Origin of the sequence: Paracoccus sp. AK26 (assembly GCF_011801365.1) — a bacterium.
In the GTDB taxonomy this organism is placed as follows: Bacteria; Pseudomonadota; Alphaproteobacteria; order Rhodobacterales; family Rhodobacteraceae; genus Paracoccus; species Paracoccus aerius.
The window spans coordinates 113589-170076 of the sequence record NZ_CP041041.1 but is presented as its reverse complement, the minus strand read 5'-3'; the positions used below and the strand labels follow the sequence as shown (position 1 = coordinate 170076).

54 protein-coding genes (2 of these 54 only partly in view) are annotated in these 56488 nt (G+C 66.1%); 23 read left to right on the top strand and 31 right to left on the bottom strand.

Features of this window, described 5'->3' with window-relative positions:
* The 5 genes from FIU66_RS00765 to FIU66_RS00745 form a co-directional block, all read right to left on the bottom strand.
* A protein-coding gene (locus FIU66_RS00765; protein WP_167620923.1) for a TIGR03862 family flavoprotein crosses the window boundary here: on the bottom strand, window positions 1–717 show its 5' portion. 498 nt of this gene lie to the left of the window's left edge; 717 of the gene's 1215 nt are visible here — the first part of the coding sequence; the start codon lies at window positions 715–717; its stop codon lies beyond the left edge, outside the window.
* On the bottom strand, window positions 714–1739 hold the full coding sequence (holA, locus tag FIU66_RS00760) for a DNA polymerase III subunit delta (RefSeq protein WP_167620922.1): 1026 nt from the start codon (window positions 1737–1739) through the stop codon (window positions 714–716). Before holA ends, FIU66_RS00765 begins: the two co-directional genes overlap by 4 nt.
* A 7-nt stretch (window positions 1740–1746) precedes the next feature.
* Window positions 1747–2229 carry an LPS assembly lipoprotein LptE gene (gene lptE / locus FIU66_RS00755; protein ID WP_167620921.1) on the bottom strand — a complete coding sequence of 161 codons (483 nt, stop codon included), beginning with the start codon at window positions 2227–2229 and terminating at the stop codon, window positions 1747–1749.
* Window positions 2216–4753, bottom strand: coding sequence for a leucine--tRNA ligase (leuS, locus tag FIU66_RS00750; protein ID WP_167620920.1), 2538 nt, complete (start codon window positions 4751–4753; stop codon window positions 2216–2218). The genes lptE and leuS overlap by 14 nt, the downstream gene beginning before the upstream one ends.
* A gap of 78 nt (window positions 4754–4831) precedes the next feature.
* Window positions 4832–5305 carry a DUF3576 domain-containing protein gene (locus tag FIU66_RS00745; protein ID WP_167620918.1) on the bottom strand — a complete coding sequence of 158 codons (474 nt, stop codon included), beginning with the start codon at window positions 5303–5305 and terminating at the stop codon, window positions 4832–4834.
* A 255-nt stretch (window positions 5306–5560) separates the two neighbouring features.
* On the opposite strand from FIU66_RS00745, the gene FIU66_RS00740 reads away from it, so the two are divergent.
* The 7 genes from FIU66_RS00740 to hspQ all read left to right on the top strand — a co-directional run bounded on the left by FIU66_RS00740 (window position 5561) and on the right by hspQ (window position 11987).
* Window positions 5561–6619: a porin gene (locus FIU66_RS00740; RefSeq protein WP_167620916.1), complete on the top strand. Its 1059-nt coding sequence runs from the start codon at window positions 5561–5563 to the stop codon at window positions 6617–6619.
* A gap of 70 nt (window positions 6620–6689) precedes the next feature.
* Window positions 6690–7343, top strand: a complete 654-nt coding sequence (locus FIU66_RS00735) for a YggS family pyridoxal phosphate-dependent enzyme (RefSeq protein WP_167620914.1) — start codon at window positions 6690–6692, stop codon at window positions 7341–7343.
* A gap of 87 nt (window positions 7344–7430) precedes the next feature.
* Entirely contained in the window at window positions 7431–8579 is a 1149-nt protein-coding gene (locus FIU66_RS00730; RefSeq protein WP_167620912.1) for a phosphoserine transaminase, read from the top strand.
* Window positions 8580–8688: 109 nt separating this feature from the next.
* Window positions 8689–10278 (top strand): phosphoglycerate dehydrogenase, encoded by a 1590-nt coding sequence (gene serA, locus FIU66_RS00725; RefSeq protein WP_167620910.1) that lies wholly within the window; start codon window positions 8689–8691, stop codon window positions 10276–10278.
* Window positions 10279–10346: 68 nt separating this feature from the next.
* Window positions 10347–11084 (top strand): metallophosphoesterase, encoded by a 738-nt coding sequence (locus FIU66_RS00720; protein WP_167620909.1) that lies wholly within the window; start codon window positions 10347–10349, stop codon window positions 11082–11084.
* On the top strand, window positions 11075–11530 hold the full coding sequence (locus FIU66_RS00715) for a CreA family protein (RefSeq protein ID WP_167620908.1): 456 nt from the start codon (window positions 11075–11077) through the stop codon (window positions 11528–11530). Before FIU66_RS00720 ends, FIU66_RS00715 begins: the two co-directional genes overlap by 10 nt.
* Window positions 11531–11648: 118 nt before the next feature.
* A complete protein-coding gene (gene hspQ, locus FIU66_RS00710; protein WP_370528930.1) occupies window positions 11649–11987 on the top strand; it encodes a heat shock protein HspQ in 339 nt (112 codons plus the stop codon).
* Here hspQ and FIU66_RS00705 read toward each other — a convergent pair.
* Together FIU66_RS00705 and FIU66_RS00700 are read right to left on the bottom strand one after the other, a co-directional pair.
* A complete protein-coding gene (locus tag FIU66_RS00705) occupies window positions 11960–12472 on the bottom strand; it encodes an ATP-binding protein (RefSeq protein ID WP_167620907.1) in 513 nt (170 codons plus the stop codon). The two genes, hspQ and FIU66_RS00705, sit on opposite strands and share 28 nt — an antisense overlap.
* Before the next feature lie 4 nt (window positions 12473–12476).
* On the bottom strand, window positions 12477–12803 hold the full coding sequence (locus FIU66_RS00700) for an STAS domain-containing protein (protein WP_167620906.1): 327 nt from the start codon (window positions 12801–12803) through the stop codon (window positions 12477–12479).
* Window positions 12804–13088: 285 nt separating this feature from the next.
* Between FIU66_RS00700 and FIU66_RS00695 the strand changes: the two genes are divergently transcribed.
* The 5 genes from FIU66_RS00695 to FIU66_RS00675 all read left to right on the top strand — a co-directional run bounded on the left by FIU66_RS00695 (window position 13089) and on the right by FIU66_RS00675 (window position 19567).
* The gene (locus tag FIU66_RS00695) at window positions 13089–14498 is read left to right on the top strand and encodes a circularly permuted type 2 ATP-grasp protein (protein ID WP_167620905.1); all 1410 of its coding nucleotides are present in this window, start codon (window positions 13089–13091) and stop codon (window positions 14496–14498) included.
* A gap of 13 nt (window positions 14499–14511) precedes the next feature.
* Window positions 14512–15468, top strand: a complete 957-nt coding sequence (locus FIU66_RS00690) for an alpha-E domain-containing protein (protein WP_167620904.1) — start codon at window positions 14512–14514, stop codon at window positions 15466–15468.
* 2 nt (window positions 15469–15470) lie between these two features.
* Window positions 15471–16313: a transglutaminase family protein gene (locus FIU66_RS00685; RefSeq protein ID WP_167620903.1), complete on the top strand. Its 843-nt coding sequence runs from the start codon at window positions 15471–15473 to the stop codon at window positions 16311–16313.
* Window positions 16314–16467: 154 nt separating this feature from the next.
* The gene (locus tag FIU66_RS00680) at window positions 16468–17193 is read left to right on the top strand and encodes a peptidase (protein ID WP_167620902.1); all 726 of its coding nucleotides are present in this window, start codon (window positions 16468–16470) and stop codon (window positions 17191–17193) included.
* Window positions 17194–17287: 94 nt separating this feature from the next.
* Window positions 17288–19567: an NADP-dependent malic enzyme gene (locus FIU66_RS00675; protein ID WP_167620901.1), complete on the top strand. Its 2280-nt coding sequence runs from the start codon at window positions 17288–17290 to the stop codon at window positions 19565–19567.
* Here FIU66_RS00675 and FIU66_RS00670 read toward each other — a convergent pair.
* Together FIU66_RS00670 and FIU66_RS00665 are read right to left on the bottom strand one after the other, a co-directional pair.
* Window positions 19564–20466, bottom strand: coding sequence for a rhodanese-related sulfurtransferase (locus FIU66_RS00670; protein WP_167620900.1), 903 nt, complete (start codon window positions 20464–20466; stop codon window positions 19564–19566). The two genes, FIU66_RS00675 and FIU66_RS00670, sit on opposite strands and share 4 nt — an antisense overlap.
* A gap of 38 nt (window positions 20467–20504) precedes the next feature.
* Window positions 20505–22100: an SLC13 family permease gene (locus tag FIU66_RS00665; protein WP_201281071.1), complete on the bottom strand. Its 1596-nt coding sequence runs from the start codon at window positions 22098–22100 to the stop codon at window positions 20505–20507.
* 139 nt (window positions 22101–22239) lie between these two features.
* Here FIU66_RS00665 and pncA point away from each other — a divergent pair, with 139 nt between their 5' ends.
* Window positions 22240–22836, top strand: coding sequence for a bifunctional nicotinamidase/pyrazinamidase (gene pncA / locus FIU66_RS00660; protein ID WP_167620899.1), 597 nt, complete (start codon window positions 22240–22242; stop codon window positions 22834–22836).
* 6 nt (window positions 22837–22842) lie between these two features.
* Window positions 22843–24135 (top strand): nicotinate phosphoribosyltransferase, encoded by a 1293-nt coding sequence (gene pncB, locus FIU66_RS00655; RefSeq protein ID WP_167620898.1) that lies wholly within the window; start codon window positions 22843–22845, stop codon window positions 24133–24135.
* A 5-nt stretch (window positions 24136–24140) separates the two neighbouring features.
* Here the strand turns inward: pncB and FIU66_RS00650 are convergent, their stop codons facing one another.
* From FIU66_RS00650 to FIU66_RS00625, 6 genes are all read right to left on the bottom strand, one after another.
* Window positions 24141–25580: an inorganic phosphate transporter gene (locus FIU66_RS00650; protein WP_167620897.1), complete on the bottom strand. Its 1440-nt coding sequence runs from the start codon at window positions 25578–25580 to the stop codon at window positions 24141–24143.
* Window positions 25581–25589: 9 nt separating this feature from the next.
* Window positions 25590–26042, bottom strand: a complete 453-nt coding sequence (locus FIU66_RS00645) for an NUDIX hydrolase (protein ID WP_167620896.1) — start codon at window positions 26040–26042, stop codon at window positions 25590–25592.
* Complete coding sequence (gene arfB / locus FIU66_RS00640; protein ID WP_167620895.1) at window positions 26039–26461, bottom strand: alternative ribosome rescue aminoacyl-tRNA hydrolase ArfB; 423 nt, start codon at window positions 26459–26461, stop codon at window positions 26039–26041. The genes FIU66_RS00645 and arfB overlap by 4 nt, the downstream gene beginning before the upstream one ends.
* A gap of 85 nt (window positions 26462–26546) precedes the next feature.
* Entirely contained in the window at window positions 26547–27404 is an 858-nt protein-coding gene (locus FIU66_RS00635) for a carbon-nitrogen hydrolase family protein (protein WP_167620894.1), read from the bottom strand.
* Window positions 27401–27985, bottom strand: coding sequence for a GNAT family N-acetyltransferase (locus FIU66_RS00630; protein ID WP_167620893.1), 585 nt, complete (start codon window positions 27983–27985; stop codon window positions 27401–27403). Before FIU66_RS00630 ends, FIU66_RS00635 begins: the two co-directional genes overlap by 4 nt.
* Window positions 27982–28383 (bottom strand): ketosteroid isomerase-related protein, encoded by a 402-nt coding sequence (locus FIU66_RS00625; protein ID WP_167620892.1) that lies wholly within the window; start codon window positions 28381–28383, stop codon window positions 27982–27984. The genes FIU66_RS00630 and FIU66_RS00625 overlap by 4 nt, the downstream gene beginning before the upstream one ends.
* Window positions 28384–28523: 140 nt before the next feature.
* On the opposite strand from FIU66_RS00625, the gene FIU66_RS00620 reads away from it, so the two are divergent.
* Entirely contained in the window at window positions 28524–29912 is a 1389-nt protein-coding gene (locus FIU66_RS00620; RefSeq protein WP_167620891.1) for a phosphomannomutase, read from the top strand.
* Here the strand turns inward: FIU66_RS00620 and FIU66_RS00615 are convergent.
* From FIU66_RS00615 to cysQ, 8 genes are all read right to left on the bottom strand, one after another.
* The gene (locus tag FIU66_RS00615; RefSeq protein WP_167620890.1) at window positions 29909–31303 is read right to left on the bottom strand and encodes a sulfotransferase domain-containing protein; all 1395 of its coding nucleotides are present in this window, start codon (window positions 31301–31303) and stop codon (window positions 29909–29911) included. The genes FIU66_RS00620 and FIU66_RS00615 overlap by 4 nt on opposite strands.
* Window positions 31300–32994, bottom strand: a complete 1695-nt coding sequence (locus tag FIU66_RS00610; RefSeq protein ID WP_167620889.1) for a beta-1,6-N-acetylglucosaminyltransferase — start codon at window positions 32992–32994, stop codon at window positions 31300–31302. The genes FIU66_RS00615 and FIU66_RS00610 overlap by 4 nt, the downstream gene beginning before the upstream one ends.
* Window positions 32991–34019, bottom strand: a complete 1029-nt coding sequence (locus tag FIU66_RS00605) for a glycosyltransferase family 2 protein (protein WP_167620888.1) — start codon at window positions 34017–34019, stop codon at window positions 32991–32993. The genes FIU66_RS00610 and FIU66_RS00605 overlap by 4 nt, the downstream gene beginning before the upstream one ends.
* Before the next feature lie 110 nt (window positions 34020–34129).
* The gene (locus FIU66_RS00600; protein ID WP_167623334.1) at window positions 34130–35155 is read right to left on the bottom strand and encodes a glycosyltransferase family 2 protein; all 1026 of its coding nucleotides are present in this window, start codon (window positions 35153–35155) and stop codon (window positions 34130–34132) included.
* On the bottom strand, window positions 35152–36138 hold the full coding sequence (gene galE, locus FIU66_RS00595) for a UDP-glucose 4-epimerase GalE (protein ID WP_167620887.1): 987 nt from the start codon (window positions 36136–36138) through the stop codon (window positions 35152–35154). The genes FIU66_RS00600 and galE overlap by 4 nt, the downstream gene beginning before the upstream one ends.
* A 3-nt stretch (window positions 36139–36141) precedes the next feature.
* Window positions 36142–37038 (bottom strand): UTP--glucose-1-phosphate uridylyltransferase, encoded by an 897-nt coding sequence (locus tag FIU66_RS00590; RefSeq protein ID WP_167620886.1) that lies wholly within the window; start codon window positions 37036–37038, stop codon window positions 36142–36144.
* Between the two features lie 191 nt (window positions 37039–37229).
* Window positions 37230–38030, bottom strand: coding sequence for a 3-deoxy-manno-octulosonate cytidylyltransferase (locus tag FIU66_RS00585; protein ID WP_167620885.1), 801 nt, complete (start codon window positions 38028–38030; stop codon window positions 37230–37232).
* 1 nt (window position 38031) lies between these two features.
* Window positions 38032–38829 (bottom strand): 3'(2'),5'-bisphosphate nucleotidase CysQ, encoded by a 798-nt coding sequence (gene cysQ, locus FIU66_RS00580; RefSeq protein WP_167620884.1) that lies wholly within the window; start codon window positions 38827–38829, stop codon window positions 38032–38034.
* A gap of 131 nt (window positions 38830–38960) precedes the next feature.
* Here cysQ and FIU66_RS00575 point away from each other — a divergent pair, with 131 nt between their 5' ends.
* The 8 genes from FIU66_RS00575 (at window position 38961) to FIU66_RS00540 (ending at window position 48437) form a co-directional block, all read left to right on the top strand.
* Window positions 38961–39782 carry an ABC transporter permease gene (locus tag FIU66_RS00575; RefSeq protein WP_167620883.1) on the top strand — a complete coding sequence of 274 codons (822 nt, stop codon included), beginning with the start codon at window positions 38961–38963 and terminating at the stop codon, window positions 39780–39782.
* A gap of 165 nt (window positions 39783–39947) precedes the next feature.
* On the top strand, window positions 39948–41864 hold the full coding sequence (gene dnaK / locus FIU66_RS00570; protein WP_167620882.1) for a molecular chaperone DnaK: 1917 nt from the start codon (window positions 39948–39950) through the stop codon (window positions 41862–41864).
* 79 nt (window positions 41865–41943) lie between these two features.
* Window positions 41944–43101, top strand: coding sequence for a molecular chaperone DnaJ (gene dnaJ, locus FIU66_RS00565; RefSeq protein WP_167620881.1), 1158 nt, complete (start codon window positions 41944–41946; stop codon window positions 43099–43101).
* Between the two features lie 49 nt (window positions 43102–43150).
* Window positions 43151–43921 (top strand): DNA repair protein RadC, encoded by a 771-nt coding sequence (gene radC / locus FIU66_RS00560; protein WP_167620880.1) that lies wholly within the window; start codon window positions 43151–43153, stop codon window positions 43919–43921.
* A gap of 273 nt (window positions 43922–44194) precedes the next feature.
* A complete protein-coding gene (petA, locus tag FIU66_RS00555; RefSeq protein ID WP_167620879.1) occupies window positions 44195–44755 on the top strand; it encodes a ubiquinol-cytochrome c reductase iron-sulfur subunit in 561 nt (186 codons plus the stop codon).
* Window positions 44756–44767: 12 nt separating this feature from the next.
* Window positions 44768–46090, top strand: coding sequence for a cytochrome b (petB, locus tag FIU66_RS00550; RefSeq protein WP_167620878.1), 1323 nt, complete (start codon window positions 44768–44770; stop codon window positions 46088–46090).
* A 589-nt stretch (window positions 46091–46679) separates the two neighbouring features.
* Entirely contained in the window at window positions 46680–47450 is a 771-nt protein-coding gene (locus FIU66_RS18070) for a cytochrome c1 (protein WP_370528952.1), read from the top strand.
* Window positions 47451–47561: 111 nt separating this feature from the next.
* Entirely contained in the window at window positions 47562–48437 is an 876-nt protein-coding gene (locus tag FIU66_RS00540; protein ID WP_167620876.1) for a ribokinase, read from the top strand.
* Here the strand turns inward: FIU66_RS00540 and phoB are convergent.
* From phoB to mutS, 8 genes are all read right to left on the bottom strand, one after another.
* The gene (gene phoB, locus FIU66_RS00535; protein ID WP_167620875.1) at window positions 48434–49123 is read right to left on the bottom strand and encodes a phosphate regulon transcriptional regulator PhoB; all 690 of its coding nucleotides are present in this window, start codon (window positions 49121–49123) and stop codon (window positions 48434–48436) included. The genes FIU66_RS00540 and phoB overlap by 4 nt on opposite strands.
* 1 nt (window position 49124) lies before the next feature.
* Window positions 49125–49850 (bottom strand): phosphate signaling complex protein PhoU, encoded by a 726-nt coding sequence (gene phoU / locus FIU66_RS00530; RefSeq protein WP_167620874.1) that lies wholly within the window; start codon window positions 49848–49850, stop codon window positions 49125–49127.
* A 17-nt stretch (window positions 49851–49867) separates the two neighbouring features.
* On the bottom strand, window positions 49868–50668 hold the full coding sequence (pstB, locus tag FIU66_RS00525; RefSeq protein WP_167620873.1) for a phosphate ABC transporter ATP-binding protein PstB: 801 nt from the start codon (window positions 50666–50668) through the stop codon (window positions 49868–49870).
* A gap of 20 nt (window positions 50669–50688) precedes the next feature.
* Window positions 50689–52050 carry a phosphate ABC transporter permease PstA gene (pstA, locus tag FIU66_RS00520; RefSeq protein WP_167620872.1) on the bottom strand — a complete coding sequence of 454 codons (1362 nt, stop codon included), beginning with the start codon at window positions 52048–52050 and terminating at the stop codon, window positions 50689–50691.
* The gene (gene pstC, locus FIU66_RS00515) at window positions 52047–53252 is read right to left on the bottom strand and encodes a phosphate ABC transporter permease subunit PstC (protein WP_167620871.1); all 1206 of its coding nucleotides are present in this window, start codon (window positions 53250–53252) and stop codon (window positions 52047–52049) included. Before pstC ends, pstA begins: the two co-directional genes overlap by 4 nt.
* 67 nt (window positions 53253–53319) lie before the next feature.
* On the bottom strand, window positions 53320–54348 hold the full coding sequence (locus FIU66_RS00510) for a substrate-binding domain-containing protein (protein ID WP_167620870.1): 1029 nt from the start codon (window positions 54346–54348) through the stop codon (window positions 53320–53322).
* A 123-nt stretch (window positions 54349–54471) separates the two neighbouring features.
* Window positions 54472–55587, bottom strand: a complete 1116-nt coding sequence (gene aroC / locus FIU66_RS00505) for a chorismate synthase (protein ID WP_167620869.1) — start codon at window positions 55585–55587, stop codon at window positions 54472–54474.
* On the bottom strand, window positions 55584–56488 hold the 3' portion of the coding sequence (gene mutS / locus FIU66_RS00500; protein ID WP_167623333.1) for a DNA mismatch repair protein MutS. It continues 1732 nt past the right edge of the window; only the last 905 of its 2637 coding nucleotides appear in the window; its start codon lies beyond the right edge, outside the window; it ends in the stop codon at window positions 55584–55586. Before mutS ends, aroC begins: the two co-directional genes overlap by 4 nt.

Below are 56488 nucleotides of genomic sequence, written 5' to 3'. Positions count from 1 at the left end.
ACCGATGACCCACTCCCCCCGAGAGGAAAGATCGCCGGCGCGCAATGCGGTTCCCTTGACCGCCGTTCCGAAATGACGCGCCATGGGCGCCGCCCAGGACACGCGAAAACCGACATTGGCAGGCCGGAACGGCGCGACCCCGACCCCCGCGTCCTTCAGCCAGGGCACCCATGTCGCGTCCGATCCCAGTCGCGGCCAGCTTGCCCCGCCAAGCGCAAGCACGACCACGCGCGGCCGGATCTCGCGCGGCCCGTCGGGCGTCTCGAACCGCCAGCCGCCGCCGATCCACCGCCACCGGGTCCGCAACTCGACCCCGCCGTCGCGCAACCGCCCAAGCCAGGCGCGCAAAAGCGGAGAGGCCTTCATGCCGACCGGAAACACCCGCCCGGTCGATCCGGTGAACAATTCGATCCCCAGCCCCCGAACCCAGGCCATCACCTCGGCAGGACCAAACTGGCTTTCTTCTTCATCGAAATATCCTTCGGGGTGCGGGGGCAGACGGCCCCCGCTGCCAAGGATGAACCTTTGCGCGAACGCGTGAAAAGGCTCGTCCTTCGTCAGGTTCAGCCCCGACTTCCCGGCCATCAGGAACTTGCGCGCGGGCGTGGGCATCGCCTCGACGACCAAGACCCTCCGCCCGGATTGCGACAGGATCTCGGCCGCCATAAGGCCTGCCGGACCCGCGCCGATCACAAGGGCCTCGACGGCCTCGCTCACCGCCGTCCCCGTGTCATCGCCAGGCGGATCAGCGCGCGCTCGACCAGCGCCATCTGCGGTGCGCGGGTGCTGCTGCGCAACAGAAGGTCGCAATCCAGCAGGGACCGCACCGCCTCTTCCAGTGGACCCATGCCCCAGGCCTGCACCTGCCGCGCCATGCGGTCGCGGCGCGGGCCGAAGACCGGCGGGCGCATCCTAGACAGGGCGACGGCCGGCCCGGCGGGATCGGCGGCGGCCAGGTGCAGCGCACGGAAATGGCGCAGCGCGGCGATGCACAGCGTGACGGGATTCACGCCCTGCCCCTCGATCCGGCGCATCATCGTGCCGAACTCGGCTTCGCGGCGTTCAGCGACGACATGGATCAACTCGTCCAGATCCGCCTCGATGGTGGCGGGGGCCATCAGCGCGATTTCCTCGGCCGTCAGCGGCTGGTCGTCGCCATGCTTGTAAAGCCCGATCTTTTCGATCGTCTGGCGCAGGTCGCCCGGATCCAGGGCGCGGGCCAGGACCATCATCTCGCGCATCGCGGGCGGCGGGACCTGGCGCAGCCCGGCATCCGCCAGCCAGCGCGCCACCTCCTCCTCGCCCGGCGGATCGTCATAGATGGGCGCGGTCACCGCGGTCGGATGCGGCTCGAACAGCTTGCGCAGGGCCGAGGTCTTGCCCAGCCCCCCGGCGGTCACGACCAATGCCGCATCGCCCGGCTTCCATTCGGCCAGGGCCGCGCGAATCGCATCTGCCGCGGTGTCGGGCGCGTCCTCGACCAGCACGACCCTCTGGCCCGGAAAGAAGCCCACCTCCTTCAGCGCGTCCAGCAGTTGCGCCGGATCCTTGCGCAGGGCCGCGCCGGGCATCCGGGTCAGGCGCATCTCCTCGTCGGCCTTTTCGCCGACCAGGGCCTTGACGGCCTCGGCCCGTTTCATGGCGACGCGCATGGCGTCCTGGCCATAGATCAGCAGCGCCGGGCGCGAAGGGTCGGGCCGCGCCAGATAGCGCGCGATTTCCGCGCCCTTCAGGATCATCGCCAGGTCATTCCGGCAGTTGGCTTGACGCTGCCAGCAGCCGCGTCACGACCTGATCGGCCAGCATCTCGGCCAGGCGCGACCGGGCATCCCCTTCGGCGGACAGAGTGGCGATGGTCGTGCCGGTGGTGGAATATGAGGTGAAGTTGCTGACCCGCCCTTGCGCCAGCACCCGGCCCGCGCGGTCCTTCAGCACGAAATCAGCGGTGCCGTTGAGGGAATAGCGGTTCGTGACCTCGTCCGTGGTGATGGCCTGCGGCACGACGCCCACGGTAATGCGGTAATCCAGGTCGTAATCCGTCCCCTCGCCGCCCAGGCGTTCGCCCAGTCGGCGGTTGAAGGCGAAATCCTGATAGGTCTGTGGATCGCGCGGGCGCACCTTGCCGAACAGGCGCTGGCCGGCACCGTTCGGGCCATAGACAGGCGTCAGCCCGCAGCCCGCCAGTGCCAGCAGCCCCAGAAGGGCGGTCCGGCGATCAGGCGACCACATTGACGATCCGCCCCGGCACGACGATCAGCTTCTTGGGCGCCGCGCCTTCCAGAAAGCGCCGCACGGTTTCGTCGGCCAGCACCATCGCCTCGATCTGGTCCTTGGGCATGTCCTTGGCGACCGAAATCTCGGCCCGGCGCTTGCCGTTGATCTGGATCGGCAGGGTGACGGTGTCATCCTCCAGCATCGCCGGATCGGCCTTGGGCCAGGGCGCATCGACCAGAAGGCCCTGCCCGCCCGCCATGGACCAGACATCCTCGGCCAGGTGCGGCACCATCGGCCCCATCAGTTGCGCCATGATCCGCAGCACCGCCCTGCGCGATTCGCCCCCGGCCTTCGACTTGCCCACGGCATTCGCCAGTTCATAGATCTTGGCAACCGCCTTGTTGAAGGCGAAGCCCTCGATGGCCTTGGTCACGTCGTTGATCGCGCGATGCGCCGCGCGGGTCAGGTCGGGATCCTCGGCGTCCTCGCCCGCCTCGTCGGCCAGGCGCCAGACGCGGCCCAGGAACTTGTTGGCGGCCTCGGCCCCGGCCGAGGTCCATTCCACGTCGCGTTCGGGCGGGCTGTCGGACAGCATGAACCAACGGGCAGTATCGGCGCCGAAAGACTGCACGATGTTGACCGGATCGACGACGTTCTTTTTGGATTTGGACATCTTGGCCGAGGGGATGACCTCGACCTCGGTCCCATCGGCAAGCTTGCCGTCGGTCACGTCCTCGGGCAGGTGATAGACCGGACGGCCCCTCTCGTCGCTGGTCTTGTAGATCTCGTGCGTGACCATGCCTTGCGTGAACAGCGCGTCGAACGGCTCCTTCGCGCTTTCGGGCAGATGCCCCGTCTTGACCATCGCCCGGGCGAAGAAGCGCGAATAAAGCAGGTGCAGGATCGCGTGCTCGATCCCGCCGATATACTGGTCCACGTTCATCCAGTAATCGGCATCGGCCCGATCCGTCGGCGTCGCCGCATGGGGGCTGGTGAAGCGCGCGTAATACCAGGACGAATCGACGAAGGTGTCCATCGTGTCCGTCTCGCGCCGCGCCGCGCCTCCGCATTGGGGGCAGGTCGCCTGCCGCCAGGTCGGGTGGCGGTCCAGCGGGTTGCCCGGCACGTCGAAGGTCACGTCCTGGGGCAGCAGAACGGGCAGGTTCTGCTTCGCCTCTGGGACCGTGCCGCATTTCTCGCAATGGAGGACCGGGATCGGGCAGCCCCAATAGCGTTGGCGCGAGATGCCCCAGTCGCGCAGGCGGAACTTGGTCACGCCCTCGCCATAGCCGTTTGCCTCGGCATGGGCGATGGCGGCGTCCACTGCAGCCTCTCCGGTCTGGTCCGCCGCGCCGCTGAAGCCGCGGACATAGGTGACGGTTTCGGATTTCAGCGGCACATAGGGCGCCTTGGCGACCATGGCATCGGCCTGGTCCAGCGACATGCCGCGCTCGCCAAAGGTCGCGCGGATCGGCAGCCCGTATTTCGTGGCGAATTCATGGTCGCGTTCGTCATGCGCGGGCGACCCGAAGATCGCGCCGGTGCCATAGTCCATCAGCACGAAGTTCGCGATCCAGATCGGCAGCTGCCAGTCCGCGTCCAACGGGTGCCGCACGGTCAGGCCGGTATCAAGCCCCAGCTTTGGCGCGGTCTCGATGGCTTCCTCGGTCGTGCCGATGCGGCGGCATTCCTCGACAAAGGCGGCAACCTTTGGGTCGGCGGCGGCCAGATCCTTGACCAGCGGGTGATCGGGCGACAAGGCCACGAAGCTTGCCCCCATGAGGGTGTCGGGCCGGGTCGTATAGACCTCGACCGCGGGGAAATCCTCGGGGGCGTCCACGGTTTCGAACCGGAACTGCAGCCCGCGCGACTTGCCGATCCAGTTCGACTGCATCAGCCGGACCTTTTCTGGCCAGCCGGTCAACCCGTCCAATGCGGCCAGCAGCTCATCGGAATAGTCCGAGATCTTGAAGAACCATTGCGTCAGCTCGCGCCGTTCCACCGCGGCGCCCGACCGCCAGCCTTTGCCGTCGATGACCTGTTCATTGGCCAGCACGGTCATGTCGACCGGATCCCAGTTCACCTGGGCCGACTTCCGGGTGATGAGGCCCGCTTCCAGCATGTCCAGGAACATCGCCTGCTGCTGGTGGACGTAAGCGTCGTCGCAGGTCGCGAATTCGCGGGACCAGTCGATGGACAGGCCCAGCGGGCGCAACTGGTCGCGCATGGTGGCAATATTGGCATAGGTCCAGTCGCGCGGATGGCCTCCCTGTTCCATCGCGGCGTTCTCGGCCGGCATCCCGAAGGCGTCCCAGCCCATCGGGTGCAGGACGCTGAACCCCTGCGCGCGCTTGAAGCGAGCCACCACGTCGCCCATCGTGTAGTTGCGCACATGGCCCATGTGGATGCGCCCGGACGGATAGGGGAACATCTCCAGCACGTAATATTTGGGCCGGCTGTCGCGCGTGGCGACGAAGCTGCCGGCATCGGCCCAGGCCTGCTGCCACCGGGATTCAGTGCTGGAGGGATCATAGGGCATCGTGCGGACCTTTGGCGTCATTCGTCGCGCCGGGTTTATACGGCGCGACTTGGCGGGTCCAGTGGGCGCTGCCTGCCCCTACAGCCGCCCATCCTGGATGCGCAACTGGCGGGCGCGGGTCAGGATCGCATCTTCCACCGCGCGAACGGTGCCGGGTTCCACCGCAGCGCCGCCCGGACCCTGCAGCGACAGCTTGAGGCTGCGCGCGTCAAGCGCCGGATCGGCGATCTTGATCGTGGCCCGATAGGACCGGCCGCCCCCCGGAGGGGTGCCGTAGCCCGTCTGGATCACCCCCGTGAACGGATCGACAGTCTGGACCGGCAGGAAGTTCAGCACTTCCAGGCTGGCATTCCACAGATACTTGTTCACGCCAACCGCGGTGTTGGGGTTCTCGGACCGGTCGAACACCTCCCAGATGGTGGTGCGGCGAACCTCGGGGCGCATGTCGGGGCTGTCGGTCGGCCCGGCGTTCCGCCCCCCGCCGCCGCAGGCAGCCAGTCCGGCGCAAAGCCCTGCTGCGATCATCAGGCGCGCGGCGCGTGCGATTTTCATGCGGTCCCCCGTTTTTCGCGTCAGGCCACGCTTTAGCGCGGAAAGCCCCTGCCCGACAAGCGCCTTGGACCGCGCACCGGCCCGGGCTGCGGGAGTGGATCACAGAAAGGTGTGGCCCTTGTGCATCACAGGATCCGCCGCGGCTTGGGCAGCCGCGCGATTCCGTTGCATCGTGGCTGCGGACAGGGGAAACAAGCTGCATACCCAAGGCGGTAATGCCGGTTTGGGCATCAGAGAGACAAGAGGGAACTTGACATGAAAAAGGCTCTTATCGCCTCCACCGCACTGGTGCTGACCGCCGGTGTCGCCGCTGCCGACGTGACCATCTCGGGCTACGGCCGGACCGGCGTGATCTATTACGAAGACGGCCTGCAGAACCAGAACTCTACCACTGGCGAAGCCGGCAGCGACTCGCAGGTGATCTCGCGCCTGCGGATGAACATCGACGCCGCGACCTCGACCGACCAGGGCGTGGACTTCGGTGCCCGCTTCCGCATCCAGTGGGACCAGAACGGCGACGACAACGGCGAGCTGAACCCCGGCAAACTGTATGTGACCTCAAGCGGCCTGACCGTCGAAGTCGGCAACGTGGACACCGCGCTTGACTCGGCCGGCCTGATCTATGGTTCGGAACTTGGCTCTTACGACCGTTCGGTCGGTGGTAACGCCCTGGGTTCGTTCTTTGCCTATGAATCCGCAGCCTACTCCGATGATGACCGTTTGGGCATCGCAGCAACCTATGCTGTCGAAAACCTGGAAGTCCGTTTCTCGTATGTTGACCCTGACCAGACCGGCCTGAGCGAAGACTTCATTCCCGATGATCCGGCTACCGACGACGATGAAGAATTCAACGCCAAGGAAGAATTCAGCTTCTCGGTAGACTACACCTGGAACGAGCGTCTGGAACTGTCGGGCGGGTTCGCGCTGAACGGCGCTGGCATTGACGATCACGACGTGTACTTCGTCGGTGCCCGTTATGCCGTCATGGAAAACGCTCGCATCGGCCTGAACTGGATCGACAACGGCGATGCAGGCAGCATCACCGGCATCAGCAGCGACCCGACCAACCCGAACATCATCGCTGACTTCGGAAACACGGTCACGCTGTATGGTGACTATACCCTGGCTGATGGCTTGACCAACATCGAAGCCTATATCGCCAACAACAGCGGCGACTGGACGCAGAAAGAAACCGACAACGCGTTCGGTATCGGCGTCAACTACGATCTGGGCGGCGCTCGTCTGGGTGCCTCGCTGCAGCGCGACTATCAAGAGCGCGTGACCGCCGACATGGGCGTGCGCTTCGACTTCTGATCCCCGGATCGGACGTCAAACTTGAGGAGCGGGCCTTGCGCCCGCTCTTTTCTTTTTGTCTTGTCGCATCATGGGACTGGATGACATCAAGCGCCGCATCAGCGCGGCCGAGGAACAGGCGGGGCGCGCGCCTGGCAGCGTCACGCTGATCGCCGTCAGCAAGGTGCAGCCGGAAGGGCGGGTGACCGCCGTGCTGGATGCCGGGCATCGCGTCTTTGGCGAGAATTACGTGCAGGAGGCGCAGGGCAAATGGCCCGGCTGGCGCGACCGCTACCCCGGCGTCGAACTGCACATGATCGGTCCGCTGCAGTCGAACAAGGCCAAGGCGGCGGTCGACTTGTTCGATGCCATCCACACGCTGGACCGCATGAGCCTGGCCCGCAAGCTGGCGCAGCAGGTCGAACTGCAGGGCCACAGCCCGGAACTGTTCATCCAGGTCAATACCGGGGACGAGCCGCAGAAGGCCGGCATCCTGGCCGACGAACTGCCGGTCTTCCTGTCGTCATGTCGCGACCTGGGCCTGTCGCCGCAGGGCCTGATGTGCATCCCGCCCGAGGACCAGGATCCCCTGCCCCATTTCCGCCTGCTGCGCGCCTTGGCGCAGGACCACGGCCTGCCGAACCTGTCCATGGGCATGAGCGCGGATTTCGAAGCCGCCATCGCCGAGGGCGCGACCCATGTCCGCGTCGGTTCCGCCATCTTCGGGGCGCGCGACTACGGCTGATTCTTCTTGCGAAACGGATCGGTCCCGCATATCTCCGGCGGCGGGACACCCTTCCCCAACGAAGGGCTTCATAGCTGGAAGGCTAGCATGAAAGATCTGACGATCCCGGCTGCGCGCCCGGTCAATCCGCGCTTTTCCTCTGGCCCCTGCGCCAAGCTCCCCCATTACAACCTGGACCTGCTGTCGGACGCGCCCCTTGGCCGCTCGCATCGTGCCGCTGTCGGCAAGGCGAAGCTGGCCGAGGCGATCGACCTGACGCGCGAAGTCCTGGGCGTTCCCGAAGGTTACCGCATCGGCATCGTCCCCGGTTCCGACACCGGCGCGGTCGAGATGGCGATGTGGTCGCTGCTGGGCGCCCGCCCGGTCGAGATGCTGGCCTGGGAAAGCTTTGGTGAAGGCTGGGTTACCGATGCGGTGAAGCAGTTGAAGCTGGACGCGACCGTCCGCAAGGCCGACTACGGCAAGATCGTCGATTTCGCGGAAGTCGATTTCGACAAGGACGTCGTCTTCACCTGGAACGGCACCACCAGCGGCGTGCGCGTGCCGAACGGCGACGCGATCCCGGCCAATCGCGCGGGCCTGACCATCTGCGACGCCACATCGGCCGCCTTCGCGATGGACCTGCCCTTTGACAAGCTGGATGTGGTAACCTTCAGCTGGCAGAAGGTGCTGGGCGGCGAGGGCGCGCACGGGATGCTGATCCTGTCGCCGCGCGCCGTCGAAAGACTGGAAAGCTATACCCCCGCCTGGCCGCTGCCCAAGATCTTCCGCATGACCAAGGGCGGCAAGCTGATCGAGGGCATCTTCAAGGGCGAGACGATCAACACCCCCTCGATGCTGGCGGTCGAGGATTACCTCGTGGCGCTGAAATGGGCACAGGGCCTGGGCGGCGTGAAGGCTTTGATCGCGCGGGCCGATGCCAACGCCAAGGCCGTGCGCGACTTCATCGCCGACAAGGACTGGATCGCCGATCTGGCCGAGGATCCGGCCACTGCGTCCAACACCAGCGTCTGCCTGCGTTTTACCGATCCGGCCATCAAGGACGGCGCGGCCTTCGCCAAGGCCGTTGCCAAGCGGCTGGAAAAGGAAGGCGTGGCCCTGGATGCCGGCGCCTATCGCGATGCCCCGGCAGGGCTGCGGATCTGGTGCGGATCCACGGTCGAGACCAGCGATGTCGCGGCGCTGATGCCCTGGATCGAATGGGCCTATCGCGCCGAACTGGCCGCGCAAGGCTAAGTGAAGCCGGAGGGACTTTGCGTCCCCCGGACCCCCTGCAGGATATTCCCACACAGAAGATGAACAGCGCCCCGGGGTGACGGGTGCCGCATGAGAAGGATGAACTGACATGCCAAAGGTTCTTGTGTCCGACAAGCTGTCGGAAACCGCCGTCCAGATCTTCCGCGACCGCGGGGTCGAGGTCGATTACCTGCCCGATCTGGGCAAGGACAAGGAAAAGCTGGCCGAGGTGATCGGTCAGTATGACGGGCTTGCGATCCGGTCGGCAACCAAGGTCACCGAAAAGCTGCTGCAGAACGCCACGAACCTCAAGGTGATCGGCCGGGCCGGGATCGGGGTGGACAACGTCGATATCCCGGCGGCGTCGAAAAAGGGCGTGATCGTGATGAACACGCCTTTCGGCAACAGCGTCACCACCGCCGAACATGCCATCGCCATGATGTTCGCCGTGGCCCGGCAACTGCCAGAGGCCAGTGCATCCACCCATGCCGGGAAATGGGAAAAGAACCGCTTCATGGGGGTCGAGCTGTTCAACAAGACCCTGGGCGTGATCGGCGCGGGCAATATCGGGTCGATCGTGATCGACCGCGCCCTGGGGCTGCACATGAAGGTGCTGGCCTATGATCCCTTCCTGTCGCCCGAGCGCGCCAAGGAGATCGGCGTCACCAAGGTCGAACTGGACGATCTGCTTGCGAAGTCGGACTTCATCACCTTCCACGTGCCCTTGACCGAGAAGACGAAGAACATCCTGTCGCGCGAGGCCATCGCCAAGCTGAAACCGGGCGTGCGCATCATCAACTGCGCCCGCGGCGGTCTGGTCGATGAGGAGGCCCTGGCCGAGGCGCTGAAGGAAGGCCGCGTCGCCGGGGCCGCCTTTGACGTCTTCGCGGTCGAACCCGCCACCGAAAGCCCGCTGTTCAACCTGCCCAACGTGGTCGTCACCCCGCATCTGGGCGCATCCACCACCGAGGCGCAGGAGAACGTGGCCCTGCAGGTGGCCGAGCAGATGTCGGATTACCTGCTGACCGGCGCGGTGCAAAACGCGCTGAACATGCCCTCGGTCACGGCCGAGGAAGCGGCCGTCATGGGGCCGTGGATCAAGCTGGCCGGCCATCTGGGCGCCTTCGTGGGCCAGATGACGGACGAGCCGATCAAGGCCATCAACGTGCTGTATGACGGCGTTGCGGCGACCATGAACCTGAACGCGCTGAACGCGGCGGTGATCGCGGGCGTGATGAAAGCCACGAACCCGGACGTGAACATGGTCTCGGCCCCGGTGATGGCCAAGGAACGCGGCGTGCAGGTGGCCACCACCACCCAGGACAAGGCGGGTGTCTTCGAGGGCTATATCAAGCTGACCGTCGTCACCGACACGCGCGAAAGGTCCATTGCGGGCACCGTCTTCAGCGACGGCAAGCCGCGCTTCATCCAGATCCGGGGCATCAACATTGATGCTGAGGTCGGGCAGCACATGCTGTACACCCGCAACAAGGACGTGCCCGGCGTAATCGGCGCCCTGGGGATGACCTTGGGCGATCTGGGCGTGAACATCGCGAACTTCACGCTTGGCCGCTCGGCCCAGGGTAACGATGCCATCGCGATCCTGTACCTGGAAGAGCCGATCAGCGACGAGGCCCTGGCCACGCTGCAGAACACCGGCAAGTTCCTGCAGGCCCGCCGCCTGCAGTTCGAGGTTTGACGATCCCGCCGTGCCCCCTTACGCAGGGGGCGCGGCCTTCCGTTGCCGCGGAATGAAGCGGGGCGGGGATGCGGCTTTACGTCATTGGCGATGTCCACGGGCATCTAGACCAGTTGAAGGCCGCGCATGACCGCATCTTCCGCGACGGCGGGCGCGATGCGTTGATTGCCCATGTCGGCGACCTGATCGACCGCGGCCCCGATTCGCGGGGCGTCGTGGAATACCTGATGACCGGACAGGCCCACGGGCGGCCCTGGATCGTGACCCGCGGCAACCATGACCGCTTCCTTCCGCAATATCTTCTGCAGCCGGACTGGGTTGATCCGGGGCTAAGCTCGAAGCTGCACTGGACGCTGCATTCTGGCCTTGGCGCGCCCGAGACGCTGCGGTCCTATGGCGTCGATCCGACGCTTTCGCCCCAGCACATGCTGGCCCAGGCAAAACGCGCGGTGCCCGCCGCCCATGTCACCTATCTTGCGTCGCTGCCGCTGTATTTCCTGCATCCGCTGGCCCTGGTCGTCCATGCGGGCATCCGCCCTGGCGTGGATCTGCAGGATCAGGTGGAGGACGATCTGGTCTGGATCCGCCAGGATTTCCTGACCAGCACGGTGGATCACGGCCCGCTGGTCGTGCATGGCCATACCGCCATCCAGACGGCGACCCATTACGGCAACCGCCTGAATGTCGATGGCGGGGCGGCCTATGGGCGGCCGCTTTGCGCGGTGGTCATTGAAAAAGACGCGGTGAACCTGCTGACCGAGGACGGCCGCGTCCCCCTGAAACCGGAGAAGCTGCCATGCGATTGATTGCCGCCGCGCTGATGATGCTGCCCGCTCTGGCACAGGCCGAGGAGATTGCCCAGGTGGGCGTCGATTGGGTGGGCAACGACATCGTCATCGAGGCAATTCCCGACCCCGACGTGGGCGGGGTGACCTGCCACCTGGCTTATTTCGAACGCTCGGTCCTGGACAGGTTGAGCCAGGGCAACTGGTTCGAGGATCCGTCGAACAGCGCGATCGAATGCGCCCGCACCGGGCCCGTGGATGTCAGCCGCCTGAGCCCCGGCCGGCCTGACGACGTTTTCAGCGAAGGTCGGTCCCTTCTTTTCAAGTCGTTGCGCGTCAAGCGCATCTACGACGACCGGAACAAGGTCCTGGTCTATCTGGCCCATGCAAGCGAGCTGAGCGAGGGATCGGCCAAGATGTCGATGTCTACGGTGCCGCTGCTGCCCGAGGACGCCGCCGCCCGATAGCCGCGCCTGTGGCGGTCCTGCCCCAGGGAATCGTGCAAATGCTGGCGATCCAATGGACAGAATCGGCTTGGGGGATTAAAACGCCCGTCAGACCGGCCCCGAAGCCTATGGAACATCCATGACCATGCAAGGACAGAATCGCATCGCCAAATACGGCTTGGGCCAGGTGGTTCGCCACCGGAACCGGCCTTTCCGCGGGGTGATCTTCGATGTCGATCCCGAATTTGCCAATACCCAGGAATGGTATGATTCCATCCCCGAGGATGTGCGCCCGGCCAAGGACCAGCCCTTCTATCACCTGTATGCCGAGACCGAGGCCACCTATTACGTGGCCTATGTGTCCGAACAGAACCTGGTGCCCGATCATTCGGGAGAGCCCCTGGACCATCCCGATGTCTACGAGATGTTCGGCGATTTCGAGGATGGGCGCTATCCGCTGATGGGCCCGCTGAACTGAGCGGGATTGAAGGGGACGGTGAAGGCCAGGCAGTTGCGCTGATCCTCTCGGTAATAGCATAGCGACTGCGTCAGGCCCTGGATCAGGCACCAGCCGAAGCCACCTTCCGGAAGATCCAGCGGATCCAGCGCCGGCAGGTTGCGCGGCAGCAGGCAATCGGCGGGCAGCGTTCCGCCGTCATCGGTGATCGCGCAGGAAAGCCCTGCGTCATTCATCACCACGCAAAGATGCATGGCGCGCGGCGCAGGCTTTTGGGCGCACAGGTCGCCCGCATGTTCGCTGACATTGTTCATCACCTCGGCCAGGACCAGTTCCAGCCGGCCCATCGCGTCCGCGCTGACCGCGGGTGCAAAGCGGGCCCGCAGGTCGCGCAGGGCCTGGCGCACCTCGAAGGGGTCGGCCCGCAGGACGCGGTGAAACATCGGCTGCGTCCGGGCGATGGGACGCGGGATCGATCCGGCATTCTGCCGTTCGCTGGAACTCATTAAACTACTCCTGTGGGGTATTGGCCGGCCGGATCTCGAAAACACTGTCCATCCGGGTCAGGCGGAAGACCCGCTCGACATTGGGGGTCAGCCCGTCCAGCACCAGCGGCAGGGCTTCGGGCAGGGCCTTGCGGACCGCGATCATGGCGCCGAGGCCGGAACTGTCCATGAAGTCGACCCGCCGCATGTCCAGCCGGACCGGCTTGCGGCCGCGCAGCACGATCTCTCGCAGCCGGTCCTTGAACCGGGTGGCGATGGCGGCGTCGATGCGCGATTCCTCGACGGTGACGGTCAGTTGGGCTTCTGTCTCGTTGACGATCAGTTTGGGCATGTCGGTCCTCTGCGCTTCCAGGGCCGACATTAGGGGCAAATGGTTACGATCCCGTAAGCAAGGCCCCGGCCTGCCAGGGCAGGCGCGCCGGGGGCTGCAGGCGCTTTCGCCTTGCCCGATTTTGCGGCAGCGCCCCGCCGTCGCGGCCTGCACTGCCCGCGGAACGTCCACGGCTTGCGGAACTTTCGCGCAGGCTGCGCTATTCCTCTGTGGACTTGGCGAAAACCGTCTCCGATCATCCGGGGAAGAAGGCCTGCGAAGGGTCCGGCGTCAGCGGGTGGACGAATGACATATTACAACGAGATGTATGAGGGTTCGCAGGTTCGCGACCCTTATGCGCGCCTCAGCCAGTGGGTCGAGACGATGCCGGCGGATTTCCGGCAGATGAAGCAGGCCGAGGCCGAGGCGCTGTTCCGCCGGATCGGCATCACCTTCGCGGTCTATGGCGAGGGCGGCGATCCCGACCGGCTGATCCCCTTCGACATGATGCCCCGCGTCTTCGAGCAGGCCGAATGGCGCCGCCTGGAACGCGGCATCAAGCAGCGGGCGCGTGCGCTGAACGCCTTCCTGCGCGACGTCTATGGCCGGGCCGAGATCGTGCGCGCGGGCCGCATCCCCGCCCGGCTGGTGTATCAGAACGAGGCCTATGAAAAGGCCGTGGTCGGCGTGGTGCCCCCGCGCGGCGTTTATTCCCACATCATCGGCATCGACCTGGTGCGTACCGCCAAGGACCAGTTCTACGTGCTGGAGGACAACTGCCGCACGCCCTCGGGCGTCAGCTACATGCTGGAAAACCGCGAGATCATGATGCGGATGTTCCCCGGCCTGTTCCGCGGCAACCGGATCGAGCCTGTGGACCAGTATCCTGACCTTCTGCGCCGCACGCTGGAATCGGTCGCGCCCGCCAAGTGCAACGACCGGCCGACCTGCGTGATCCTGACGCCCGGCCATTTCAACAGCGCCTATTACGAGCACAGCTTCCTGGCCAACCTGATGGGGATCGAGCTGGTCGAGGGCGCCGATTTGTTCGTGGACGGCGAGTTCGTTTATATGCGCACGACCCAGGGGCCAAAGCGCGTGGACGTGATCTATCGCCGGATCGACGATCCTTTCCTGGACCCCCTGTGCTTCCGACCCGATTCGATGCTGGGCGTGCCGGGGCTGATGGATGTCTATCGCTCGGGCGGGGTGTCGATCTGTTCCGCGCCGGGCGCAGGCGTGGCCGACGACAAGGCCATCTACACCTTTGTGCCCGAAATGGTCCGCTTCTACCTGGGCGAGGAGCCGCTTTTGCAGAACGTCCAGACATGGACCCTGTGGAAGGAGGACGATTACCGATACGTGATGGAGAACCTGCCCGACCTGGTCGTGAAGGAGGTGCACGGCTCGGGCGGCTACGGGATGCTGGTCGGCCCCAAATCGACGAAGGACGAGATCGAGACCTTCCGCAAGAAGATCGAGGCCGATCCCGGCAACTATATCGCCCAGCCGACGCTTGCCCTGTCCACCTGCCCCACCTTTGTCGCCGAAGGGCTGGCGCCGCGCCATGTGGACCTGCGGCCCTATTGCCTGTGCGGCGACCGGATCGAGCTGGTGCCGGGCGGGCTGACCCGCGTTGCGCTGCGCGAGGGCAGCCTTGTCGTGAACTCGTCGCAGGGCGGGGGCGTCAAGGACACCTGGGTCCTGTCGGAATAGGGAAGGGACGCATATGCTCAGCCGCACCGCCGCGAACCTGTTCTGGATGGGCCGCCACCTTGAACGGGCCGATACCGCCGCGCGCCTTCTGGACGTGGGCCAGCGGATCACGCTCTTGCCCAACACCGCCTCGGGCTATCAGAACGAATGGAACTCGTTGTTGCAGGCCTCGGGGTCCGCGACCCTGTTTGCCGAGAAATATGGCGAGATCAGCCAGGAAAACATCGAGGAGTTCATCTTCTTCGACCGCCAGAACCCGTCCTCGGTCATGTCCTGCATCGAGAAGGCGCGCGAGGCGGGCCGGATCGTGCGCACGGCCCTGACCAGCCAGGTCTGGGACGCGCTGAACATGGCCTTTCAGGACCTGCGCCGCATTGAAAGAACGCCGCGCGACAAGATCGACACGGCCTCGCTGACCGATATCACGACCAGCCACACCTCGACCGTGCGGGGGGCCATCAACGCCACGCAGTTGCGCAATGACGGGTGGCATTTCATGAACCTGGGCTATGGGCTGGAACGGGCCGATGCGACCGCCCGGCTCTTGGACGTGAAGTACTATGTCCTCCTGCCGCGGATCGAGTTCGTGGGATCGGGCCTGGACACCTATCAATGGCAGGTGATCCTGCGCGCGCTGTCGGCACACCGGGCCTATCACTGGGCCTATGGCGGCGACATCACGGCGGGCCGGGTCGCGGATTTCCTGATCCTGAACGGGGAAAGCCCGCGCTCGCTCATCACCTCGCTTTATGAGGCCGTGTGGAACCTGGAAGGCCTGGCGAAACGCTATGGCGACACGGTGCCGACCCAGGCCCGCGACAAGGCGCGCGAGGTGCTGGGCCGCCTGCAGGCCCATGACATCGACATGATCTTCGACGAAGGACTGCACGAGTTCCTGACCTGGTTCATCACCGAGATCGGCACCATCTCGAGCCTGGTGCACGAGGATTACCTGCTGGGGGGATCGTAAGGATGAAACTGCGCATCTTTCACCAGACCGTTTATCGCTATGACCGGCCGGCACGGAACCTGGTGCAAAGCCTGCGGCTGACGCCTTCCGTCAGCGAAGGGCAGCGCACGCATGACTGGCAGATCGACGTGCAGGGCGGCATCCGCGGCCCCGGCTTTCGCGACGGCGCCGGCGACTGGATCGAGGGCTGGACCGTCCGCGGCCCGACCGAGGAAGTGACCGTCACCGTGACCGGCCGCATCGAGACGCGCGATACCGCAGGTGTCCTGCGCGGGCACCGCGAACTGATCAATCCGCTGGCCTATTTGCGCGACACCCCCGCGACCAAGCCCGATCAGGCGCTGCGGGATCTGGCCTTGACGGCCAAGGATGCCGCCGATCCCCTGGGCCTTGCGCACCGCCTGTCGGCCGTTGTCTCGGACGCCATCGCCTATATGCCCGGCCAGACCGGCTTTCACACCACCGCCGCCGAGGCGCTGGAAAAGGGCGAGGGCGTCTGCCAGGACCATGCCCATGCGCTGATCGCCCTGGCCCGGCTGCACGATCTGCCGGCCCGCTATGCATCGGGTTATCTGCACACCACCGCCGATGGTGACGCGCATGAGGCTGCCCATGCCTGGGCAGAAATCAATGTTCCGGGCCTGGGATGGGTGGGCTTCGATCCGGCCAACCGTTGCTGCCCCGACGAACGCTATGTCCGGCTGGGTTCGGGGCTGGATGCTTCGGATGCGGCGCCGATCCGCGGCATCGCGGCGGGCCATGGCATCGAGACGATGGATGTCGCGGTCAGCGTCGAGGAGGTCGAGCGCTTCCAGACCCAAAGCCAAAGCCAGACGCAAAGCTGAAGGGGGCTGCCGCCCCCTCTTGGCCCTGCTGCCAGGGACGGCGGTTGAGACAGAATTGCCGCAGGACTGCTGCCGGATGGCAAGGACCGATTGCGACCTGTCCCCGCCCCCACTAGACAGGTTGCGGCGCGATCATGACGGGGAAGACGCAGCCATGACCTATTGCGTCGGCTTGAAGCTGAATGCCGGATTGGTGCTGTTGTCGGATACGCGCACCAATGCCGGGCTGGACAACATCGCCTGCTATCGCAAGATGTTCTTCTTCGAGGAACCGGGCGAACGGGCCATCGTGGTGATGACGGCGGGATCGCTGTCGGTCACGCAGACAACCCTTGCCCGGCTGAGCGAGGCCATCCATGACGAGATGGCGGACGAGACGACCTCGATCATGAAGGCCCAGACCATGCTGCAGGTCGCCACGATCATCGGCGACACGCTGTCCCGGACGCGTCGGGAAATCGCCGAGCAATGCCGCGACCTGCGCCAGCAGGCATCGGCCACCATGATCGTCGCGGGCCAGCGGCAGGGCGGCGACATGCGCATGTTCCTGATCTATCCCGAAGGCAATTTCATCGAGGCGACCGAGGACACGCCCTTCCTGCAGATCGGCGAACACAAATACGGCAAGCCGATCCTGGACCGCGTGGTGACGCCCGCGACCAGCCTGGCGGATGCGCAAAAGGCCGTGCTTTTGTCGATGGACTCGACCCTTCGGTCGAACCTTTCGGTCGGAATGCCGCTGGACCTGGCGATCATCCAGAAGGATGCCTGCGCCGTCACCACCCGACGCCGCATCCTGGAAGGCGATGCCGACTTCGCCCGGATGAGCGCGGCATGGTCCGCGGCCCTTCGCGACAGTTTCGTCAACATCCGCATCTGATTGCGCGCATCGCCGCAAGACAGCTTTGCATCCGAAGCCTGTTGAGCCAGCGGTGACGCAACGTTAAACGGGACCACCAGCCCCGGAGGACCCCATGACCGACAAGACCCCCCGCAGCGCCCGCGTCACCCCCGAGGAGGCCTTGGCCTATCACATGGAGCCGCGCCCCGGGAAGTTCGAGGTCGTGGCCTCGACCCCCATGACCACGCAGCGCGACCTGTCGCTGGCCTATTCGCCGGGCGTCGCCGTGCCCGTCCAGGCCATCGCGGACCGGCCCGAGACGGCCTATGACTATACCACCAAGGGCAACATGGTCGCTGTGATTTCCAATGGCACCGCCATCCTGGGGATGGGCAACCTGGGGGCCCTGGCCTCCAAGCCGGTGATGGAGGGCAAGGCGGTGCTGTTCAAGCGCTTCGCCGACGTGAACGCCATCGACCTGGAACTGGACACCGAGGACGCGGACGAGTTCATCAATGCCGTCCGCCTGATGGGGCCGACCTTCGGCGGCATCAACCTGGAAGACATCAAGGCGCCCGAATGCTTCATCATCGAAAGCCGCCTGAAAGAGATGATGGACATCCCCGTCTTTCACGACGACCAGCACGGCACGGCGGTGATCTGCGCGGCAGGGCTGCTGAACGCGCTGGAACTGTCGGGCAAGAAGATCGAGGACGTGAAGATCGTCCTGAACGGCGCGGGCGCCGCCGGGATCGCCTGCCTTGAACTGCTGAAATCGATGGGCGCGCGGCATGAGAACTGCATCATGGCCGACACCAAGGGCGTCATCTACCAGGGCCGGACCGAGGGGATGAACCAGTGGAAATCGGCCCATGCGGTCGTGACCACGGCCCGCACCCTGGAAGACGCCATGAAGGGGGCGGACGTATTCCTGGGCGTCAGTGCGAAGGGCGCGGTGACGCAGGACATGGTGGCCTCGATGGCCGACAACCCGGTCATCTTCGCCATGGCCAACCCCGACCCCGAGATCACGCCCGAGGATGCCCATGCCGTGCGCCCTGACGCCATCGTAGCCACCGGGCGGTCGGATTATCCGAACCAGGTGAACAACGTCCTGGGCTTTCCCTACCTGTTCCGCGGCGCGCTCGACATCCACGCCCGCGCCATCAATGACGAGATGAAGATCGCCTGCGCCGAGGCACTTGCGGCCTTGGCGCGCGAGGATGTCCCCGACGAGGTCGCCGTGGCTTACGGCCGCAAGCTGCAATTCGGGCGCGACTATATCATTCCGACGCCCTTCGATCCGCGCCTGATCCATGTCGTGCCCCCTGCGGTGGCTCGCGCGGGCATGGATACCGGCGTTGCCCGCCGCCCGATCATCGACATGGAGGGCTATGTCCAGTCGCTGAAGAACCGCATGGATCCGACCGCCGCGATCCTTCAGGGCATCCATGCCCGCGCCCGGCAAAGCCAGGCCCGCATGATCTTCGCCGAGGGCGACGATCCCCGCGTCCTGCGCGCCGCCGTCGCCTGGCAGCGCGGCGGCATGGGCCAAGCCTTGGTCGTGGGCCGCGAGGCCGATGTGAAGGAGAAGCTGGAAGCTGCGGGCCTGGGCGACGCCGTGCGCGAGTTGACCGTGGTAAATGCTGCCAACTCCCGGCATCTCGAGGCCTATCACGAGTTCCTTTACGCGCGTTTGCAACGCCGCGGCGTGGACCGAGAGGACGCCCACAAGCTTGCCAACCGCGACCGCCACGTCTTTGCCGCGCTGATGCTGGCGCATGGCCATGGCGACGGGCTTGTGACTGGCGCGACCCGCAAGAACGCCCCGGTGCTGGCGCAACTGGGCCATGTCTTCGACCTGCGCCCGCAGGACGGCGCGGTGGGCATCACCGCCGTGCTGCACAAGGGCCGGATCGTGCTGATCGGCGACACGCTGGTCCATGAATGGCCCGAGGCCGAGGATCTGGCCGACATCGCCACCCGCGGCGCGGGCGTGGCGCGCGGCCTGGGCCTGGAACCGCGCGTGGCCTTTCTGTCCTTTTCGAACTTCGGCTATCCGGTCAGCGAACGGGCCGTGAAGATGGCGAAGGCTACCGAGGTCCTGGACCGCCGCGGCGTCGATTTCGAATACGAGGGCGAAATGACCGTGGATGTGGCGCTGAACATGGATTCCGCCGCCCGCTATCCCTTCAGCCGCCTGACCGGGCCCGCCAACGTCCTGGTGGTGCCCGCGCGCCATTCGGCGTCCATCAGCGTGAAGCTGATGCAGGAAATGGCGGGCGCGACGGTCATCGGCCCGATCCTGACCGGCGTGCCGCAACCGATCCAGATCTGCTCCACCACCTCGACGGTGAACGACATCCTGAACATGGCGGCAATTTCCGCCGGTGGATTGGGAACGGGGCGCTAGGACTCGTTGGCGGGGCGGGCGAACAACTCACCCCGCGCGACCTGTCGCTGGCGTTCGCGGAACCGCGCACGGTCGGCGTCGTCGTATTCGGACAGGCAGCGGTGGCAGCTGACGCCTTCCTCGTATTCGGGGCGCTCGCGATCCTCGGGGGCGAGGGGGCGGCGGCAGGCGTGGCACAGGCCGTGGCGGCCGGGCTGCAACCCGTGGGTCAGGCTGACCCGCCCGTCGAAGACGAAGCAATCGCCCTGCCACAGGCTGTCCTGCTGCGGCACCTCCTCCAGATACTTCAGGATGCCGCCCTTCAGGTGGAAGACGTCCTCGACGCCCTGCGACAGCAGGTAATTCGTCGACTTCTCGCAGCGGATGCCGCCGGTGCAGAACATCGCCACGCGCTTGCCGGCGAAGCGGTCGCGGTTGGCCTGCCACCATGCGGGGAAGTCGCGGAAGCTGCGCGTGCCGGGATCCACGGCGCCTGCAAAGGTGCCGATCCCGACCTCGTAATCGTTGCGCGTGTCGATCACGGCCACGTCGGGCGCGCTGATCAGGGCGTTCCAATCGGCCGGCTCGACGTAATGGCCCACCGCGGCGCGGGGATCGACATCGGGCTGGCCCATGGTCACGATCTCGCGCTTGAGGCGCACCTTCATCTTGCCGAAGGGCATGACCTCGGCCGGGCTTTCCTTCCAGTCCAGCCCCTCGCATCCCGGCAGGGCGCGGATATGGGCCAGCACCGCGTCGATCCCGTCGCGCGTGCCGGCGATGGTGCCGTTGATCCCCTCGGGCGCCAGCAGCAGCGTGCCGCGCACGCCATTGGCGCAGGCGATCCTGGCCAGCGGGCCCTTCAGGGCGGCGGGATTCTCGAAGCGGGTAAAGTGATACAGCGCGGCAACGGTCAGCATGGCCGCGCCTTAACGCGGCCATGCCCGGTGGCGCAAGGTCAGAACGAAAGCCCCAGGGCCAGGCCGCCCAGCAGGTAGGTCAGGCCGGTGATCAGCAGGATGCCCACGATGTTCAGCACGAACCCGCCCCGCGCCATCTGGGCGATGGTCACGGTGCCGGTGCCAAAGACGATGGCATTGGGCGGCGTGCCGACCGGCAGCATGAAGGCGCAGGTCGCGGCCAGCGCGGCGGGGATCAGCAGCGTCATGGCATCGGCCCCGATGCCCAGGGCGACCCCGCCCAGGATGGGGATAAAGGTCGCGGCCGTCGCCGTGTTGGAGGTGATCTCGGTCAGGAACAGGATGATCGTGACCACCGCCGCCACCAGCAGAAGCGTGGGCAGGGCGCCAAGCCCCGTCACCTGCTGGCCGAACCAGCCGTCCAGCCCCGACGCCGCCACGGCCGAGGCCAGGCTGAGACCGCCGCCGAACAGCAGCAGCACCCCCCAGGGCAGGCCGCGTTCGGCGTCCTTCCAGTCCAGGACCATCCGGTCGCGGCCCCTGCCCGGCAGCAGGAACATCACCAGACCCGCGCCGACCGCAATGGCAGTATCGTCCAGGCTGCCCAACCAGGGGGCCGCCGCATCGATCGCGGGAATCGAGGTCAGAAGGCCCGGAACCACCCAGAGAAAGGCCGCGCCCATGAAGACGCCCAGCACCATCTTCTCGCCCTGGCTCAGCGGGCCAAGCGCCCGGACCTGGCTGTCGATCATCTCGCGCCCGCCGGGGATCTCGGGCAGGTCAAAGCGGTAAAGCAGCCGCGTCATCAGGAACCAGGCGATCAGGATAAAGGCCAATGCCAGGGGCGTTCCCAGCATCATCCATTCCAGAAAGCCGATGTTGCGGCCCAGTTCGTCCGCCGCATAGCCCGCGACAATGGCATTGGGCGGGCTGCCCAGCAGCGTTCCCAAGCCGCCCATCGAGGCCGCCCAGGCGATCGACAGGACCAGGCAGACGCCAAAGGCCTTGATGTCGGGATCCTTCACAACATCGGTGATGGTGCCGCCGGCGCGCATCGCCTCCTCGGCCTCGGCACCGTCCTGGCGCGATCCGCGCGACACGACCAGCGACAGGACCGACAGGCCGATGGGCAGCATCATCAGCGTGGTTGCGGTGTTCGACACCCACATCGACAGAAAGCCCGTGGCCAGCATCATGCCCAGCACGATGCGGCGGGGCGCCACCCCCACCTTGCGCAACGTCAGCAGCGCGATACGGGTGTGCAGATGCCACTTCTCCATCGCGATGGCGATCAGGAAGCCGCCCAGGAACAGGAACACGATCGAGCTGGCATAAGGCTGGGTGGCCTCGGCGACGCTGCGGTCGGTCAGGGCAGGGATCAGGACGATGGGCAGCAGGGACGTCGCCGACAGCGGGATCGCCTCGGTCATCCACCAGACGGCCATCAGCGTGCCGATGGCGGCCACCATGCGCGCGTCGGGCGGAAGGTCGGGCTGGCCGCCCAGCAGCAGCCACACCAGGCCGGCCAGGGCCAGCCCCAGGATGCGCAGACCCCAGATCATCTGGGGCGACCGTCCCGTGGGCTCGTTCTCGTCAAAGCCGGCGGTGTGATCCAAGTCCTTCTGAACGTCCATCGTTCCTCCCTTCTCCCTTATCCTCGCTCCCTTTTCTGGATAATCCAAAAGCTGCATTTCCGCCACCGTCGCGGTCAGCCCTTGACGATCACCAGCCCACGCCGGTCTAGTTGCCGCGTTCCAGAAAGAAGGCCCCCGCATGACCACCGCCCTGATCGTCATCGACATGCAGACCGACTTCTGCCCCGGCGGCGCGCTTGCCGTGGCGGGCGGGGATGACATCGTCACGCCCATCAATGCGCTGATGCGCGATTTCGGCGCGGTCGTGCTGACCCAGGACTGGCACCCCGCCGACCATGCCAGTTTTGCATCAAATCACCCGGGGACCGCGCCCTTCAGCCTGACGCAGATGCCCTATGGGCCGCAGGTGCTATGGCCCGACCATTGCGTGATCGACACACCGGGCGCGGATTTCCACCCCGGGCTTAACCTGTCCCGCGCCGACCTGGTGATCCGCAAGGGCTTCCGCCCCGGCATCGACAGCTATTCGGCCTTCTTCGAGAACGACCGCGCCACGCCTACCGGCCTTGCCGGCTACCTGCGCGACCGGGGACTGTCCGACCTGACCTTCGTGGGCCTGGCCCATGATTTCTGCGTCGCCTGGAGCGCGATCGACGCCGCCCGCCTGGGCTTCACCGCCACCGTGATCGAGGCGGCGACCCGCGCCATCGACCTGGACGGCAGCCGCGACCGGGCCCGCGCCGACATGCGCGCCGCCGGCGTCAACCTGGAGTAAGGGCCGATGGTCGATATCGCCACCCGCGTCTACAACCACAAATGGAAGATCGACCCGATCGTCCGGTCGCTGATCGACACCGACTTCTACAAGCTGTTGATGTGCCAGTCGATCTTTCGCAACCGCCCCGACACGACGGTCTGCTTCAGCCTGATCAACCGCACCCGGTCGATCCGCCTGGCCGACCTGATCGACGAGGGCGAGCTGCGCGAACAGCTTGACCATGTGCGAAGCCTGCGGCTGTCGCGCGGCGAGGGCACCTGGCTTCGCGGCAACACCTTCTACGGCAAGCGCCAGATGTTCCGCCCGGATTTCATGGAGTTCCTGGAGAACCTGCGCCTGCCGCCCTATCACCTGGAAAAGCGCGACGGACAGTATGAACTGACCTTCGAGGGCCGCTGGCCCGAGGTCATGATGTGGGAGATCCCGGCCCTCGCCATCCTGATGGAGTTGCGGTCACGCGCGGTCCTGGCGACCCTCGGCCGGTTCGAGCTTCAGGTGCTTTATGCCCGCGCCATGACCCGGCTGTGGGAAAAGATCGAGAAGCTGCGCGAGATGCCCGATCTGCGGATCGCCGATTTCGGCACCCGCCGCCGCCACAGCTTCCTGTGGCAGGACTGGGCCGTGCAGGCCATGATCGAGGGCCTGGGCGAACGCTTCACCGGCACCTCGAACTGCCTGATCGCCATGCGCCGCGACATCGAGGCGATCGGCACCAATGCCCATGAGTTGCCGATGGTCTATGCCGCCTTGGCCGATACGGACCAGGAGCTGCGCCAGGCCCCCTACAGGGTGCTGGCCGATTGGCACGAGGAGCACGACGGCAACCTGCGCATGATCCTGCCCGACACCTACGGGACCGAAGGCTTCCTTGCCGGCGCGCCGGACTGGCTGGCCGGCTGGACCGGCATCCGCATCGACAGCGGCGATCCAGCAACGGGGGCCGAGACCGCGATCCGCTGGTGGCAGGACCGGGGCGAGGATCCGACGAAGAAGCTGGTCATCTTCTCGGACGGGCTGGACGTGGACAAGATCGCCGAACTGCACCGCCGCTTCCACGGCCGCGTCAAGGTCAGCTTCGGCTGGGGCACGCTGCTGACGAACGATTTCCGGGGGCTGGTGGCAGGCGACGGGCTGGCGCCCTTCAGCCTGGTCTGCAAGGCAGTCTCGGCCAACGGCCGCCCGACCGTCAAGCTGTCGGACAACCCGGCCAAGGCCACTGGCCCTGCCGCCGAGATCGCGCGTTACCGGCGCGTCTTCGATGTGGGACAGCAATCCGCAGTGGATGTGGTGGTCTAGGGCGTTCAGACGCCCGTGACCCGCAGCATCGCCATGCAACACAGCGCGCCCAGCAGGGCCGTGATCGGGACCGTCACCATCCAGGCCACGGTGATGGTCGCGACATGGCTGCGGCGGATCAGCATCCGGCGGCGGCGTTCCTCGGCCGGCAGGGGGGCGGCACGCTTGGCATTGCTGCGCCGGTCCAGCATCTCGCGCACGAAGCCCACGCCGAAGACCCCGCCGACGGCCACATGGGTCGATGACACCGGCAGGCCCAGTCCCGACGCGACCAGCACGATCATCGCGGTGGCCAGCGTGATGCAGAAGGCGCGGACCGGGTTCAGGCGGGTGATCCCCTCGCTGACCATGCCGACAAGGCGGCGGCCGAACAGGATGGCACCCAGGGCGATGGTGGCCCCCGCAAGCGCCAGCATCGCCAGCGGCACCTGCACGCTTCCGTCTTGCGACGGCATCAGGATCACCAGAAGCGGCCCGGCCACGTTGCCCGCATCGCCCGCGCCATGGGCAAAGCCCATCATCACGGCCGCAAACAGCAGCGGCTGGCGCAGGATGCGCTTCATGCCGGGCTTCTCGTCGGCATCGGACAGGACCTTGGCCAGCCTGCGGCGCATCAGCAGCGCCACCGCCAGCCCGGCGGCGATGCCGGGCAGCAGGGCCATGGGCAGGCGCAGGGACAAGGCGGGCAACAGGGTCGCGACATAGGCGACGAACAGCCCGACCATCGCCCCCACCAGCGGCGGCAGCCAGGCCCGTGCGGCGGCTAGGCGGTCGGGCGCCTCGGCCACGCGAATGCGCAACAGCGTCAAAAGCGCGCCCGCCAGCAGCGCCGACGCGAAGGGCGTCACGACCCATGCGAGGGCGATGGACAGGATGCCGCCCCAGGACAGCGCCGAGGCCCCGGCGGCGGCAAAGCCTGCCCCGGCGATGGCGCCGACGATCGAATGCGAGGTCGAGACGGGCAGGCTGGCCGCCGTGGCGACGGTGATCCAGGCCGCGGCCCCGATCAGCGCGGCAAGCATCATCACCTGCCCCTGCGCGGCGTTCTCCAGGACGCCCGGATCGACAATCCCGCCCGCAAGCCGATGCGCGACCACGTGACCCGCCAGGACCGCGCCCGCGATCTCCGCCAGACCCACCAGCAGAAGCCCCGGCCCGATGGCGATGGCCCCCGCCCCCACCGCCGGGCCAAGCGAGTTCGCAATGTCGTTGGCCCCGATCGACAGGCCCAGCCAGCCCGCCACAAGGAAACCCGCGCCAATGGCGACCAGCCCCGGCTGCCGCCCTGTCAGGGCAAGGGCCAGAAACAACAGGGCAACGCCCAGCAGGATGACCGACCCCAGCCGCAGGACGGGCCGGACGGCATGGAACTGCGCGGCCTCGGCGACGGTGATCCGCCGCAAGTCCTTGTCCAGCACCTCGAATTGTCGGTCGGGCCGCTTCATGCCCCGATGTCAGCCGCCGGCGGGGGGCAATGCAAGCAGGATCTGTTGCAGGCCGGGTTCGGCCACCAGGCGCGCAGCCTCGGCCGGGGGGAACCAGCGGCGCTTGCGCTGCTTGGCTTCGGGGAAATCGCGGCGCAGCCGTTCCGCATCCAGCAGGAAGACCCGGACCTCGACCGGCACGGAATAGCCCCGGTCCTGTTCCTTGTGGTAGCGATAGCGGCCCAGTTCGGCATCCTGGACCCGCCCCTCGACGCCCGCCTCCTCCCAGGCCTCGGTCGCGGCGGCGGCGGATAGGGTCTTGCCCTCCATCGGCCAGCCCTTCGGGATGACCCAGCGGCCGGTGCCCCGGCTGGTGATCAGCACGACATCCCCGGTCCGGGGGCAACGGCAGACGGCGCCCACCTGCATCGCGGGAGGACGGCGTCCGAACAGGATTCCCAGCCACCGCCACCACGCCGTCATTCGCCATCCTCGACCCTGCCGCGCAGGGCCTTGACCTCTCCGCGCGTGGACTTGGCCTTCAGGCGGCGCAACTGGCTGCCCCAGGTGGGCTTGGTGGCGACGCGGCGCTTGACGGGCTCGGCCGCGCACCTGATCAATTCGGCCAGCCTTTCGCGGGCGATTTCGCGGTTGCGGGCCTGGCTGCGGGTTTCCTGCGACAGGACCACCACCGCGCCGTCACGCGTCCACCGACGCCCCGCCAGCCGTTCCAAGCGGCGCTTCACGGGGTCGGGCAGGTTCGGGGATCGCGCGGCCTCGAACCGCAGTTCGACCGCGGTTTCGACCTTGTTGACGTTCTGCCCGCCCGGCCCCTGGGATCTGGTGAACTGTTCGGTCAGCTCCCATTCCTCGATGGTGATCTTGTCATTGATATGCAGCATGGACAGGCACTATGGCACGGATCGGCGCGGTGAACAGAGGCCGCGGCGAATAAACCGCCCGATCAGGGAAAGGTTGCCGCCCCGGTCAGCGCGTCAGGCCCACGCCATCGCTCTCCGGCCAATGGGCAAAGGGCAGAACCGCGCCGTTGCGCCGGCTTTCGCCAACGCGGGACAGATCGACATCCGCTATGATCCAGCCCGGCTGGTCCATGGGGCCTTCTGCAATGATGCCGGTTTCGGGCCAGAAGCCGTCCGGCGGGCCATAGATCGCCGCCCGACCGCGGTTTTCGTCAAGCGCGGGCATCCAGTCGCACGGCCCCACCGTCGGCGCCTGCACCACGACGCACTGGCTTTCAAGCGCCCGGGCCATGGCCCCGATGCGGACGCGGGAAAAGCCCGCCACCGTGTCGGTGCAGCTTGGCACCAGCAGCAGTTCCACCCCCGCTTGGGCCAGCACGCGCGCCAACAGGGGGAATTCGCTGTCATAGCAGATCAGGATGCCGATCCGGCCCAGGGCCGTATCGAAGACCCGCAGGCCGGGGGCACCGATCACGTCCCAGTCCTCGCGCTCGAACCGGGTCATGATCTGCTTGTCCTGGTGGCCGATGATGCCCTGGGGACCATAGAGGATCGCGCGATTGACCGGGCGCCGCCCGTCGAAGACGGGACCGGACGCGCCAAGGATGTGGCAGCCATGCCTTGCCGCCAGGCGCTGATGCACGGTCTGGATCTGCGGCCAGTGCCGCGCCACCTCGTGCAGGGACGCCTCGAGGTCGCCCGCCACGCCGCGCCCACCCAGCGAGGCAAGCTCCATCGCGCCGTATTCGGGAAAGACCAGCAGATCCGCCCCCTCCGCATCCCCGACCCATCGGGTCAGCTTGGCCTCGTAGTCGGCGAAGCTGTCGAACCAGTCGATCGGATAGGCGGCGGCGGCGATCTTCAAAGCTGTCTCATCCAGAATTGCAGGGGTTTTTCAGTCTCGGCAGGCTCGTGCAGATCCTTCCAGGAAAATCGCGCGACGACGCCCGGCAGCGGCGCGTACCCCCGCTTGCGCCAGAACTCGTCCAGCGGGCGATAGCCGGCGGGCCGGGCAGGATGGTCGGCAGGACGAATGACGCTGCAAAAGGCGCTGTAGGTCAGGCCCAGGCTGCGCGCATGGGATTCCCGCGCGTCGAAGAAGGCATGGCCGATCCCGTGGCCGCGGTATTCGGGCAAAAGCACCGATTCGGCGCAGTAGAAGATCTGGTCCAGCGGTTCGGGCCGGTCCGCGAAGGCCGCCGCAAAATCGGCGGCGTGATCGGTCATGGGCGCGCCGGTGGCTGCCCCCACGACCCGTTCGCCATCCATCGCGGCCACGACCACCGCGCCGGGCGACTGGTAGGCGCGCAGGTAATCGCGTTCGTAATCCGCGTCGCCGTCGTAAAGATAAGGGAAATCGCGAAACACGCGGATGCGCAGACGCGCGACGTCTTCCAGGGCGGCGGCCAGCGCCCCGCCGGTCAGGACGCGCGTCGTGACCGTCATTGGCTGACCTGCCGCGTCCAGTCGGCCAGGTTGTAATAGGTGGTGACGCGGGCGATCTTGCCGTCGCGGATGGTGAAGAAGCTGCCCGCAGGCAGGCGATAGGTCTGGCCCTTCGCCTCGGGCAGGCCTTCGTCGGTCTTCAGATAGGTGCCGTTCACCACAAATTCCGCCGCTGCCCGGTCGCCCGCTTCATTGGCGAAGATCACCAAGTCGGTCAGGTTTTCCTTGTAGCTTTCCGTCATGTGCCGGTTGAAGTCCGCAAACAGCGCCTTGCCCTTGCGGATGCCGCCTTCGTTCACGTGATGCTCGACTTCATCGTGCAGCAGGTCAAGCATCTCGTCTGTGCGGCCTGCGTTGAAGGCGTCGTAATAGGCGGCGATCAGGGTCTTGGTATCCATGGGCATCTCCTTCATCGGGAACGGTTTTAGCGCCCTTCGCGTTTGCAGTCACCTAGACCAGAGGGACCAGATCCGCCTTGTAATTCCAAGGCGTCCTGTTAGCGCTTGGTCAATTCGACTATTCAGCAAGGATCATGCCCATGAGCGACAAAGGCAATCTTGGCCATCGCGACATCACCTGTTTCAAAGCCTATGACGTTCGCGGCGAATTGGGCAAGAACCTGGACGCGGATGTCGCCTATCGCATCGGCCGCGCCTTTGCGCAGGCGCGCGGCGCCAAGCGCGTGGTCGTTGGCCGCGACAGCCGCGAATCCTCGCCCGAACTGGCGGCCGCGCTGATCGAGGGGCTGACGGACGGGGGCGCAGATGTGCTGGACCTGGGCCTGGCGGGAACCGAAGAGGTGTATTTCCACACCGGCTTCCACGACACCGACGGCGGGATCGAGGTCACGGCCTCGCACAACCCGATCAACTACAACGGCATGAAGATCGTTGGGCGCGGGTCCGCCCCGCTGGATCCGGCGACGGAACTGCCGCCCATCGTGGAACTGGCCACGGGCGGCAGCTTTGCGCCCGCGACCAAGGGCAGCGTCACCGATTTCAGCGGTGCCCGTGCGGATTACGCACGTGCCATGGCGGATTTCGTGGACGCGTCGGTCCTGAAGCCCATGAAGATCCTGGTCAATGCCGGCAATGGCACAGCCGGCCCGACCTTCGACGCCATCGCGGCGGAACTGGAAAAGCGCGGCGCGCCGCTGACCTTCGTGCGGATGCACCACAACGTGGACAGCAGCTTTCCGAACGGCATCCCCAACCCGCTTCTGGACGAGAACCAGCCCCCTACCGTCGAAAGGATGAAGGCGGAAAAGGCCGATCTGGGCGTGGCCTGGGACGGCGATTTCGACCGTTGCTTCTTCTTCGACGAAAACGGCCGCTTCATCCCAGGCGAATACATCGTGGGCCTGCTGGGCGCGGCCTTCCTGGAAAAATCCCCGGGCGAGAAGGTCGTCCACGACCCCCGCGTGATCATGAACACCCGCGCCATGATCCAGGAAGCCGGAGGAGAGCCTGTCGTCAGCAAGACCGGCCATGCCTTCATCAAGCGCAAGATGCGCGACGTGGGCGCCATCTATGGCGGCGAGATGTCGGCCCACCATTACTTCCGCGACTTCTATTACTGCGACAGCGGCATGATCCCCTGGCTGCTGATGATCGAGCTGCTGTCCCGCAAGGGCCAGACGCTGGCCGAACTGCTGGAAGAGCGGATGAGGCTGTATCCGTCCTCGGGCGAGACGAACTATCACATCGAAGACCCCGACGCAGCTATCGCGCGCCTGATCGAACGATACGAACCCCAGGCGCAAGGCCGCGACGACCTGGACGGCGTGTCGCTGGATTTCGGGAACTGGCGCTTCAACCTGCGCAAGTCGAACACCGAGCCCGTGGTGCGGCTGAACCTGGAATCCGACGGCGACGCGGCCCTGGTGCGCGAAAAACAGGCGGAACTGGCCGCCTTGCTGCAAGCCTAGGGCATCAGGCCGAAGCCAAAGGTCACATAGTCGCGCAGGTATGCCGCCTGCGCGGCCTCGGCCAGCCTGCGATCCCGCAGCACGTCGGGAATCGGGGCAGTCATCCCGTCCAGCACCGGATTCGCGATCCCCGCTGCCCGCGCAAGATGGGCCAGATCCTCGGGCAGACGATCCTCTCGGACCAGCATGTCCGGCACGGCAAGCCGCGCGAAGCCCGACAGCACCTCGGTCTGGCTGGCCCAGACGGGATGCGTGGGCAGGCTGGTCTGGCCGTTCAGGTTGCGGCGCAGGAAGGCCAGGAAATCGGCGAAGACCGCCACCCGCGCGTCACTCGAAAGCTCGGCCAGCCCGTCCTCGGGCGGCAGGGCCACGCGGTGCAGGCGGCGCAGCAGGTCGCGCTGTTCGGCATTGCCCTGGACCAGCAGGTGGTCGAAGGCCTCCCAGGCACGCAGCAGGGGATGGCGCAGCACGGAAAAGCTGCGGTGGCCGGGGCGGGCGCGTTTCCATTGGCGCAGGGTGGACTGGGTGAAGCCGCCCTGGATCCGGCCTAGCCGGGACAGCCAGTCGCGGATCCGCTGTTCTGGCCCGCCCTTGACCGGCATGAACAGCAGGCCCCGCCCCGCCTCCGTGGCGACGAAGCTGGGCACGGCAGGACCGCGCCGGGGTTCGAAGACCGGCAGGCGGTGCAGGTCGAAGGGGTCCATGTCCTGCAGGTCCGCCTGCATCGCGTCGAAATTGGCGACCTTCCGGGCCAGTTCCTGCGGGTTCTGGGGCACCTGGTCGCGCGCCGGTTCCACTCGGTCCAGATCGGTCCGGCCCAGGAAGTGCAACAGGCCGGTCATCACCTCGGGGTCGCGCAGGTCGTCATAGTCCAGGTGGAATGCAGCCTGCCCCGTCGCCTGCAAGCGCGCCGTCAGGTGGCGGCGGAACCCTTCTGTGGCGGACAGCATCCGGCGGAACTCCTCGCCGTCATAGGTGATGCGGGCGGGGATCGGCGTCTCGGATGCGTTCAGCTTCCACTGGTTCGTTTCCCAGGCCAACCGGGTCGAGACATAGCTGTCCAGCGGATTGCGCGTCAGGATGATCTTGGCGCAGCGTCGGTCCTGGATGATCGGCTCCAGCACACGCGGATCGTGGTCGTGGAAATAACGAAACCCCGGCAGATGGCCCGGCCGGTCGGTCAGCTTGGCCAGCAGGGCCAGGGGATCGGCCTCGCGTTCGGCGCGGCTGATGCCCAGCATCTCGTCCTTGTCGGGCCAGCCCAACATGTAGGGATTGAACGCCTCGCCGAAGCAGGTGACGCCCCGGACGGCATTCAGCGTCGCCTCGAGAAGGTTTGACCCCGTGCGCATCTCGGCGAAGATCACGAAGCTGCGGAAGCCCTGGCTCATTCGGCGGCAGCCCTTTCGGGGCTGAGCAACTCGATCGGCGGCAGATCCTCGCCCATCAGGCGGGGACGCAGGCCGGCATTGCGCAGCCGCCGCAGCATCTGGTCAAGCCCCGTCAGGTCGCGCATCGCGGGCAAGGTGGTGATCGGAACGGAATGCGGGTCGATCTGCAGCAGGAAATCCTGAAGGATCGGCTTGGGGTTCAGCAGGAAATCCCCCAGGTCGTGGTGATGCAGCCGCGCCCGGACCCACAGCGAATTCAGCACCTCAAGCTGTTCCAGTTCAGTCCGCTGCAATTGCGCAAAGACCCGTCGCACGTCGTCGAAGGGCATGTCCGAATGCAGAAGCGGCAGCTTCCAGGCGCCGGTGACGACCAGCATGTGCGCGTTCGGATCGGTCGCCATGAACCAGTTCAGCGCCTGGTTGTCGCGCGGGCTGAACTGGAGCACCTGCATCCGGTCGGTGATGCGGATCAACGAGGTCAGGAAGCCCTGCGGATCGCGGTCGCGGATCAGCGGATCCGCCGAGATCGCCCCCGGCCCGGTGCGGGCGCGGCCCGCGAATTCCACCCCTTCCGGTCCCAGAAGGTGGCCGTGGACCTGGCAGGACAGGTGTTTCTGCAGCCAGGGCTCGAATCCCGGGAAGAGGTCCGCCAGCCCCTGGATCACCGCATAGGGGGCCGAGGTCTTGCCGTTCTCCGCGTCCTTGCGCGGAAATCGGCTTTGCATGTAGAGGCCCGGCCGCCCCAGGACGCGGCGGCGCACGGTCTGGTTGATGATGCGCGACACCCTTGCCGGCTGCGGCGGATCGACCTGCGGCTGGCCCTGGTCGGGCAGCGGGAAATGCGACAACAGCCGCGCCGCGCCGGGCCAGACCTTGCGGGCCACGAAGCAGCGCGATTCGGCCAGCATGTCCACATGGTCGTCGTACAGCGAATAAGGCCGGCCCGTATGGTCGAACTTGGCCATGGTCAGCGACCAGCTTTCCACGTTCGAGGAATGCCGGCGCACGAGGGTCTGGAAATAGCTTTCGTCCGGAATCCAGGTGAAGCGGAAGAAGCGGTCGAACTCGGCCCGCCGGGGATCGTTCAGGATCGCGCGCAGGGTCCGCGCGGTCAGGCACCACCACTGCGATCCCAGATGCGGCGACAACCCTGCCGGCATCCGGCGGCAGATCCTGCGGCGGCGCTGCCAATCGACGAAGCGGTCGAACAGCCAGCGGCGGCGCTTCCAGTCAAAGGGAAAGAACAGCGTGAAGCGTTCCTCGTTCAGGCCGCCGACGGTCCAGCCGACATCGTGGCTGCTGACGCTTTCGATATGGTCGCGGTCGGGATCGGCGGCCAGATAGGCCGTCAGTTCGGCGACGGGCCGCAAGGGCAGGCAGGCGCCCGAGGCCAGATAGACATGGGTCGTGTCGGGAAAGCGGTCCAGCAGGTCCTCTGCGGCGTCCTGCGTCGCACGCACCAGGCTGAAGCGGCCCCAGGAACAGCGGTGGCGCCTGGTGAAGATCACGCCGTCGCAATCCGCCAGGGCCCTGCGCAGGCTGGCATCCTTGCGGGCAGGCACCTTGGCGTCGACATGGATCGCCACCCTTGCGCCGCCATCGGCCCAGACGCGCGCCAGCCGCGCCGCCAGTCCCAGGTCGTCGTGGCACAGCAGCACCACCCCCAGCCGGACCTGCACGCCTGCCTTCATGCCCAGTTCCCCCGCGAGATCAGGCCCAAGTCCTCCAACTGCCGCCAGTCGCGGAACTCGCGCGATTCGCTGCACCACAGCTGCACGCCCTGGTGCAGTCCCGCGTGATAGGCGCGGTATTCCTGGCTGTTGCCGTAATGCTGGCGGCGGTCCAGTTCCTCGGCCGACTTGGTGGTGAAGCTGGACAGGAACTTGGCGTGCAGCAGGCAGCCCGAGACCTGCTCGCCGCCGTCCTCGTCATAGACCAGGTTCAACACGCGCGGCAAAAGCATGTGGGTGGAACTGACATAGGCATAGCGCGCGCTCCACTTGACCAGCGGGATCTTGTTCAGCGCGGGGCCTGACAGCGGGTCATGGGTGAAGAAGGCACGCGTCCGCGGCCCGCCCTGGATCCACAGGTTGCCGAAATAGGGGTTCTTCTGGATCGAGTAGTTGGCAGGGTCGAAGAAGCGCGCGACATCGAAGGGATTCTGGCCCTCGGCGCAGATCGCATCCTCGATCGGACCCTTGGGATACATGTCCAGCAGCATCGCCGGAAAGGACCGACGCCCCGTCGCGTCCAGCCAGCTTGTCAGCGCGGACAGCGGGCGGTGTTCCATATGCGGGTACACCAGGAACTCGTCGGGATCGACGGTCAGGCACCAATGCCCCCTGCCGTGGCGCAGCAGCAGCCAGTTGATCCAGTCCATGCCGAAGCGCGCGCCCTTGTAGCTGTGGTCGGTCCACCACAGCGACACGTCGGGCTGCACGCGCAGGTAATCGCTGCTGCCGTCCCGGCTGGCATTGTCCACCATCAGGAAATGGCGCACGCCAAGGTTGCGGTAATAGTCCAGGAAATAGGGCAGCCTCGCGCGTTCATCGCGCAGCGTGGCAAGGCAGAGGATATCTTCGCGGGCAATCTGGCCTGTGCGGATGGCAACGGGGCGCAGGGCATTGCGGCGCCGGATCCCCCGGGCGATCAGGCGTTGCCGTTCGGCGCGGCGGCGCAGGCGGTTGACCAGCGGACGCGCGGTCAGGCCTTGCATCGCCGTGCCTGCCGATCAAGATCCCGTGGCCAGTCTGTCATGATGTCCAAATACGTTGCCTACACGTATTTGGCAAAAAGGTTAATTCTTCGTCAACCTATGGATGACAATCAGGTGCGAGTTCCCATAAGGCCCAAATCGACCAATTGCCGCCATCCTGCATAGCGGACGGCACCAGGATGCCAAAGGATCGGTCCCCTGGCGATGGCGTCGTGATAAGGTCGGTACTGGTCGGGGTCGATGAAGTGCTGGCGGCGGTCCAGTTCCTCGGCCGCGCGAAGGACGCTGTCGGGCAGGAACTTGCCATGCAGAAGAACCCCCGACAGGCGCGGATCGCCGGGCCCGTCATATTGGTCGTTCAGCCGGGGCGGCAGGGCCGAGTGGGTCGAGTTGACATAAACATACCGCCGGTTCCACCGGACCAGGGGCAGCTTGTTCAGCGTCGGCCCCCGGTCGGGATCTTTGGGAAAGAATACTCGTTCCCGCACGCCGCCCTGCAGGATGCGGTTGCGCTTGGGCGGCACCATCCGGCAGCGATAGGGCAAAGGGTCGAACCAGGGCAGCCGGTCTGTCAGCGGCGCATCGGGGCCGGCATCCGCCTGCCCCAGCGGGCCACGCGGATACAGATCCAGCATCATCGCGCCCATGGCGGGCCTGCCGGCAGCATCCAGTTGCGCCGCAAGGTCAGGCAGCGGGCGGCGGTCCCAGTCGGGATAGACCAGCAACTCGTCCACATCGACCGTCAGGCACCAGTGGCCATGCCCGTGGCGGAACTGCAACGCGCCCAGCCAGTCCATCCCGAACCGCGAGGCGCGATAGCTTCCGGCCGCCCGCCACAGCGAAACGTCCCGCTGCCCGCGCAGAAAGGCGTCCGAACCGTCGGTGCTGGCATTGTCCACGATCAGGAAGGCGCCGACGCCCAGCTTGCGGTAATGCGCCAGGAATTCGGGCAGGCGCAGCATCTCGTTGCGCAGGGTCGCAAAGCACAGGATTTCGTCTGTCCGGATCGCGGGGGTGCGATCCACGACCGGGGTCAGGTCGCGCGCCGCCCGAAGGCAGCGCCACAACAGCTTTCGCCGTTTCCAGCGTTGGCGATAGGCGGACCAGGCCCCGCGCAGACGCGGCCCGACCGTCACGCCTGATAGGTGCCGTTCTGGTGCCACCGCCAGGCGTCGCCGATCATCTGCTTCATGGTCGAGCGCCCCGGTTCCCAGCCCAGTTCGGCCTTGGCCCGCGTGCTGCCGCAGACCAGCTTGACCGCATCGCCGCCCCGGCGCGGGCCATCGACCATCGGCACGGGCCGGTTTGTGACATGGCGGGTGGCGTCCACGACCTCGCGGACGGAAAAGCCCGATCCCGTGCCCAGGCAGAAGACCCGGCTGCCGCGACCCGCGCGCAGCCATTCCAGGCCCTTCACATGGGCATCCACCAGATCCATGACATGAACATAATCGCGGATGCAGGTGCCGTCGGACGTGGGATAATCGGTCCCATGCACCGTCAGCGCAGCGCGCTTGCCGTCAACCGCATCCAGGATCAGCGGGATCAGATGCGTTTCGGGGCGGTGATGTTCGCCCACCTCGCCATCCGGATCGGCGCCCGCCACGTTGAAATAGCGGAAGATCACCGAGCGAAGGCCGTGGGATGCGCCGAAATCGGCCAGCATATCCTCGATCGCGCGCTTGGAGGCGCCATAGGCGTTCAGGGGTGCTTGGGGCGTATCCTCGTCCAGAACCTCTCCGTCGCGGTCGCCATAGGTCGCGCAGGTGGAACTGAACACGAAATCCAGGCACCCTGCGTCGATCGCGGCCTCGATCAGGTTCAGCGATCCACTGACATTGTTGCGCCAGTATTTGCCGGGTTCGGCCATTGCCTCGCCCACCTGGCTTAGCGCCGCGAAATGCAGGACGGCCGCCGGGCGATGCTGGGCAAAGGCCGCATCAAGCGCCGCTCGGTCAAGAAGGTCGGCCTGCACGAAGGGGCCGAACTTCACCGCATCGCGCCAGCCTGTGGACAGGTTGTCCAACGTCACCGGCACGAAACCAGCAGCCGCCAGGGCCTTGCAGGCGTGCGAGCCGATATAGCCCGCACCCCCCGTCACCAGAACTGTTTTCGACATGGATTATTCGGCCGCCCGGCGCAGGGACATGACGTCGTGCAGGTATTCGGCGAACTCGTCCTTCAGTTCGTCGCGATCAAGGCCAAAGGCCACCGTCGCCTGAAGGAAGCCCGCCTTCGATCCGCAGTCGAACCGCTGGCCACGGAAGCGCAGGCCGAACACGTCGCGCCCCGCCTCGATCTCGTCTGCGATGGCGTCGGTCAGCTGGATCTCTCCGCCCGACCCGGCCTTCAGCTTGTTGAGGTTCGCCATCACCGTGGGGGCCAGGATATACCGCCCGATCACCGCCAGGTTCGACGGCGCGGTGCCCAGCGGAGGCTTTTCGACCATGCCGCGTGCCTTGACGATGGCGCCCATGTCCTCGGCCACGTCCAGCACGCCATAGGCCTGCGCCTTCTCGGGTGCGACTTCCATCGTGGCGACCATGCTGCCGCCGGTCTCGCCATAGGCCTCGATCATCTGCTGCAGGCAGGGCGGCTCGCCCATGATGACGTCATCGGTAAGCACGACGGCGAAGGGCTCGTCCTCGGCCAGCAGGCGGCGCGCGCACCAGACCGCGTGGCCCAGGCCAAGCGCCTTGTGCTGGCGGATATAGGCAATGGCGCCCGATTCCATATTGGTGCCGCGCAGCACTTCCAGCAGGTCGTTCTTGCCGGATTTCTTGAGGCTGCTTTCCAGTTCATGGGCATGGTCGAAGTAATCCTCGAGCGCGCCCTTGCCGCGGGACGTCACGAAGATGAACTCGGTGATACCGGCGGCCCGCGCCTCGTCGATGGCGTACTGGATCAGCGGCCGATCGACCAGGGTCATGATTTCCTTCGGAATGCTTTTCGTCGCCGGAAGAAAACGCGTGCCCAGACCAGCTACGGGGAAGATGGCCTTGGTAACTTTACGGTTCATTTGCTGTGATACCCTTGTTCGATCAATCGCGAACGGCCGTACGGCCGAACGCATGACAACTCTCATCAGCCCCAAAGGCTGCATCATCAATCCGGATATTACCCGTGTCAGCGGAAGCACGCCAATGCAAATGCAGAAAGATGCAGGGATTCTTGTGAATGCCGGCAAAATCGTCCCTGGCGGCAGCTTTTTCAGTCCAGGTTCATGGCCCGCATCATCGCCTCGAGGCGCGGCACGTCCTCGGGGTTGTTCAATTCCCAGAACTGGCGGCCGCGCGATTCGACCTCGACGCACAAGATGCGCCGGCCGCGTTCCAGAAACCGCAACTGCTCCAGCCCTTCCAGCACCTCAAGGCGGCCTTCGCCCCAGGCGGTGTATTCGGCCAGGGCGGCAGGGCGATAGGCATAGACGCCGACATGGTGGAAGACGGGACTGGGATCATCATCCCCGAAATCGCCCGCGGCGAAGGGAATCACCTCTTTCGAAAAAAAAAGCGCCTGCCGGTCGTGGCCGAAGACTGCCGTGGTTCCGCCCACCCGGCCCGCGTGGCGGTCGGCGATCAGGTCGGCACGCATCCGGCCCGTGCAGCGCAGCACCGGGGTTGCCACATCGGCATCGGGATCGGCGCGCAGGCCCGCCACCAGATCTTCCACGAACCAGGGCGGCGTCAGGGGCGCGTCGCCCTGCAGGTTCACCACGATGTCCGGGGTCAGGCCCAGGTTCGCCACGGCCTCGGCGCAGCGTTCGGTGCCGTTGCGGCAGGTCGTGCTGGTCATCACCACCTCGGCCCCGAAGCCCGCCGCATGGTCGCGGATGCGGCCGTCGTCGGTCGCCACAACCACGCGGTCGACACCCGACACCGCCATCGCCGCATCCCAACTGCGCCGGATCAGGCTGCGCGGTTGGCCGGATGCGCCGCGCAGCTCCACCAGCGGCTTGCCCGGGTATCGTGTCGAGGCATGGCGGGCGGGAATGACGATCAGCACCGACATGTCAGGCCTTCACCAGCAGGACGCCCGGGGCAAAGGCGATAAAGAAGGGGTTTTCGAAGCCCGGCTTGCCATAGGCCAGCGGCGTGTGGTCGTCGAAGCGCACGACCTCGCCCCCGGCGCCGCGCAACACGGCGTCGCCCGCCGCAGTGTCCCACTCCATCGTCCGGCCCAGACGGGGATAAAGATCCGCCTCTCCGGTCGCGACAAGGCAGAACTTCAGCGAGGATCCGGCACTGGTCATGTCACGGACCGCATATTGGGCGATGTAGTCGTCGGTGGCCGCGTCCCGGTGCGACTTCGACGCCACGACCATCAGGCCGCGATTGTCGGGGATCGGGTTCACGCCGATGGGCACCGTCTTGCCGGGCTGATCGCCGAAGGGACCCTGCTCCTCGACCGAGCGGCCGTCGGCGGTCGTATAGAACAGCCGCCCCTTGGCCGGGGCATAGACCACCCCACGCAGGGGCACGCCGTTTTCCACATAGGCGATGTTGACGGTGAAGTCGCCGCGCCGCTGCACGAATTCCTTTGTGCCGTCCAGAGGATCGACGATCAGAAAGGTCTGCGCGGCCTGCGCGTGGCTTGCCGCCTGTTCCTCGGTGATCAGGGGGATGTCGGGAAAGGCGTCGCGCAGCCCGGCCGAGATCAGCGCATCGGCGGCCTCGTCCGCGGCGGTGACGGGCGAATCGTCCGACTTGGCGCGGACCTCGAAGTCCTCGGCGCCATAGATTTCCATGATCCGGGCTCCGGCCTGCAACGCCAGGCGCCGCATCTCGGCGTTCAGTCGTTCAAAATCCATCTAGTTTCCTTCCCGGCCGGCCTGTTGCGCGCAGCCCCGCCGATTGTGACGGGCGCCCGATCCTCTTATGATGGGGCAGAGGGCTTGGGCAAGCGCCCGCAGGAACGGACAGCGAAAGGCGGGCGCAGGCATTGTTCATCCAGCGAAAGAACCGGACCGTCGTCCAGGCCGCCGGGACGACCCTGGGCCTGATCTATCACCAGACCGTCTACAACCTGCGCAACGACCATCGCAACGCGATCGTGGGCCTGCTGCTGACGATCCTGCAGTCGTCGATCTTCATGATGGCCTTTCTGCTGATCTACCTGATCATGGGGGTGCGAAACTCGCCCATCCGGGGCGATTTCATGCTGTATCTGATGTCGGGCATCTTCATGTTCATGATCCATGTCCAGACATCGGGCGCGGTGGCCGGCAGCCATTCGGTGTCGGGCGGGCTGGTCAAGCACCAGCCGCTGAACCCCGCCATCCTGATCGCCTCGGCGGCGCTTGCGGTCCTGTATCGGCAAACGATCAGCTGCATCGCGATCCTGTGGCTGTATCACGTGCTGATGACGCCCATCCATTTCGACTTCTGGCCGGGCAGCCTGGCGATGTATCTGCTGTCCTGGTTCTCGGGCGGGTGCATCGGGCTGGTGTTCCTGGGCATAAGACCCTGGTCGCCGCGTGCGTCCAAGCTGGTGACGACAGCCTACCAGCGCATCAACATGTTCGCATCGGGCAAGATGTTCGTGGGAAACGTGCTGCCCAACGCGCTTCTGCCCTGGTTCGTGTGGAACCCGCTGTTCCACATCATCGACCAGCAGCGGGGCTTTCTGTTCATCAACTACACCCCCCTGAAATCCGATCCGCTTTACGCGCTGTGGTTTTCGCTGGCCGCGATGATGATCGGGCTTCTGATCAACTTCACCACCCGCAAATACGAATCCCTCAGCTGGAGCGCGGCTGATTGAACACGCGCAAATTGGCCGCATCCGGCGCTTGCGGGGCTTCAAACCATCCCTATATACACCCCCGAAGCGTCCGGCCCGCCGGACCTGGAAATGCATTTGGGATCGGGCCTTGGGGGCCATAACGGACCTGAAGCCCTTTGGAATCGCCGCAAGAAGGAAACCAGTATGTCAAAAGTCATCGGCATCGACCTCGGCACCACGAACAGCTGCGTCGCGATCATGGACGGCAGCCAGCCCAAGGTCATCGAGAACAGCGAAGGCGCCCGCACCACGCCCTCCATCGTGGGCTTCACGGATGGCGAGCGTCTGGTCGGCCAGCCTGCCAAGCGCCAGGCGGTCACGAACCCCACCAACACCGTCTTCGCCGTCAAGCGCCTGATCGGCCGCCGCATCGGCGATGAGGCCGTGGAAAAGGACCGCAAGCTGGTCCCCTACAGCATCGTCGATGGCGGCAATGGCGACGCCTGGGTCGAGGTGAAGGCCGAGAAGTATTCGCCTGCCCAGGTCAGCGCGATGATCCTTCAGAAGATGAAGGAAACCGCCGAATCCTATCTGGGCGAAACGGTGACGCAGGCTGTCATCACGGTTCCCGCCTATTTCAACGACGCGCAGCGCCAGGCGACCAAGGACGCGGGCAAGATCGCGGGCCTGGAAGTCCTGCGCATCATCAACGAACCGACCGCGGCCGCCCTGGCCTATGGCCTGGACAAGAAGGACAGCAAGACCATTGCCGTCTATGACCTTGGCGGCGGCACCTTCGACATCACCATCCTGGAAATCGACGACGGGTTGTTCGAGGTGAAATCGACCAACGGGGACACGTTCCTGGGCGGCGAAGACTTCGACATGCGGATCGTCAACTATCTGGCGGACGAGTTCAAAAAGGAACACGGCGTCGATCTGACCAAGGACAAGATGGCCCTTCAGCGCCTGAAGGAAGCCGCCGAGAAGGCCAAGATCGAGCTGTCCTCGTCCTCGCAGACGGAAATCAACCAGCCGTTCATCTCGATGGACAAGAACAGCGGCACGCCCCTGCACCTGGTCATCAAGCTGACCCGCGCCAAGCTGGAAAGCCTGGTCGCCGACCTGATCAAGCGCACCATGAAGCCGGTCGCCGACGCCATTAAGGACGCGGGCGTGTCGAAATCCGACATTGACGAGATCGTCCTGGTCGGCGGCATGACCCGGATGCCCAAGGTGATCGAGGCCGTCACCGAGTTCTTCGGCAAGGAACCCCACAAGGGCGTCAACCCCGACGAGGTCGTGGCCCTGGGCGCGGCCATCCAGGCCGGCGTGTTGCAGGGTGACGTGAAGGACGTGGTCCTGCTGGACGTCACGCCCTTGTCGCTGGGGATCGAGACGCTGGGCGGCGTCTTCACCCGCCTGATCGACCGCAACACGACGATCCCGACCAAGAAGTCGCAGATCTTCTCGACCGCGGAAGACAACCAGAACGCCGTGACGATCCGGGTCTTCCAGGGCGAACGGGAAATGGCGGCCGACAACAAGCTGCTGGGCCAGTTCAACCTGGAAGACATCCCGCCCGCGCCGCGCGGGTTGCCGCAGATCGAGGTGACCTTCGACATCGACGCCAACGGCATCGTGTCGGTTTCGGCCAAGGACAAGGGCACCGGCAAGACGCAGAACATCACCATCCAGGCCTCGGGCGGTCTGACCGACGAGGATATCGAGCGGATGGTGAAGGACGCCGAAGCCAATGCCGAGGCTGACAAGTCCCGCCGCGAGGTAGTCGAGGCCAAGAACCAGGCCGAAAGCCTGATCCATTCGACCAAGAAGTCGCTGGAAGAACATGGCGACAAGGTCGATGGCTCGACCGTCGAGGCGATCGAACTGGCCATCGGCGCCTTGGAAGAATCGCTGAAGTCGGAAGACGCCGGCAAGATCCGCGGTGGCATCCAGAACGTGATGGATGCATCGATGAAGCTGGGCGAGGCGATCTACAAGTCGCAGCAGTCGACGAATGACGGCGGCGATGACGATGGCGACCGCCCGCGCAATGTCGATGAAGACATCGTGGATGCCGATTTCGAGGATCTCGGCGAAGACAAGAAGCGCGGCTGATCCGGGCCGCACCCTATCGGGCCGGTCCGCGGGATGACGCGGGCCGGCCATTTCGTTGGGGAACCAGACAGGACAAAAGATGGCCAAGCGTTGCTATTACGAGGTTCTGGGCGTGACGCGCGGGGCCTCGGCCGAGGAAATCAAGAAGGCCTATCGCCAGAAGGCGAAGGAACTGCATCCCGACCGCAACAAGGACAATCCCCAGGCCGAGGCGCATTTCAAGGAAGCCAACGAGGCTTATGACTGCCTCAAGGACGACCAGAAGAAGGCCGCCTATGACCGCTTCGGCCATGCAGCCTTTGAAGGCGGCGGTGGCGGCTTCGGGGCGCGGGGCGCGCATCCGGGCGATTTCGGCAGCGCCTTCGCCGACGTGTTCGAGGATCTGTTCGGCGACATGATGGGACGGCGCGGCGGCGGCGGGGGACGGTCCCGCGCCCAACGCGGCCAGGATCTGCGCTACAACCTGCGCGTCAGCCTGGAAGACGCCTATACCGGCTTGAAGAAATCCATCACCGTCCCGGGCTCGGTCGCCTGCGGCGAATGCGAGGGAACCGGGGCCGAGGGCGCGACCCAGCCCGCCGCCTGCCCCACCTGCGCGGGCATGGGCAAGGTTCGCGCGCAGCAAGGCTTCTTCACCGTCGAGCGCACCTGCCCCACCTGCGGCGGCCAGGGCCAGATCGTCAAGAATCCCTGCAAGGCCTGCCACGGCGCCGGCCGCATCGAACGCGAACGGACGCTGTCGGTGAACATCCCCGCAGGCGTGGAAACCGGCACCCGCATCCGTCTGGCCGGCGAGGGCGAGGCAGGCTTGCGCGGTGGCCCGGCGGGGGACCTGTATATCTTCATCGAGGTGCAGGACCACGCGATCTTCCTGCGCGACGGCAAGATCCTGGCCTGCCAGGTTCCGGTCAGCATGGCCACCGCCGCCCTGGGCGGCGAGGTCGAGGTGCCGACCATCGACGGCGGCCGCGCCCGTGTGAAGGTTCCGGCAGGCAGCCAGTCGGGCCGCCAGATGCGTCTGCGCGGCAAGGGAATGCCGCCCCTGCGCCACGGCCCCGGCGCCGGGGGGGAACCGGGCGACATGCTGATCGAACTGGTCGTCGAAACACCCGTGAACCTGACCGCCCGCCAGCGTGAACTGCTGCGAGAGTTCGAGGCCGAGCAGGCCAACAACAGCCCGCAGTCGGACAGCTTCTTCGACAAGGTGAAAAGCTTCTGGGACGGCATGACCCGGTGAACTGGTCGCGTTAATCCTTTTTTCACCTGCGTGGGTCCATGCTGTCGCCATGGACCCGAATCGCACCTTTGGCGAAATGCCCCTGCCGCTGTTCCAGCCCGCCTTGGACGAGGCAGTCCCGACCATCCTGTCCCATCGGGGCAAGGCTCCTTCATATCTCGCCGATCACCGCGCGCGGCTGCGGGAACGCTTCATGACGGGCGGCGCAGGGGCCATGCCGGACTACGAGATGCTGGAACTGGTCCTGTTCCGCGCCATCCCCCGCCAGGATGTCAAACCCCTCGCCCGCCGCCTGATCGAGGCCTTCGGCGATTTCAACCGCGTGCTTACGGCCGCCGCCGCACGGCTGGAACAGGTCGAGGGCGTCGGGCCGGCCGTAGTGACCGAACTGAAGATCGTCGAGGCCGCGGCGCAGCGTATGGCCCGGGCCCGGATCATGCACCGCCCTGTCCTGTCGGGATGGGACGCGCTGCTGGATTATTGCCACACTGCCATGGCCCATCGCGAGATCGAGCAGTTCCGCGTCCTTTACCTGGATCGCAAGAACGTCTTGATCGCGGACGAGGAACAGGCCCGTGGCACGGTCGATCACGTCCCCGTCTATCCGCGAGAAATCATCCGCCGGGCGCTTGAACTCAACGCCTCGGCCCTGATCCTGGTCCACAACCACCCTTCGGGCGATCCCACGCCGTCGGACGCCGATATCGCCATGACGGCCCGCATCGCCCAGGCTGCCGACAGCATGGGAATCACCATCCATGACCACCTGATCATCGGCAAATCCCGCGAACTGTCCTTTCGCAGCCAGGGCCTGCTTTGATCGTCTCTGTGCCCAAGCATCCCCGGGGGTGAGGACGCGATAGCGGCCGAGGGGGCGGAAAGCCCCCTTTCCTTCTTGCAGCCGAACCCCTGCCTGCGACAACATGCGCGCGACAATTTTCCAACATCGGCTGGGGAACGGACCCTTTCGGGCCGGCTTACCCGCTGGACTGACGGTTGATTGAAGGCTAGAACCGCCCCCGCGAAGGCTGCGACAATGCGCGGCCCGGATTGTCGTATCGGCCGGTCCCCGGCCTGAATTGGAGAATGACCCGTGTCCCACGCAGATGACCACGTAGGCACCCGGAGGGATTTCCTCTACTATGCCACGGCGGGCGCAGGCACGGTGGCCGCCGGTGCCGCCGCCTGGACGCTTGTGAACCAGATGAACCCTTCGGCCGACGTCCAGGCGCTTGCCTCGATCCAGGTCGATGTCAGTGGTGTCGCGGAAGGCACCCAGCTGACCGTCAAATGGCTGGGCAAGCCCGTGTTCATCCGCCGCCGCACCCCCGAGGAGATCGAAGCCGGACGGGCGGTCGACATCAGCGAACTGATCGACCCGAACGCGCAGAACGCAAACGATCCGACGGCCCCCGCCACCGACGAGAACCGCACCCTGGACGAGGCCGGCGAATGGCTGGTCCAGATCGGCGTCTGCACCCATCTGGGCTGCGTGCCCATCGGCGACGGCGCGGGCGACTTCGGTGGCTGGTTCTGCCCCTGCCACGGTTCGCACTACGACACTGCCGGACGCATCCGCCGCGGCCCCGCGCCGCAGAACCTGCACATTCCCGTCGCCGAGTTCCTCGACGACACAACCATCCAGCTGGGCTGAGGAGGGATCTCGATGGCCGGAATTCCGCACGACCATTACGAACCCGGGACGGGCTTCGAAAAGTGGCTGCACCGCCGCCTGCCGATTGTCGCGGTGATCTATGACACGATCATGATCCCCACGCCGAAGAACCTGAACTGGATGTGGATCTGGGGCATCGTCCTGATGTTCTGCCTGGTTCTCCAGATCATCACGGGCATCGTCCTGGTGATGCATTACACGCCGCATGTGGACATGGCCTTCGCCTCGGTCGAACACATCATGCGCAACGTGAACGGCGGCTATATGCTGCGCTACCTGCACGCGAACGGCGCCTCGTTGTTCTTCGTGGCGGTCTACCTGCACATGTTCCGCAACCTTTACTACGGCAACTACAAGGCCCCGCGCGAGGTGACCTATATCATCGGGATGCTGATCTATATCCTGATGATGGCGACCGCATTCATGGGCTATGTGCTGCCCTGGGGCCAGATGTCCTTCTGGGGCGCCACGGTGATCACCGGCCTGTTCGGCGCGGTTCCCGGCGTCGGCGGGGCGGTACAGCAGTGGCTGCTGGGCGGACCGGCCGTGGACAATGCCACGCTGAACCGCTTCTTCTCGCTGCACTACCTGCTGCCCTTCGTGATCCTGGGCCTGGTGATCGTCCATATCTGGGCCTTCCACACCACCGGCAACAACAACCCCACCGGGGTCGAGGTGCGCCGCACCAGCAAGGAAGAGGCCGCCAAGGACACCCTGCCCTTCTGGCCCTATTTCGTGATGAAGGACATGTTCGCGCTTGGCGTGGTGCTGGTCCTGTTCTTCGCGGTGGTGGGCTTCATGCCGAACTACCTGGGCCACCCCGACAACTATATCGAGGCGAACCCGCTGGCGACCCCGGCCCATATCGTGCCGGAATGGTATTTCCTGCCCTTCTACGCGATCCTGCGCGCCTTCACGGCCGATGTCTGGATCGTGCAGATCGTCCAGTTCCTGTCCTTCGGCATCATCGACGCCAAGTTCTTCGGCGTTCTGGCGATGTTCGGCGCGATCCTGGTCATGGCGCTTGTGCCCTGGCTGGACACCAGCCGGGTCCGCTCGGGCCGTTACCGCCCGATGTTCAAGTGGTGGTACTGGCTTCTGGCCTTCGACTTCGTGCTGCTGATGTGGTGCGGCGCGATGCCGGCCGAGGAACCCTATGCCACGATCTCGCTGATCGCCTCGGCCTATTGGTTCGCGTATTTCCTGGTCATCCTGCCGGTCCTGGGCGTGATCGAGAAGCCCCAGCCGATGCCCGCCACGATCGAGGAAGACTACCTTGCGCATCACAATTCGCCCACGCGCATGGCCGAATAAGGAGAGCCGGACGATGACCCTGAGAACCAAGACGCTCACGGCTGCTCTGGCCCTGGCGATCTCTGCCGGCGGCGCGCTTGCGCAGGATGCCGCCGCGCCCGCACCGGCCCAGCAAGGGGCCGGCACGCAGCAACCGACGGAACCCGCGGCCACCACCCCCGCCCCCGAAGGCGAAGGGGTTGCCGTTCCGGCCCAGGCACCCGCTGCCGAAGCCGGATCGGGGGAAACCCCCGCCGGGGAATCCGCAACGGCGCCGACGCAATCCTCCGAGCCGACCTCGAACTCCGCCGGGGGCGAGCTGACGCCGATGGAAGCCCCGGAAGCGCCCGCGGCAACGGTGACGGACGGCGAAACCCCGGCCGAAGCCCCGCCCGCAGAAGCCGCCCCCGCCGAAGCCGCCCCGGCTGCACCTGCGGCCGAACCCGCTGCCGAGGCACCTGCCGCCGAAGCCCCCGCCGCCGAGGCGGATGATCCCGAACAAGACGCGGGCGAGGAAGCCGTTGACGCGGTCCAGGTGACGGAAGGTGACGAAGCCGCCGCCCCGGCGGAAACCACCGGTACGGTGGTCGCGGACGAACGCCACGACGACATCGAAGGCCAGGCCGAGGGCGAGGAAGACCACGGCGGCGACCACGGGGCCGCGCATATCGAGGACATCGCCTTCAGCTTCGAGGGACCGTTCGGCAAGTTCGACCAGTTCCAGCTCCAGCGCGGCTTGCAGGTCTATACCGAGGTCTGCGCGGCCTGCCACGGCATGAAGTTCGTGCCGATCCGCACGCTGCACGACGACGGCGGCCCCGGCCTGCCCGAGGATCAGGTCCGCGCCTATGCCGCGAACCTGACGCCGATCCTGGACCCCGACACGGGCGAGGAACGCGCCCGCCTGCCGACGGACCATTTCCCGACGGTGACGGGCGACGGCATGGGTCCTGATCTGTCGCTGATGGCCAAGGCCCGCGCGGGCTTCCACGGCCCCTACGGCACCGGCATCAACCAGTTGCTCAAGGGCATCGGCGGGCCGGAATACATCCACGCGATCCTGACCGGCTACACCGGCGAGGAAGTCGAACAGGCGGGTACGGTGCTTTACCAGAACACCGCCTTCCCCAGCGGCTACATCGCCATGCCGCCGCCGCTGTCGGACGATCTGGTGACCTATGAAGACGGCACCCCCGCCACGGTGGACCAGATGGCCCGCGACGTGTCGGCATTCCTGATGTGGACCGCCGAACCCAAGCTGACCTATCGCAAGCAGGTGGGCCTGGTATCGGTGCTGTTCCTCATCGCGCTGACCTCGCTTCTGTATCTGACGAACAAGCGCCTCTGGGCGCCCCACAAGGGCAAGAAGCAGCATAGCTGATCCCGGTCATTTCCGGACAATCCTGGCGCGCCCCCTTGCGGGGCGCGTCTTTCGTTACTGGACAAGCATCGCGCCGCCCGGTCAGCATGGCGCGGAAATATCGGAGGAAGCATGGCGATCTGGAACCTGGGGTCGATCAACATCGACCATGTCTATCGGCTGGACCACTTGCCGCGCCCGGGCGAGACGCTGGCCGCGCGCAGCTATGTCCAGGGCCTGGGCGGCAAGGGGGCCAACCAGTCCATCGCCGCGGCCCAGGCGGGCGCCATCACGCATCACATCGGGGCCATGGGCGCAACCGATGACTGGGTGGTCGAGCGGTTGAAGAATGCCGGGGTCTGCACCGCCGACATCCTGCGCCTGCCCGGACAGGCGACGGGCCATGCCATCATCCTGCTGGACGGCAAGGCTGAAAATGCCATCGTCATCCACCCCGGTGCCAACCGCGCCATGGCCGCCCCGATGCTGGCAAAGCCGCTGTCGGCCATCAAGGCCCAGGACACGCTGCTTTTGCAGAACGAAACCGGCTGCCAGGTCGAGGCCGCCAAGGCGGCGCGCCAGGTCGGCGCCCGTGTGATCTATTCGGCCGCGCCCTTCGACATCGACGCCGTGCGCGCCGTCCTGCCCTATGTGTCCATCCTGGCCATGAATGCGGGCGAGGCCGAGGAGCTGTTTGCCGCCATGCCGGGCGACCTGCCGGTCATGGGCCTGCTGATCACGCGGGGGGCCGAGGGCGCGGAATACCGCGACCTGACGACCGGCACCGTTCACCGGCAGGAAGCATTTCCCGTCACGCCTCTGGATACGACCGGCGCCGGGGATACCTTCGCGGGCTATTTCGCGGCAGCCCTTGACCGGGGCGACCCTATCCCTGCCGCACTGCGGCTGGCAGCAGGCGCTGCGGCCCTGAAGGTGACCCGCGCAGGCGCGGGCGACGCCATTCCCCGCCTCGAGGAGGTGATCGGCTTTATCTCGAACCGGGTCTAGCCCAGCGAATAGCCGGTTCCCCGCACGGTGCGGACGGGGTTGTTGCCGCCGTTCTGCATCAGCGCCTTGCGCAGCCGGCCCACATGAACGTCAATGGTGCGGGTATCTACATAGATGTCGCGCCCCCAGACACGGTCCAACAGCTGTTCCCGCGTCCAGACACGGCCGGGTTTTTCCATCAGCGTGGACAGCAGCCGGAACTCGGTCGGGCCAAGGTGCAGCGCCTGCCCGGCGCGAAAGACGCGGTGTTCGGCCGCATCCAGGATGATGTCGCCGAAGGACAGGCGTTCGCCCATGCTGGCGGGCCGGGTGCGGCGCAGTTGCGTGCGCAGCCGGGCCATCAGTTCGACCACGGAATAGGGCTTCACGACATAATCGTCGGCGCCTGTTTCCAGGCCGCGCACGCGGTCGCTTTCCTCGCTGCGGGCGGACAGCATGATGATGGGGATGGACCGGGTCGCGGGGTCGGCCTTGACCTGGCGGCAGACCTCGATGCCCGAAACCTTGGGCAGCATCCAGTCCAGGACCATCAGGTCGGGCTGTTCCTCCTGGACCAGCAGCAGCGCGTCTTCGCCATTGTCGGCGACGACAACGGCAAAGCCCTCGGCCTCGAGGTTGTATTGCAGCACCTCGCGCTGTGCGCCTTCGTCCTCGACCACCAGGACGCAGGGGGATTGGCGCCCCATCTCAGCGCCCGGTCGGCAGGTCCGCGCCCAGATCCGGAACCCGGTTGTCCTTGGGTCGCGAATCGTCGGGCAGGTCGCCGGTGACCAGATAGATCACCTGTTCGGCGATGGCGGTGGCCAGATCGCCCATGCGCTCGACATTCTTGGCGATGAAGTGGAGATGCATGCAGGCGGTGATGTTGCGCGGGTCCTCCATCATGTGGGTCAGGAACTCGCGGAACAGCGCGTTGTACATCTGGTCCACTTCCAGGTCGCGCTGCCGCACGTCCTCGGCCAGGGCAGCGTCGCGGCGGATATAGCTGTCAAGCGCGTCCTGGACCATCTTGCCCACCGCATTGCTCATCCGGCGCAGCGCGAGGCCCGCGCCGTCGATGGGCGGCATCTGCGACAGGACATGGGTCCGCTTGGCCATGTTCTTGGCGTAGTCGCCCACGCGTTCCAGCGAATGGGCGATCTTCATCACCGCCAGCACCATCCGCAGGTCGGTCGCGGTGGGCGCGCGCAGCGCGATCAGCCGGGCCGCGTCCTCGTTCAGTTGCGCTTCAAGGGCGTCGATGGCCTTGTCGCGGCGCCGGACCTGTTCGGCCAGTTCCTCGTCCCGGGTTTCCAGGGCGGTGGCGGCGTCGGTGATCGCGGCCTCGACCATGCCCCCCATCTTGACCGCCAGGGCCTGGATCGTCTCCAGGTCGCGGTCGAAGGCCGATGAGATATGCTTCTCGCGGTTCATGTGTCCTGCCCCTTGTGTCAGCCGATCCGGCCCGAGATATAGGCTTCGGTCCGGCTGTCCCGCGGCCTGGTGAAGATGTCGTCGGTGTCGCCGTATTCGACCAGGTTGCCCAGGTGGAAGAAGGCTGTCTTCTGGCTGACGCGCGCGGCCTGCTGCATCGAATGGGTCACGATCACCACGGAAAACTGCTCGCGCAGCTCCTCGATCAGGTCCTCGACCTGGGCGGTGGCGATGGGGTCAAGCGCGGAACAGGGTTCGTCCATCAGCAGGACTTCGGGGCTGGTGGCAACGGCGCGGGCGATGCACAGGCGCTGCTGCTGGCCCCCCGACAGCCCGGTGCCGGGTTCCTGAAGGCGGTCCTTGACCTCGTTCCACAGGGCCGCGCCGCGCAGGGCCTTTTCGACGATCCCGTCCAGTTCGGACCGGTTGCGGGCAAGGCCGTGGATGCGCGGGCCGTAGGCCACGTTGTCGTAGATCGACTTCGGGAACGGGTTCGGCTTCTGGAAGACCATGCCCACCTTGGCGCGAAGCTGCACCGGATCCACGCGGCGGTCATAGACATCCTCGTTGTCCAGCAGGATCTGGCCCTCGACCCGCGCGATCGGGATGGTGTCGTTCATGCGGTTGATGCAGCGCAGGAAGGTGGACTTGCCGCAGCCCGACGGGCCGATGAAGGCCGTCACGGTCTTGTCCAGGATGTCGACGTCCACATCCTTCAGGGCGTGCTTGTCACCATAGAAGACCTGCACCTTGCGGGCCTGGATCTTGATGTCGTCGGGGGTCACGGCAGTCTCCACACGGCGGTTCGTGTCATACATATTGGCCTCCTTACGGCCGATTACCACCGGCGCTCGAACCTGCGGCGCAACCAGATGGCCAGCAGGTTCATGCACAAGAGGAAGATCAGAAGAACGATGATCGCGCCCGAGGCCCGCTCGATGAAGGCGGGGTCGGACCGCTGGGTCCAGTTGAAGACCTGCACCGGCAGGGCCGAGGCCGGGTCCATCAGCCCGCCCGGCAGCCCGTCGGGGAAGTTGCGCACGAAGGCCACCATGCCGATCAGTAGCAGGGGCGCGGTTTCGCCCAGGGCCTGCGCCAGGCCGATGATCGTGCCGGTCAGGATGCCGGGCATGGCCAGGGGCAGGACATGGTGGAAGACCGACTGCATCTTCGACGCCCCCACGCCCAAGGCCGCGTCGCGGATGGACGGCGGCACCGCCTTCAGCGCCGCGCGGGTCGAGATGATGATGGTGGGCAGCGTCATCAGCGTCAGCACCAGCCCGCCCACGATGGGCGCGGATTGGGGCAGGCCCGCGAAGTTGATGAAGGCCGCCAGTCCCAAGATGCCGAAGACGATGGACGGCACCGCTGCGAGGTTCGATATATTGACCTCGATGATGTCGGTCAGGCGGTTCTTGGGCGCGAATTCCTCCAGGTAGATGCTGGCGGCGACGCCGATGGGCACGGACAGGACCAGCACCACCAGCATCATGTAGAGCGAACCGAGGATCGCCACGCCCACGCCCGCGGCTTCCGGCCGCTGGTCGGACGCATCCGCATTGGTCAGGAAGTTCCAGTTGAAGCGGGTGACCATTTCCCCGCGATCGGCCAGTTCCTGGGCCAGCATCAACTGCTGGGGCGAGGTGTTGCTGTCGCGTTCCGCGCTGTCCATCGTCACGCGGCCCTTGAAATAGCCGTCGATCCGGCCGCCCACCAGCACGTCGAACTCGACCGTCTGGCCGACCAGCTCGGGGTTCGCCAGCACCCGGTCGCGCACCTGGGCCGAGGCTTCCCTCGAGATCAGCCCGTCGATGTCGGCTTCGGACAAGCCCTCGATCTGGATGCCGTGGCGCGCGATCGTCCCGTCCACTGCGGCGTCCAGCACGCGCCCATAGGCCAAGGTCAGCACCTTGGCCATCTCGGCCGGGTCGCGGTTGCCGTCGGGATCCAGAACCTCGGCCTCCAGCGTCACCGGAATGTTCAGATAGGTTTGGCGGAAAGCGCCAGCCCCGCCCGTCAGGATCGTCGCCAGCAGCACCACCAGGGCGATCATCGAAATCGCGATGGCGATCACGCCATAAAGGCGGAAGCGGCCCTCGGCGGCATTGCGGCGGCGGGTGCGGTCGTCCTGCGCCAGCAGGGATCCCGTGCGGCGGCCGGGCATGGCGGCGGCGGGCTGGGACAGCGGCAGATCGGTCATTCGTATTGCTCGCGATATTTGCGCACGATGTAGAGCGCGACCACGTTCAGGGCCAAGGTGATGACGAACAGCGTCAGGCCCAGGGCAAAGGCCACCAGTGTCTCGGGCGAGTTGAAGTCGCTGTCGCCAGTCAGCTGGCTGACGATCTTGACCGTGATGGTGGTCATCGCCTCCAGCGGGTTCAGGCTCATCTGCGCGGCGGCACCCGCGCCCAGCACCACGATCATTGTCTCGCCGATGGCGCGGCTGGCGGCCAGCAGGACGGCGCCGACGATCCCCGGCAGGGCCGCGGGCAGCACCACCTGGCGCACGGTTTCCGAAGGTGTCGAGCCCAGGCCCAGGGCACCGTCGCGCAAGGACTGGGGTACCGCGTTGATGATGTCGTCGGACAGCGAACTGACAAAGGGGATCAGCATGATGCCCATGACCAGCCCCGCCGTCAGCACGGACGACCCCGAATTGCCCAGCCCCAGCGGTTGCGCGAAATAGTCGCGCAGAAGCGGGCCGACGGTGATCAGGGCGAACAGGCCATAGACGATGGTGGGGATCCCGGCCAGGATCTCGATCGCGGGCTTGACGATGCTGCGCACGCGGCCGCTGGCATATTCGGACATGTAGATGGCGGCGAACAGCCCGATGGGCACCGCGACCAGCAGCGCGATGAAGCTGATGTAAAGCGTGCCCCACAGCAGCGGCACGATGCCCAGTTGCGAATTGCCCTGGAAACGGGGCGTCCATTCGGTGCCGAAGAAGAAGGTCCGCCAGTCATAGACCTGGAAAAAGCGCCCCGTCTCGAAGACCAGGGACAGCACGATCCCGGCGGTGGTCACGATGGCGATCAGCGAACACAGCATCAGAAGGCCCAGGACCATCCGCTCGACTGCGTTGCGGGCCTGGAACTGCTGCCCGATCCGGGTGACGCCCAGGCCCAGCCCGACTACCCCCGCCCCCAGGGCCAGAAGACCCACCACCGGCCCGGCTTCGGCCGACAGGACACCGGCCATGCGCAGCAGGCCCGCCAAAGCCAGCACCGCCAGAGGCGGGAACAACGCGGTCAGCGCGACGCTGTAGCCGTGATAGGTGGGGCGGCTGTGCAGCTTGCGGACATCAGGACCGGCCGAGGCAAAGGCCCGGCTGCGGCCAATGATGTAACCGGCTGCCGCCAGCAGGAAACTTGCAAAAATGGCCCATGACAATGGCATTCGGGCGGTCCTTCAAGGAACGGGAAAAGCGGAAGGCGGCAGGTTCTTCCTGCCGCCCGCCTGCCTGTTACTGCATCACCGTCTCGTTGGCGACGGCTTCCTGGGTCGCGGCCAGTTCCGGGTCCGACACCAGGCCGTATTCGGCCAGCGGGCCGTCGGGGCCGGCGATCTCGTCAGCCACGAAGAACTCGACGAATTCCTTCAGGCCGGGGATCACGTCGATATGGGCCTTCTTCACATAGAAGAACAGCGGGCGCGACACCGGATATTCGCCCGAGGCGATCGTTTCGGTCGAGGGCGAGACGCCCGAGATCGTGCCGACCTTCAGCTTGTCGGTGTTGTTTTCATAGAAGGACAGACCGAAGACGCCGATCCCGTTGGGCGAGCTTTCGATACGTGCCAGCGTTTCGGTATAATCGCCGTCGATGTCCACGGCCCGGCCGTCGGTGCGCAGCGTCATGCAGGCTTCCTCGGCCGCGTCTTCGTCCATGCCGGATGCGACAAAGGCTTCCATGGCGCCCGACTCCTCGCAGCCGGCCAGGATGACCTTTTCCTCGAAGACTTCGCGGGTGCCGTGCTTGGTGCCGGGAATGAAGGCCAGGATTTCCTGCTCCGGCAGATCCGGGTTCACCTCGTTCCAGTTGGCGGCGGTGTTGTCGACGACCTGGCCGTCCTTGACCACCTTCGCGGACAGGGCGTTGAACCAGTCGGCGGGGGTATAGGCGAAGTCGGGGCCGCTGGACGCGTTGGCGAACACGATGCCGTCATAGCCGATGCGGACTTCCATGATGTCGGTCACGCCGTTGGCGTTGCAGGTCTCGCGTTCCGCGTCGCGCATGGGGCGGCTGGCATTGGCGATGTCGATGGTGTTCTCGCCCACGCCTTCGCAGAACTTCTGCAGCCCGCTGCCGGTGCCGCCGGATTCCACGACCGGAACGGGGAAGTCCATGTTCTCGCCGAAGACCTCGGCCACGATGGTGGAATAGGGCAGCACGGTGGACGAACCGGATACCTGGACCTGATCGCGGGCGGCAGCGGCACTGGCCGAGGCGGCGATCACGGCCAGGGCCGAGACGGTGAATTTCACTGTGGACATGGATCTCTCCTGTTACTTCACGCCCAGTCGGGGGCTGTGCGTGACCTAAGCGCCACGGGTGACGCTTGTGCGAAAGAAACATGACCCTTTTATGACACGCCGTAGATTTGTGACGTTTTGGGTTCAGTTTTGCGGCAATTCGCCGATCAGACCCCGCTGGCCCCCGGTCTGCGCCCGGTCCATCAGCAGATGGTCCAGGATGACGCAGGCCGCCATCGCCTCGGCCACGGGGACTGCGCGAATCCCCACGCAGGGGTCGTGGCGGCCCTTGGTGATCAGGTCGATTTCCTGCCCGTGCCGGTCGATGGTGCGGCGCGGCGTGGTGATGGAACTGGTCGGCTTGACCGCAAAGCGGACCACGATCGGCTGGCCGGTGCTGATGCCGCCCAGGATGCCGCCCGCGTGGTTGGACAGATAGACCGGCCCGTCCTGGCCCATGCGGATCTCGTCGGCATTGTCGGTTCCGGTCAGGGCGGCCGCCGCCATCCCTTCGCCGATCTCGACGCCTTTCACGGCGTTGATCGACATCATCGCGGCGGCAAGATCGGTATCCAGCTTGGCATAGACCGGTGCGCCAAGGCCAGGCGGGCAGCCTTCGACCAGAACCTCGATGGCGGCGCCGACGCTGTCCTGCGCCTTGCGGATCGTGTCGAGGTAGTCGGACCACCGGTCCACGGCCGCCGCGTCGGGCAGGAAGAAGGGGTTGTCGTCGATGGCGGTTGGGTCGAAGCGCTCCCGATCCAGGTGCAGCGTTCCCATCTGCACCATGTATCCGGTGATCCGCAGGTCGGGCAGAAGGTCGCGCAGCACCGCCTGCGCCACGCCCCCGGCCGCCACCCGGGCCGCCGTTTCGCGCGCGCTTGACCTGCCGCCGCCGCGATAGTCGCGATGGCCGTATTTCAGGTGATAGGTGATATCGGCATGGCCGGGGCGGAAGGCCTGCGCGATCTCTCCGTAATCCTTGGACCGCTGGTCGGTGTTCTCGATCATCAGCTGGATCGGCGTGCCGGTGGTGCGGCCCTCGAAGACGCCGGACAGGATGCGGACCTGGTCGGCTTCACGTCGTTGGGTGGTGTGCTTCGAGGTGCCGGGACGGCGGCGGTCCAGGAATTGCTGAATATAGGCTTCGTCCATGGCCACGCCGGGGGGCACGCCATCGACGGTGGCGCCAAGGGCGGGACCATGGCTTTCGCCCCATGTGGTGAACCGGAACACGCGGCCGAAGGTGTTGAAGCTCATGCGGTTTCCTTGCTCAGGGCTTTCAGTTCATAGATCAGGTCCAACGCCTCGCGCGGGGACAGGGCGTCGGGATGGATGTCCTTCATCCGCGCCTCAAGCGGGCTTTCCTTGGCCTTGGGCGCAACAGGCGCGGGCGGCGCGGCGCGGAACAGGGGCAGGTCGTCGATCAGGGCGGCGGGGCGGGCCGCGCCCTCGCGTTCACCCGATTCCAGCGCGTCCAGCACGGCGCGGGCGCGGTCCACGACGGATGCCGGAAGCCCCGCCAGCCGCGCCACCTGCACGCCATAGCTGCGGTCGGCGGCACCCTTCCTGACCTCGTGGAGGAAGATCACCTCGCCTTCCCATTCCCGCACCGTGACGGTGGCGTTTTCCACGCCGTCCAATTTCGCGGAAAGGGCAGTCATCTCGTGGTAATGGGTGGCGAACAGCGCGCGGCAGCGGTTCATCTCGTGCAGATGCTCCATTACAGCCCAGGCGATGGACAGCCCGTCCCAGGTTGCGGTGCCGCGCCCGATCTCGTCCAGGATCACCAGGGCGCGGTCGTCGGCCTGATTCAGGATGGCGGCGGTTTCCACCATTTCCACCATGAAGGTGGACCGGCCCCGCGCCAGGTCGTCGGCGGCGCCCACGCGGCTGAACAACTGGCTGACCAGGCCGATATGGGCGCGACGGGCGGGCACGAAGGCCCCCGCCTGGGCCAGCACGGCGATCAGCGCGTTCTGGCGCAGGAAGGTGGACTTGCCCGCCATGTTCGGGCCGGTCAGCAGCCAGATCGCCGGGGTCTGGCCCTCGGTCAGCGCGCAGTCATTGGCGACGAAGCTTTCCGCCTTGCGCTTCAGCGCGCGTTCCACGACCGGGTGGCGGCCGCCCTCAATGACAAAGGCGCGGCTGTCATCGACCA

Excerpts from the sequence above, each read along its gene's own strand:
- holA (WP_167620922.1), bottom strand. The coding sequence starts at position 1,739 with ATGATCCTGAAGGGCGCGGAAATCGCGCGCTATCTGGCGCGGCCCGAC.
- lptE (WP_167620921.1), bottom strand. The coding sequence starts at position 2,229 with ATGTGGTCGCCTGATCGCCGGACCGCCCTTCTGGGGCTGCTGGCACTG.
- leuS (WP_167620920.1), bottom strand. The coding sequence starts at position 4,753 with ATGCCCTATGATCCCTCCAGCACTGAATCCCGGTGGCAGCAGGCCTGG.
- FIU66_RS00745 (WP_167620918.1), bottom strand. The coding sequence starts at position 5,305 with ATGAAAATCGCACGCGCCGCGCGCCTGATGATCGCAGCAGGGCTTTGC.
- FIU66_RS00740 (WP_167620916.1), top strand. The coding sequence starts at position 5,561 with ATGAAAAAGGCTCTTATCGCCTCCACCGCACTGGTGCTGACCGCCGGT.
- FIU66_RS00735 (WP_167620914.1), top strand. The coding sequence starts at position 6,690 with ATGGGACTGGATGACATCAAGCGCCGCATCAGCGCGGCCGAGGAACAG.
- FIU66_RS00730 (WP_167620912.1), top strand. The coding sequence starts at position 7,431 with ATGAAAGATCTGACGATCCCGGCTGCGCGCCCGGTCAATCCGCGCTTT.
- serA (WP_167620910.1), top strand. The coding sequence starts at position 8,689 with ATGCCAAAGGTTCTTGTGTCCGACAAGCTGTCGGAAACCGCCGTCCAG.
- FIU66_RS00720 (WP_167620909.1), top strand. The coding sequence starts at position 10,347 with ATGCGGCTTTACGTCATTGGCGATGTCCACGGGCATCTAGACCAGTTG.
- FIU66_RS00715 (WP_167620908.1), top strand. The coding sequence starts at position 11,075 with ATGCGATTGATTGCCGCCGCGCTGATGATGCTGCCCGCTCTGGCACAG.
- hspQ (WP_370528930.1), top strand. The coding sequence starts at position 11,649 with ATGACCATGCAAGGACAGAATCGCATCGCCAAATACGGCTTGGGCCAG.
- FIU66_RS00705 (WP_167620907.1), bottom strand. The coding sequence starts at position 12,472 with ATGAGTTCCAGCGAACGGCAGAATGCCGGATCGATCCCGCGTCCCATC.
- FIU66_RS00700 (WP_167620906.1), bottom strand. The coding sequence starts at position 12,803 with ATGCCCAAACTGATCGTCAACGAGACAGAAGCCCAACTGACCGTCACC.
- FIU66_RS00695 (WP_167620905.1), top strand. The coding sequence starts at position 13,089 with ATGACATATTACAACGAGATGTATGAGGGTTCGCAGGTTCGCGACCCT.
- FIU66_RS00690 (WP_167620904.1), top strand. The coding sequence starts at position 14,512 with ATGCTCAGCCGCACCGCCGCGAACCTGTTCTGGATGGGCCGCCACCTT.
- FIU66_RS00685 (WP_167620903.1), top strand. The coding sequence starts at position 15,471 with ATGAAACTGCGCATCTTTCACCAGACCGTTTATCGCTATGACCGGCCG.
- FIU66_RS00680 (WP_167620902.1), top strand. The coding sequence starts at position 16,468 with ATGACCTATTGCGTCGGCTTGAAGCTGAATGCCGGATTGGTGCTGTTG.
- FIU66_RS00675 (WP_167620901.1), top strand. The coding sequence starts at position 17,288 with ATGACCGACAAGACCCCCCGCAGCGCCCGCGTCACCCCCGAGGAGGCC.
- FIU66_RS00670 (WP_167620900.1), bottom strand. The coding sequence starts at position 20,466 with ATGCTGACCGTTGCCGCGCTGTATCACTTTACCCGCTTCGAGAATCCC.
- FIU66_RS00665 (WP_201281071.1), bottom strand. The coding sequence starts at position 22,100 with ATGGACGTTCAGAAGGACTTGGATCACACCGCCGGCTTTGACGAGAAC.
- pncA (WP_167620899.1), top strand. The coding sequence starts at position 22,240 with ATGACCACCGCCCTGATCGTCATCGACATGCAGACCGACTTCTGCCCC.
- pncB (WP_167620898.1), top strand. The coding sequence starts at position 22,843 with ATGGTCGATATCGCCACCCGCGTCTACAACCACAAATGGAAGATCGAC.
- FIU66_RS00650 (WP_167620897.1), bottom strand. The coding sequence starts at position 25,580 with ATGAAGCGGCCCGACCGACAATTCGAGGTGCTGGACAAGGACTTGCGG.
- FIU66_RS00645 (WP_167620896.1), bottom strand. The coding sequence starts at position 26,042 with ATGACGGCGTGGTGGCGGTGGCTGGGAATCCTGTTCGGACGCCGTCCT.
- arfB (WP_167620895.1), bottom strand. The coding sequence starts at position 26,461 with ATGCTGCATATCAATGACAAGATCACCATCGAGGAATGGGAGCTGACC.
- FIU66_RS00630 (WP_167620893.1), bottom strand. The coding sequence starts at position 27,985 with ATGACGGTCACGACGCGCGTCCTGACCGGCGGGGCGCTGGCCGCCGCC.
- FIU66_RS00625 (WP_167620892.1), bottom strand. The coding sequence starts at position 28,383 with ATGGATACCAAGACCCTGATCGCCGCCTATTACGACGCCTTCAACGCA.
- FIU66_RS00620 (WP_167620891.1), top strand. The coding sequence starts at position 28,524 with ATGAGCGACAAAGGCAATCTTGGCCATCGCGACATCACCTGTTTCAAA.
- FIU66_RS00615 (WP_167620890.1), bottom strand. The coding sequence starts at position 31,303 with ATGAGCCAGGGCTTCCGCAGCTTCGTGATCTTCGCCGAGATGCGCACG.
- FIU66_RS00610 (WP_167620889.1), bottom strand. The coding sequence starts at position 32,994 with ATGAAGGCAGGCGTGCAGGTCCGGCTGGGGGTGGTGCTGCTGTGCCAC.
- FIU66_RS00605 (WP_167620888.1), bottom strand. The coding sequence starts at position 34,019 with ATGCAAGGCCTGACCGCGCGTCCGCTGGTCAACCGCCTGCGCCGCCGC.
- galE (WP_167620887.1), bottom strand. The coding sequence starts at position 36,138 with ATGTCGAAAACAGTTCTGGTGACGGGGGGTGCGGGCTATATCGGCTCG.
- FIU66_RS00590 (WP_167620886.1), bottom strand. The coding sequence starts at position 37,038 with ATGAACCGTAAAGTTACCAAGGCCATCTTCCCCGTAGCTGGTCTGGGC.
- FIU66_RS00585 (WP_167620885.1), bottom strand. The coding sequence starts at position 38,030 with ATGTCGGTGCTGATCGTCATTCCCGCCCGCCATGCCTCGACACGATAC.
- cysQ (WP_167620884.1), bottom strand. The coding sequence starts at position 38,829 with ATGGATTTTGAACGACTGAACGCCGAGATGCGGCGCCTGGCGTTGCAG.
- dnaK (WP_167620882.1), top strand. The coding sequence starts at position 39,948 with ATGTCAAAAGTCATCGGCATCGACCTCGGCACCACGAACAGCTGCGTC.
- dnaJ (WP_167620881.1), top strand. The coding sequence starts at position 41,944 with ATGGCCAAGCGTTGCTATTACGAGGTTCTGGGCGTGACGCGCGGGGCC.
- radC (WP_167620880.1), top strand. The coding sequence starts at position 43,151 with ATGGACCCGAATCGCACCTTTGGCGAAATGCCCCTGCCGCTGTTCCAG.
- petB (WP_167620878.1), top strand. The coding sequence starts at position 44,768 with ATGGCCGGAATTCCGCACGACCATTACGAACCCGGGACGGGCTTCGAA.
- FIU66_RS00540 (WP_167620876.1), top strand. The coding sequence starts at position 47,562 with ATGGCGATCTGGAACCTGGGGTCGATCAACATCGACCATGTCTATCGG.
- phoB (WP_167620875.1), bottom strand. The coding sequence starts at position 49,123 with ATGGGGCGCCAATCCCCCTGCGTCCTGGTGGTCGAGGACGAAGGCGCA.
- phoU (WP_167620874.1), bottom strand. The coding sequence starts at position 49,850 with ATGAACCGCGAGAAGCATATCTCATCGGCCTTCGACCGCGACCTGGAG.
- pstB (WP_167620873.1), bottom strand. The coding sequence starts at position 50,668 with ATGTATGACACGAACCGCCGTGTGGAGACTGCCGTGACCCCCGACGAC.
- pstA (WP_167620872.1), bottom strand. The coding sequence starts at position 52,050 with ATGACCGATCTGCCGCTGTCCCAGCCCGCCGCCGCCATGCCCGGCCGC.
- pstC (WP_167620871.1), bottom strand. The coding sequence starts at position 53,252 with ATGCCATTGTCATGGGCCATTTTTGCAAGTTTCCTGCTGGCGGCAGCC.
- FIU66_RS00510 (WP_167620870.1), bottom strand. The coding sequence starts at position 54,348 with ATGTCCACAGTGAAATTCACCGTCTCGGCCCTGGCCGTGATCGCCGCC.
- aroC (WP_167620869.1), bottom strand. The coding sequence starts at position 55,587 with ATGAGCTTCAACACCTTCGGCCGCGTGTTCCGGTTCACCACATGGGGC.